The 57,671-nt window shown below is 34.4% G+C and carries 48 protein-coding genes and 2 pseudogenes (1 of these 50 cut by a window edge); 34 read left to right on the forward strand and 16 right to left on the reverse strand.

The features are described from left to right. Positions 1-252 precede the first annotated feature (252 nt). Entirely contained in the window at positions 253-546 is a 294-nt protein-coding gene (locus FC80_RS01095; protein ID WP_057828305.1) for a hypothetical protein, read from the reverse strand. A 209-nt stretch (positions 547-755) separates the two neighbouring features. On the opposite strand from FC80_RS01095, the gene FC80_RS01100 reads away from it, so the two are divergent. Both FC80_RS01100 and FC80_RS01105 read left to right on the forward strand, forming a co-directional pair. Continuing rightward, the gene (locus FC80_RS01100; RefSeq protein ID WP_057828306.1) at positions 756-2,750 is read left to right on the forward strand and encodes a DUF1430 domain-containing protein; all 1,995 of its coding nucleotides are present in this window, start codon (positions 756-758) and stop codon (positions 2,748-2,750) included. A 3-nt stretch (positions 2,751-2,753) separates the two neighbouring features. Further along, positions 2,754-3,377 (forward strand): ATP-binding cassette domain-containing protein, encoded by a 624-nt coding sequence (locus FC80_RS01105; RefSeq protein ID WP_057828307.1) that lies wholly within the window; start codon positions 2,754-2,756, stop codon positions 3,375-3,377. A 244-nt stretch (positions 3,378-3,621) separates the two neighbouring features. Here FC80_RS01105 and FC80_RS01110 read toward each other — a convergent pair whose 3' ends face one another. Both FC80_RS01110 and FC80_RS01115 read right to left on the reverse strand, forming a co-directional pair. Beyond that, entirely contained in the window at positions 3,622-5,529 is a 1,908-nt protein-coding gene (locus tag FC80_RS01110; RefSeq protein ID WP_057828308.1) for a M13 family metallopeptidase, read from the reverse strand. Positions 5,530-5,560: 31 nt separating this feature from the next. Beyond that, a complete protein-coding gene (locus FC80_RS01115) occupies positions 5,561-6,415 on the reverse strand; it encodes an aldo/keto reductase (protein ID WP_057828309.1) in 855 nt (284 codons plus the stop codon). A gap of 403 nt (positions 6,416-6,818) precedes the next feature. Here FC80_RS01115 and FC80_RS01120 point away from each other — a divergent pair, with 403 nt between their 5' ends. Next, positions 6,819-7,265, forward strand: coding sequence for a MarR family winged helix-turn-helix transcriptional regulator (locus FC80_RS01120; protein ID WP_057828310.1), 447 nt, complete (start codon positions 6,819-6,821; stop codon positions 7,263-7,265). A 146-nt stretch (positions 7,266-7,411) separates the two neighbouring features. Here FC80_RS01120 and FC80_RS01125 read toward each other — a convergent pair whose 3' ends face one another. Next, positions 7,412-7,885, reverse strand: coding sequence for a MerR family transcriptional regulator (locus FC80_RS01125; RefSeq protein ID WP_057828311.1), 474 nt, complete (start codon positions 7,883-7,885; stop codon positions 7,412-7,414). Positions 7,886-8,074: 189 nt separating this feature from the next. Here FC80_RS01125 and FC80_RS01130 point away from each other — a divergent pair, with 189 nt between their 5' ends. The 5 genes from FC80_RS01130 (at position 8,075) to FC80_RS01150 (ending at position 11,958) form a co-directional block, all read left to right on the forward strand. Continuing rightward, positions 8,075-9,556 carry an MDR family MFS transporter gene (locus FC80_RS01130; RefSeq protein ID WP_057828312.1) on the forward strand — a complete coding sequence of 494 codons (1,482 nt, stop codon included), beginning with the start codon at positions 8,075-8,077 and terminating at the stop codon, positions 9,554-9,556. Then, positions 9,556-10,302: a DUF4811 domain-containing protein gene (locus FC80_RS01135; RefSeq protein ID WP_057828313.1), complete on the forward strand. Its 747-nt coding sequence runs from the start codon at positions 9,556-9,558 to the stop codon at positions 10,300-10,302. Before FC80_RS01130 ends, FC80_RS01135 begins: the two co-directional genes overlap by 1 nt. Before the next feature lie 167 nt (positions 10,303-10,469). Further along, entirely contained in the window at positions 10,470-10,898 is a 429-nt protein-coding gene (locus FC80_RS01140) for a MerR family transcriptional regulator (protein ID WP_057828314.1), read from the forward strand. 14 nt (positions 10,899-10,912) lie between these two features. Next, positions 10,913-11,299 carry an SMU1112c/YaeR family gloxylase I-like metalloprotein gene (gene gloA2, locus FC80_RS01145; RefSeq protein ID WP_057828315.1) on the forward strand — a complete coding sequence of 129 codons (387 nt, stop codon included), beginning with the start codon at positions 10,913-10,915 and terminating at the stop codon, positions 11,297-11,299. Positions 11,300-11,334: 35 nt separating this feature from the next. After that, on the forward strand, positions 11,335-11,958 hold the full coding sequence (locus FC80_RS01150) for a TetR/AcrR family transcriptional regulator (RefSeq protein WP_235807217.1): 624 nt from the start codon (positions 11,335-11,337) through the stop codon (positions 11,956-11,958). Between the two features lie 55 nt (positions 11,959-12,013). On the opposite strand, the gene FC80_RS01155 is transcribed toward FC80_RS01150, so the two are convergent. Further along, a complete protein-coding gene (locus FC80_RS01155) occupies positions 12,014-12,382 on the reverse strand; it encodes a hotdog fold thioesterase (RefSeq protein ID WP_057828317.1) in 369 nt (122 codons plus the stop codon). 53 nt (positions 12,383-12,435) lie between these two features. Here FC80_RS01155 and menB point away from each other — a divergent pair, with 53 nt between their 5' ends. Together menB and FC80_RS01165 are read left to right on the forward strand one after the other, a co-directional pair. After that, on the forward strand, positions 12,436-13,257 hold the full coding sequence (menB, locus tag FC80_RS01160) for a 1,4-dihydroxy-2-naphthoyl-CoA synthase (protein ID WP_057828318.1): 822 nt from the start codon (positions 12,436-12,438) through the stop codon (positions 13,255-13,257). A 27-nt stretch (positions 13,258-13,284) separates the two neighbouring features. Then, entirely contained in the window at positions 13,285-14,730 is a 1,446-nt protein-coding gene (locus tag FC80_RS01165) for an o-succinylbenzoate--CoA ligase (protein WP_057828319.1), read from the forward strand. Between the two features lie 302 nt (positions 14,731-15,032). Here FC80_RS01165 and FC80_RS01170 read toward each other — a convergent pair whose 3' ends face one another. The 3 genes and pseudogenes from FC80_RS01170 to FC80_RS01180 all read right to left on the reverse strand — a co-directional run bounded on the left by FC80_RS01170 (position 15,033) and on the right by FC80_RS01180 (position 16,357). Beyond that, positions 15,033-15,647, reverse strand: coding sequence for a hypothetical protein (locus FC80_RS01170; protein ID WP_157055566.1), 615 nt, complete (start codon positions 15,645-15,647; stop codon positions 15,033-15,035). Further along, positions 15,631-16,044, reverse strand: a pseudogene (locus tag FC80_RS01175) (ABC transporter transmembrane domain-containing protein); the annotation flags it as partial. The gene FC80_RS01170 and the pseudogene FC80_RS01175, both read right to left, overlap by 17 nt. Positions 16,045-16,102: 58 nt before the next feature. Then, positions 16,103-16,357 (reverse strand): hypothetical protein, encoded by a 255-nt coding sequence (locus tag FC80_RS01180; RefSeq protein WP_057828322.1) that lies wholly within the window; start codon positions 16,355-16,357, stop codon positions 16,103-16,105. A gap of 520 nt (positions 16,358-16,877) precedes the next feature. Between FC80_RS01180 and FC80_RS01185 the strand changes: the two genes are divergently transcribed. Further along, positions 16,878-18,047, forward strand: a complete 1,170-nt coding sequence (locus FC80_RS01185) for an MFS transporter (RefSeq protein WP_057828323.1) — start codon at positions 16,878-16,880, stop codon at positions 18,045-18,047. Between the two features lie 406 nt (positions 18,048-18,453). Here the strand turns inward: FC80_RS01185 and FC80_RS01190 are convergent, their stop codons facing one another. Continuing rightward, entirely contained in the window at positions 18,454-18,771 is a 318-nt protein-coding gene (locus tag FC80_RS01190) for an ArsR/SmtB family transcription factor (protein ID WP_057828324.1), read from the reverse strand. A 115-nt stretch (positions 18,772-18,886) separates the two neighbouring features. Continuing rightward, positions 18,887-19,828, reverse strand: coding sequence for a nucleoside hydrolase (locus FC80_RS01195; RefSeq protein WP_057828325.1), 942 nt, complete (start codon positions 19,826-19,828; stop codon positions 18,887-18,889). A 271-nt stretch (positions 19,829-20,099) separates the two neighbouring features. On the opposite strand from FC80_RS01195, the gene FC80_RS01200 reads away from it, so the two are divergent. From FC80_RS01200 to FC80_RS01225, 6 genes are all read left to right on the forward strand, one after another. Next, positions 20,100-21,086 carry a BMP family lipoprotein gene (locus FC80_RS01200; protein WP_420806301.1) on the forward strand — a complete coding sequence of 329 codons (987 nt, stop codon included), beginning with the start codon at positions 20,100-20,102 and terminating at the stop codon, positions 21,084-21,086. Positions 21,087-21,231: 145 nt separating this feature from the next. Then, positions 21,232-22,755, forward strand: a complete 1,524-nt coding sequence (locus tag FC80_RS01205) for an ABC transporter ATP-binding protein (protein WP_057828327.1) — start codon at positions 21,232-21,234, stop codon at positions 22,753-22,755. 13 nt (positions 22,756-22,768) lie between these two features. Next, positions 22,769-23,848, forward strand: coding sequence for an ABC transporter permease (locus FC80_RS01210; protein ID WP_057828328.1), 1,080 nt, complete (start codon positions 22,769-22,771; stop codon positions 23,846-23,848). Beyond that, on the forward strand, positions 23,848-24,807 hold the full coding sequence (locus tag FC80_RS01215; RefSeq protein ID WP_057828329.1) for an ABC transporter permease: 960 nt from the start codon (positions 23,848-23,850) through the stop codon (positions 24,805-24,807). Before FC80_RS01210 ends, FC80_RS01215 begins: the two co-directional genes overlap by 1 nt. A 323-nt stretch (positions 24,808-25,130) precedes the next feature. Further along, entirely contained in the window at positions 25,131-29,600 is a 4,470-nt protein-coding gene (gene gltB / locus FC80_RS01220) for a glutamate synthase large subunit (protein WP_057828330.1), read from the forward strand. Positions 29,601-29,613: 13 nt separating this feature from the next. Next, positions 29,614-31,038, forward strand: a complete 1,425-nt coding sequence (locus FC80_RS01225) for a glutamate synthase subunit beta (RefSeq protein WP_057828331.1) — start codon at positions 29,614-29,616, stop codon at positions 31,036-31,038. Positions 31,039-31,143: 105 nt separating this feature from the next. On the opposite strand, the gene FC80_RS01230 is transcribed toward FC80_RS01225, so the two are convergent. From FC80_RS01230 to amaP, 4 genes are all read right to left on the reverse strand, one after another. Beyond that, positions 31,144-31,971, reverse strand: a complete 828-nt coding sequence (locus FC80_RS01230) for an undecaprenyl-diphosphate phosphatase (RefSeq protein WP_057828332.1) — start codon at positions 31,969-31,971, stop codon at positions 31,144-31,146. Positions 31,972-32,252: 281 nt separating this feature from the next. After that, positions 32,253-32,795, reverse strand: coding sequence for an Asp23/Gls24 family envelope stress response protein (locus FC80_RS01235; protein ID WP_057828333.1), 543 nt, complete (start codon positions 32,793-32,795; stop codon positions 32,253-32,255). 25 nt (positions 32,796-32,820) lie between these two features. Continuing rightward, positions 32,821-33,006 (reverse strand): DUF2273 domain-containing protein, encoded by a 186-nt coding sequence (locus tag FC80_RS01240; RefSeq protein WP_057828334.1) that lies wholly within the window; start codon positions 33,004-33,006, stop codon positions 32,821-32,823. Positions 33,007-33,017: 11 nt separating this feature from the next. Next, positions 33,018-33,578, reverse strand: coding sequence for an alkaline shock response membrane anchor protein AmaP (gene amaP, locus FC80_RS01245; RefSeq protein ID WP_057828335.1), 561 nt, complete (start codon positions 33,576-33,578; stop codon positions 33,018-33,020). Positions 33,579-33,899: 321 nt separating this feature from the next. On the opposite strand from amaP, the gene FC80_RS01250 reads away from it, so the two are divergent. The 9 genes from FC80_RS01250 (at position 33,900) to cydC (ending at position 47,737) form a co-directional block, all read left to right on the forward strand. Continuing rightward, positions 33,900-35,699 carry a PTS mannitol transporter subunit IIBC gene (locus FC80_RS01250; RefSeq protein ID WP_057828336.1) on the forward strand — a complete coding sequence of 600 codons (1,800 nt, stop codon included), beginning with the start codon at positions 33,900-33,902 and terminating at the stop codon, positions 35,697-35,699. A gap of 15 nt (positions 35,700-35,714) precedes the next feature. Continuing rightward, entirely contained in the window at positions 35,715-37,784 is a 2,070-nt protein-coding gene (locus FC80_RS01255; protein ID WP_057828337.1) for a helix-turn-helix domain-containing protein, read from the forward strand. A gap of 8 nt (positions 37,785-37,792) precedes the next feature. Beyond that, a complete protein-coding gene (locus tag FC80_RS01260) occupies positions 37,793-38,236 on the forward strand; it encodes a PTS mannitol transporter subunit IIA (protein ID WP_057828370.1) in 444 nt (147 codons plus the stop codon). Next, positions 38,236-39,390 carry a mannitol-1-phosphate 5-dehydrogenase gene (locus FC80_RS01265; protein WP_057828338.1) on the forward strand — a complete coding sequence of 385 codons (1,155 nt, stop codon included), beginning with the start codon at positions 38,236-38,238 and terminating at the stop codon, positions 39,388-39,390. The genes FC80_RS01260 and FC80_RS01265 overlap by 1 nt, the downstream gene beginning before the upstream one ends. 283 nt (positions 39,391-39,673) lie before the next feature. Further along, entirely contained in the window at positions 39,674-41,494 is a 1,821-nt protein-coding gene (gene glmS, locus FC80_RS01270; RefSeq protein WP_057828339.1) for a glutamine--fructose-6-phosphate transaminase (isomerizing), read from the forward strand. Between the two features lie 337 nt (positions 41,495-41,831). Then, on the forward strand, positions 41,832-43,250 hold the full coding sequence (locus FC80_RS01275) for a cytochrome ubiquinol oxidase subunit I (protein ID WP_057828340.1): 1,419 nt from the start codon (positions 41,832-41,834) through the stop codon (positions 43,248-43,250). Beyond that, positions 43,250-44,266 carry a cytochrome d ubiquinol oxidase subunit II gene (gene cydB, locus FC80_RS01280; RefSeq protein WP_057828341.1) on the forward strand — a complete coding sequence of 339 codons (1,017 nt, stop codon included), beginning with the start codon at positions 43,250-43,252 and terminating at the stop codon, positions 44,264-44,266. Before FC80_RS01275 ends, cydB begins: the two co-directional genes overlap by 1 nt. Continuing rightward, entirely contained in the window at positions 44,266-45,981 is a 1,716-nt protein-coding gene (cydD, locus tag FC80_RS01285) for a thiol reductant ABC exporter subunit CydD (protein ID WP_057828342.1), read from the forward strand. Before cydB ends, cydD begins: the two co-directional genes overlap by 1 nt. Before the next feature lies 1 nt (position 45,982). Beyond that, positions 45,983-47,737 (forward strand): thiol reductant ABC exporter subunit CydC, encoded by a 1,755-nt coding sequence (cydC, locus tag FC80_RS01290; protein ID WP_057828343.1) that lies wholly within the window; start codon positions 45,983-45,985, stop codon positions 47,735-47,737. A gap of 108 nt (positions 47,738-47,845) precedes the next feature. Here the strand turns inward: cydC and FC80_RS09710 are convergent. Beyond that, positions 47,846-48,827, reverse strand: a pseudogene (locus FC80_RS09710) (polyprenyl synthetase family protein). Between the two features lie 105 nt (positions 48,828-48,932). Between FC80_RS09710 and FC80_RS01300 the strand changes: the two are divergent. After that, positions 48,933-49,844, forward strand: coding sequence for a prenyltransferase (locus tag FC80_RS01300; RefSeq protein ID WP_057828344.1), 912 nt, complete (start codon positions 48,933-48,935; stop codon positions 49,842-49,844). 14 nt (positions 49,845-49,858) lie between these two features. Further along, positions 49,859-51,067, forward strand: a complete 1,209-nt coding sequence (locus tag FC80_RS01305) for an NAD(P)/FAD-dependent oxidoreductase (RefSeq protein WP_057828345.1) — start codon at positions 49,859-49,861, stop codon at positions 51,065-51,067. A 203-nt stretch (positions 51,068-51,270) separates the two neighbouring features. Here FC80_RS01305 and FC80_RS01310 read toward each other — a convergent pair whose 3' ends face one another. Then, positions 51,271-52,212, reverse strand: a complete 942-nt coding sequence (locus FC80_RS01310; protein ID WP_057828346.1) for a sugar-binding transcriptional regulator — start codon at positions 52,210-52,212, stop codon at positions 51,271-51,273. A 295-nt stretch (positions 52,213-52,507) separates the two neighbouring features. Between FC80_RS01310 and FC80_RS01315 the strand changes: the two genes are divergently transcribed. The 6 genes from FC80_RS01315 to citF form a co-directional block, all read left to right on the forward strand. Next, the gene (locus FC80_RS01315; RefSeq protein WP_057828347.1) at positions 52,508-53,656 is read left to right on the forward strand and encodes an NAD(P)-dependent malic enzyme; all 1,149 of its coding nucleotides are present in this window, start codon (positions 52,508-52,510) and stop codon (positions 53,654-53,656) included. 67 nt (positions 53,657-53,723) lie between these two features. After that, positions 53,724-54,710, forward strand: a complete 987-nt coding sequence (locus tag FC80_RS01320; RefSeq protein ID WP_057828348.1) for an AEC family transporter — start codon at positions 53,724-53,726, stop codon at positions 54,708-54,710. A 21-nt stretch (positions 54,711-54,731) separates the two neighbouring features. Next, entirely contained in the window at positions 54,732-55,784 is a 1,053-nt protein-coding gene (gene citC, locus FC80_RS01325) for a [citrate (pro-3S)-lyase] ligase (RefSeq protein ID WP_057828349.1), read from the forward strand. Then, a complete protein-coding gene (gene citD, locus FC80_RS01330) occupies positions 55,774-56,067 on the forward strand; it encodes a citrate lyase acyl carrier protein (RefSeq protein WP_057828350.1) in 294 nt (97 codons plus the stop codon). Before citC ends, citD begins: the two co-directional genes overlap by 11 nt. 2 nt (positions 56,068-56,069) lie before the next feature. After that, positions 56,070-56,984: a citrate (pro-3S)-lyase subunit beta gene (citE, locus tag FC80_RS01335; RefSeq protein ID WP_057828351.1), complete on the forward strand. Its 915-nt coding sequence runs from the start codon at positions 56,070-56,072 to the stop codon at positions 56,982-56,984. Beyond that, positions 56,974-57,671: the start of a citrate lyase subunit alpha gene (gene citF / locus FC80_RS01340; protein WP_057828352.1), read on the forward strand. It continues 841 nt past the right edge of the window; only the first 698 of its 1,539 coding nucleotides appear in the window; its start codon is at positions 56,974-56,976; its stop codon lies beyond the right edge, outside the window. The genes citE and citF overlap by 11 nt, the downstream gene beginning before the upstream one ends.

Genomic DNA, 57,671 nt, shown 5'->3' on the forward strand with positions numbered 1-57,671 from the left:
GGCCAGCACTTTTAAAAACAATACCTCTCATAGAAAGGATAATCAAAACGTATAATGATTATAACATAAATCAGACTGTACTTAGTATTAAAACTGACTGGGAGCCAAAAGAAAATCATCCTGCACGGATGACTAATTAGGTTATTGTTGTTATGTAACAGTATAAAACCTTTGCTACTAAATGGATAAAACACAAATATATCTATTTATGTTAAATAGCAAAGACAAATTCGATATTATTAAATTATGAAGTTAGTAAAATCTATAGAAAGTCTTATTTCCGTTTGAAGTACGTGCAACTGTAGCTAAAGACCCCTTATATTTTGCGACTAATGGACCATATGCTGTTCGTCTATTGTTTTGAGCCACCGCTCTAACCTTTCTATTTGTAGTTGCATCAACTTCAGATGTAACTGTTTTTGATGTCATCACTGAGTAAAAATATCCCCAACTATAGTGACCAATCAATTCAGCATGAGCTGTAATGGGAATTAAGAATGTCAATGCTAAAGAATACAAAAGTAAACTCTTTATTAATTTATTCAAAATAATCCCTCCTTTCAAGAGTTAATAATAAACCTTATTTTATTTCTGGTCAATAATGAAATTTATTTTCTATATATCATCATGCAGTGTTTTAATTTATTTTCGTTATAGTGTAAAAAAGTAAAAATATATTTTTACTTTTTTTAATTTTGAGATATAATAGAATAATTAAAATAATTATCGTCAATGATAACTCTGGAGGATTTGTGTTGAAGAGAACGAGATATGTTGTAGTAAGTTTTGTGAGTATAGTTTGTTTACTTGTGCTTTTTGCATTTATACGTTCACTAGGAACAACTTATATTGAATCAAGCCATACATCTTATGAAATTAATGGGATGAAAAATGGTCTCAACTCTATTAAGTTCAATAAAGCAATTGATAGTTATACGAAAAAACATAAGATCTCAGCCATTAAGGTTTTTAGTGTACCGATTGTAGACGGTGGAAATGATACAAGTACCAGGATGTATGTATATGGAGAAAAAAGAAAGCTTCCAGCAGGAACTAAAGCAACAAAGAATGAATTCATGACTAGTGATATTAGATATCCGTTGTATTTTATTGGTCATACAAACAGCTCCTCAATTGAAAAAATGTTTAAGAAAAATGGAATTCAATATGAAAAAGTTAATGAGAGTTGGAACTGGGGAATTTTAAATTTTCTAGAGACCAATCAAGTCTTTAATTTAATATTACTAACCTTTTTAATACTGGGTATAGTTTTATTACTGGCAAATTTAAGAGAATTAAAGAAAATAAATATTAGAAGTCTTTTAGGAATGTCAAACTTTGAAGATGCTTTCCGCAGCTTTTTATCGGATCAAAGCTATTTTGTGGGTGTTTATTTAATTGGTTTGATGATACTAGCACTATATATGCAGTTAAGTGGATTTACAAATACGTACCACATAATGTTATATTTTGCACTCGTATTATACATAATTGCAGCGGTAGTAATGATCTTTGCAGCAATAATTAGGGCAAGGATTCATTCACAACAGACAATTGTTAATGCTATTAAAGGCGATATGCGTAGTAGAATGTCATTTTATATTAATATGGCAATCAAAATTATTATTGAAGTTTTTGTTTGTGTAGCTTTTGTCTCATTACTTGGTACCTTAAAACAAGATCGTCAGTTAAAAAGCCAGCTATCAATTTGGACGAAAGGGAAGACTTATTATACTGTTAATTTAGCCTCAATACAGAGTACAGCTGAGGAAACAAAGCGATTAAATCACAAAGCAGCAATCTTCTTTAATTATTTAGAAAACCATGGGGGAATGTTAGCTAATTATCAAGGTTGGAGCAGTAATCAGGGGAATGTTTCAGATTTGTTTAGTGGACATGTTTTGAGTGTGAATGCCAATTATTTAAAGGTAAATCATGTTATTGATCCAGATGGAAAGCAGGTGATTTTACCAAAAGACACGCATACAACTTATGTTCTCATTCCCACCAATCAGTATGAGAATCGGCAGCAAATTTTAAAATCATACCGTGAATACTTGTGGCTTAATAGTGCTGAGAAAAAGATGGGCGTAAAATTACATATTAAAGCAATTGAAATTAAAAACGGACAGCAGCTTTTTACCTATAGTACAGCGGCACTAGATCTAGGTTATTATGAAGGAACTGTCAATTCGGCAGTTGTAGTGGTGTTATCAAATGAAGCTCTAGGTGGAACAAGTCAAAAGAATGGAGACGCAAATAGTTCTTGGTTAACATATCTTTCTAATGAGGCTTTTCTTAGTCCAAGTGTTTCAACGATTCAAAAGGGAATGAAGTTTGCCAGAATAACAAATTATATAGGCAGCATAATTAATACGAAAAGTTATGCAATGAAGCAACTAGCGACAGTTCAGAATAACTTGCGACTTTTAGTAATGGTCTTTGGAATCGCGTTATCAATAGTAGTGATTGAGAATATAGCGCTAAACAGTGTCTATTTTAGCAATAATCGTAAGAAAATCGCCATTCAAAGATTGTTAGGAACGCACTTTTTAAAAATATTTAGAAAATTTATTTTCTTGATATTTGTATTGAGCCTCGTGGAAGCAGGCATAGTCTTACTGATTACTAAAGATCAAACAATTGCATTGGCACTTTTCGTGCTTTCAAATTTTGGTGAATTTATATTATTAAGAATTCAAAGTAGGCGTTTAAATAAGAAAGTATCCAGCATAATAAAGGGGGAATAGAGAGTGAGCCATTCTTTAAGAATTAAAAATGCAAAAAAGGTATTTGATGACTATGTTGTATTTAATAATGTAAACTATACTTTTGAGTCTGGGAAAATGTATGCATTAGTTGGACCATCCGGTGGTGGAAAAACAACGTTATTAAACAGCATCGGACGATTGAATGATTTATCAGCTGGAACAATTACATTGGATGATAAAAATATTAACACGATAAATATTTTAAACTATTATCGAGAGATTATCGGCTATTTATTTCAAAACTATGCATTAGTTGATGAAGATAATGTTATGCAGAACCTAAATATTGTGAAGAAGTATAAATCTTCGCAATTGCGAGAACATCTTGGAAAATTTGATCTTGCTGATAGTTATCTAAAAAGAAAAATTTATACATTATCAGGAGGAGAAGCACAACGAGTAGCCTTAACTAGGCTTAGTCTACAAGATCCTTTGATTGTATTAGCCGATGAGCCTACAGGTGCATTGGACAATCTAAACCGGAAATTAGTTTTAGATAGTTTACGACAAATGGCAAACGATGGAAAAATAGTAATAATTGCAACCCATGATGATATTGTAAAAGATTACGTTGATGAACAGGTTAATATCTTGGACTTTAAATAAAGAAGAGATGAAGTGTGGATGCTTATCTCTAAAATATTAGATGTAGGTACTATGTAATTTGGACAAAAAATAATATTAAGTGAATCCAAAAAAGGTGCTAGATTGAAGTGAACCCCCGAGATTGGACAACAATCTCGGGGGTTCACTTCAGGTCAGAATTTCGATCTAGCACCTTTTTTGATTACTATGAATAGCTGTGTTTCTAAAGTCAAAGTTATCTCTCTTTTTGGAAGTATCAGCAATTCTACCAGATTACAACTCGTTTTTCTTCTGGTAGATACATTCCATCTTCAGACGAAATATTGAATGTTGAGTAAAAATCAGCCAGGTTTTGTGGTTGGATATTTGCTCGCAGTTCATGAGGTGCATGGACATCGATATTGAGTAGTAACTTCTGTCTTTCTAATGAGGATTTGAGGCACCACACACGAGCCCAGTTGAAGAAGAAATCTTTGAGATTTACATCTTCTTCTTTTTTGGCAGCTTCAAGCGCACAATTTAGACCACCAACATCAGCGATATTTTCTGAAACAACTAATTTACCATTTACTTTGCCTGCAGGGGTTTCAAGTCCATCGAATTCAGCAATCATTTCATCAGCTAATTTTTGGAAATGCTCTAGATCTGAGTTGCTCCACCAATTTTTCAGATTTCCAAATTCATCAAAATGAGAACCGTTGTTATCAAAGGCATGCGAGATTTCATGAGCAATAACAGCTCCAATCCCTCCAAAATTCTCACTTGATGATTGGTTTAAGCTATAAAATGGTGCTTGTAAAATTGCAGCAGGAAAGACAATGATATTGTATGAGGGATGATAATAAGCATTGACAGTTGAAGCACTCATCTCCCATTCAGAACGATCTACTGGTTTCCCCCATTTTGCATAATGGTCAAGGATTGACAAGCGAGTAAATCTAAGTGAATTTGTAAATAAATCGGAGCCTTTAACAATGAATTTTTTATATATTTCTTCTAATTTATCAGGATATCCAACTTGGATTCCAAGTTTCTCTAGTTTTAAAATAGCTTTTTTGCGGGTTTCTTCACCAAGCCATTCGTTAGTTTGTAAACGTTCTTTATATACAGTAATCATTTTTTTGACCATATCAGTCACATCTGTTTTTGCTTCTGCTCCAAAATACCTATGAGCATAGTACAAACCAACAACTTGACTATAAGTATTAAGTGACAAATAGAATGCACTTTTTTGCGGAGCCATCGGTTCTTTGCTTCCAGAAATTGCTCTGGAGTATTCCCCGGCTGTTATGCGCGCTTCATCAGAAAGTAATGGGCTGACAGATAACAAAGTTTTTGAAAGAAGCCAGCTACGCATATTTTCGAATGTTTCAGGGTTGATAATTTTGTCAAGCGCATCGTAAAACTTTGGTTCAGCAACAATTATTTGTGAAGGGGTATCTTTAATTAATTCTTTAATATAGGTTTTTAAATTGATTTGCGTACTGAAATTAGCGAAGCTATCTAAATCGTACTTATTGTATCTTTTTACATAGTCTGCTAACTCGGTGCTATCTTTGACGTGAGGAACGATTGAGCGGTCAAAAGCAAGAGTTTCTTTGATTGTTTTATCAATAAATGCATTACTATATCCAGCAAGCGAATAAAGTTTTTCAAGCATTTTTGTATAGATTTCAATAAGTGCTTTTGAAGATTCATTCCCCTCTTCATAATAAGTTTTGTCAGGCAGGATTAGACTTGGTACATCTGCAGTTAGTGCGTAGTTGGCAGTATCTTTCATATCCGGTTCAAGATAGATAGAAAAAGGAGCGGGATAATCATTGAGCGTCAATGCTCCAAGTTCATTTTTCCAAGTTTCAAAAGATTCAAGATGTTCGATTTTAGATAAATATTCTTTAGCCGGCTTGAAAGCATCCGAATTCCTTTTTTTGAAATCAGAAGCTAGGGAATAAAATTTGATGAATTCTTTTAAGCTAGGGTCAGTAATATCATCGAGATGTTCCAACATTTTTTCAAAATCTGCCATTAATAATTTTTCGATATTATCAGATAAATCAGCAAAGCCACCAGTTGAGGATTTGTCTGCTGGAATTTTTGCAGTCTTCAACCATTCGCCATTAACAGCTAGATAGAGATTTTCTTTTATCATGCTTTTATTTACTAAATTTGTCATAATCAACCTCGTTTTTTAAATTTATAAAGAATTAAAACTCTGCAAGATCAGGATCTGCCACATATCCGACAATTCCTTCTAATTTATCAATAGTAGTCATGTCATCAGTAGATAATTCAAAATCAAATAAGTGCGAATTTTCTTCAATGCGATCTTCATGAATTGATTTTGGTAGTGGTAATAAGCCGTGTTGCAAGGACCACCTGAGGCATATCTGTGCAATAGTTTTGTCATTTTTTTCTGCAATTAATTTAATTGTTTTATCCTTAAATATTTTACCAGTACCAAGTGGACTGTAAGCTTCAACTAAAATACCTTCATTCTTGCAGTAATCGATTAGTTTATTATTATAATCTCCAGGGCAAACACGAATTTGGTTAACCATAGGGTTAATTGTTTGTGTTTGTTTTAATATATCAAAATGATGTTGTTTGAAATTCGAAACACCGATTGCCTTGAGTTTACCTACCTTGTATGCATCTTCGAGAGCACGCCATGTGTCTTGGAGATGTTTTTCCCATTCTTCATCACGAAAAGCTTTGGGGTTTGGCCAATGAATCAAAAATAAATCTAAGTAAGAAACCTGTAGATCTTCCAAGGACTTATTAATCGCCTCTGTCGCCTTTTCATAACTATGCGCATAGTTGTCTAATTTACTAGTGATAAAAAGACTACTACGAGAGATTCCACTTTCTTTGATAGCTAATCCAACACTTTTTTCATTTCCGTACATCTCGGCAGTGTCAATATGACGATATCCTGATGACAACGCTGATTTTACAGCCACTTTAGCGATTGCTCCTGCGGGAGTTTGCCATGTTCCAAAACCAATAATAGGTATTTTAACTCCGTTATTTAAGGTGTAAGTATCTATTAAACTTTTCATAAAAAATGCCTCACTTTCAGGTAAATTTGAATCATTGATATCATTCTACTACATTAATTAATATTATGGTAAAAAGCCTCATGATTGTATATTGGAAAGTAACGTATTACTAATGTTATTCTTTAACAATTTGTGAAGCAAAATGCTATAATGAAATAGGTAGTGGTAGATTTAATTTTTTTAAATTGATAGAAATTTTGGAGTTGTCTTTCTTATAAATTAAAGTTTGTATATGCTATTAATGCACCTATAGCGATACATTTTGCTAATTTTTTAAAGTGTATTTATATGTTTTTAAAGAGAAATATTTGATTTGAGAAATAATAATTTAATTATTAATAGGCAATTAAAATTTATAATTGTATAATAAGTAACAAAGTTTTTTTTAGGAAGGAAATGTGATATGGGATTAGAACATAAACCAAATAAATTGGATGATGAATTGTGTTTTGCTATATATACGGCACAAAAAATTTACAATAAGTTTTATGCAAGCGCATTAAAAGATTATAAGTTGACGTATCCGCAGTACATTACCTTGTTAACATTATGGGAAAATAACGAGCCGATGATGATTAAAGAAATTGGTGCTAAGTTAAATCTTGATAATGGGACACTTACGCCATTGTTAAAGAGGATGGAAAAGGATGGTTGGATAGAGAGAAAGCATAGTGATGAAGATGGGCGTAGGGTTTACATTACACTTTCCAAAAAAGGAAAAAATAAGAAATATGAAATTAAGGGCAAACTGACATCTTGTTTTGCAAATGTTGATATGACTGCTGATGAATATCAAAAAGATGTAAGTTTAATTAAAAGTATTGGTCGTAGAATTGATCCGGAATTATAAAGGTCGAAGGGTTAATTGTATATAAAGATATCAATCTATTTATAATACAAAACTTGTATAATTACTTGGAATTTAAGTGATTGTACAAGTTTTTTTTGAAAAATTCCATGTGAAATAATATGGATTAGTATGTTCTGGGTAGAAACTTAATCAAGTTCTTTTAATAAAATCTTTATTTTTTGGTTTTTTTGGATGACTGCATAAATATGTTGATTCGGTGAATTATCAATAAGTCCCAAGTCGAATTCGTAACCATTTTCAGTAATATTTACTTCAAGTACTCGTTCTTTTAAAAAACGCTTCATTGCTTTACCTAAATGACTGTGTTCATTTGTTTTTTGAACAGCTGAATTTAAAGTATACCCATCATTAATAAAAGATTGAATCATCGAAACTTTTAAGAATGTAAAGTGACTATATTTACGATGATGGCGATCATAATCTTTTGAAGAAATTGGCCTTTCCTCTGATTTAATATAACCTTTTTCCTCCCAATAACGTAATTGTCTCTGGGAGACACCTGTTGCTTTGGACATTTCTCCAATTCCCAAAAGAAAATGTTCATGCTTCATAATATTTTTAAACCGATCAACATAAATATTATTTTGGTCGCGATCCATAATATTGTGCCTCCCTTTGTAAGCTTTAACTCCAACAATTGTAACTTTTATTACAAATTTGTCAATTAATTTGACAAAAAAAAAAGATGAGTATATGATTTAAAAAAGTAAGAGGTGTATTTTTGTTTTCATATAAAAAAAAATAATACGTTGTCTTAATAAAGAAATAAATAAGGGAGAGATAATAATTTGGAAAAAGTAATTGATCAAAATGGAAAACCTTATAGTAGGGGCCTTCTTGTTGCACTTTTGTTAGTGGGATCTTTTTGTACAGTATTAAATCAGACTATTTTAACAACAGCATTTCCAACACTTATGAAAAGTTTTGATATTAACACGTCAACAGTACAATGGTTGACCTCAGGTTTTATGATGGTTAGTGGAGTCATGATTCCTATTAGTGCATGGCTTACAACACGAGTTAACTCTAAAGTGTTGTATGAAAGTGCAATGTTTGTTTTTTTAATAGGAACAATAATTTGTTATACAGCGTCCAATTTTAGTTCTTTGTTAGTTGGTAGGCTTGTACAGGCATTGGGTGTAGGTGTAACAATGCCACTGTTACAAACGTTGATGTTAACAATTTTTCCAGCTAACAAGCGTGGAGCTGCAATGGGAATGGCAGGCTTGGTAATAGGTGTTGCACCAGCAATCGGACCTACACTTTCCGGGTGGGTTATTGATAATTATAACTGGAGAGCTTTGTTTGGAATTTTAATTCCAATTTCAGCATTTGTTTTCATTGCAGGATTTTGGTTTATGAAGAGTGTTTTACCAACTCATAAAATCAAATTAGACTGGATTTCGGCTATGCTTTCTACAATTGGTTTTGGGAGCTTGCTTTATGGTTTTTCAGAAGTTGGCGAAAAAGGCTGGGGAAGTGCTGTCGTAATACTTGGAATTGTAATAGGAGTAGTATTTGTTGTTGGCTTTGGTATTCGCCAGTTGCGTTTGGAAAAACCATTTTTAGATTTAAGAGTTTTGAAAAATCCTGAATTTTCAATTGCAGCACTTTTGAGTTCCGTTTCGATGATGGCAATGATAGGTGTTGAGATGGTCTTACCACTCTATTTACAAACGGTAAGAGGCGAAAGTGCATTTCATTCAGGACTTACTCTTTTGCCTGGTGCGCTAATGATGGGAATTCTTAGTCCAATTGCAGGTCGAGCTTTTGATAGAATTGGTGCAAAACGATTGGCAATTACGGGGTTATTCTTGTTAACAGTGGGGACAATTCCTTTTATGTACGTTACTAAGACCACCCCACTAATTTATATCATTATATTGTATGCTATTAGAATGGCAGGAATAGCAATGTCAATGATGACTGTAACTACCTCAGGAATGAATTCTTTACCTATAAAAATGATGAGTAATGGAACAGCAGTTAATAATACAATTAGACAAGTTGCTGCCTCAGTGGGAACTGCAATTTTAATTAGTATTCTAACAAATATTACTAAAAATGATATGCCAGTCAAATCGATGTTGAAGTCTGATCCTTTGGCTTATAAAAATGCAGCTTTTTCAGCAACTTTAGGAGGATATCATGCGGCCTTTATAGTTGCGTTAGGGTTTAGTGCTATAGGTTTGATAGTATCATTTTTTGTAAGTGGCAGCACTCCAAGCGAAATGTTGCACAAAAAACAAGATGTAAGGAGTGATAAGTAGTGATAATATTTAGTCTAATTATTTGTGCAATATTGTTATTCATATCTATGATTAGTATTAACAAAAATTCAATAAGAACAGTGTTAAGTATTATTTTTGCGGTAGGTCTAATAGTTTCGATGATATTCATGATTGAAAATGATAAACGCCATTTGGGAATGCATAAAGTAGAAAGTTCCAAGACAAGCAAATTAGTTTCGGCTGTTTCTTCAAATCAAGTTAATTTGTTGTTATATCAAACTGTTGGTACATCGGGAAAAGAAAAAGTATATATTTATAAAACTAAGAGCAATCAGAAAAAAGAAATTACAACTAATCCGGATCCTTCAAAGACAGAAAATAAAATAAAAAATACAAATGAGTCAGCAAAACTTGTAACGAGAACAGTAAGATGGGAATATAAAAATAATTTTTATAAGTTTTGGTTTGGTATTTCTGGGAATGGTCATAAGTTAGTTCGTCATTACAACACATTTTTCGTAAACAATGATTGGGCAGTTCTCAGTACGCAACAAGCTAAAGAATTACAAAAAATAGCTAAAAATGAAAACCAATCTGAGGTTAAAGAAGAAGCAAAGGAATATGTTGAAACAGAAGTTAAGGGAAAATTAACGAAAGCTTTGACGAAAGATCCAAGTATGTCTGCAAAAGAACAACAGATTTTAACAGCAAAGGCAAGTTTGCAAGCACAAAAAGACTTTAAAAAAATGATGATGCAAAAATTAATCAATGAAGTAAAAAAGTAATTTAAGGGTAAAATTAAGAAAGTTTGCAATATATAGCAAGCTTTTTTATTATAGTAATATTTTGAAATATAACTTACTAAACATGTATAATTTGTTGACATTGCCTAAAAAATAGTTAAAATTAATTTAAATAATAACGGGATAAAGTGTAAAAGGATGAGGTAACAATGACGGATGAAAAGTTCTCATTAAAAGCAGATTTGGTAATAGGCATAGGTGATTTGAGCAAGTTGACTGGGGTTTCGACACGGCAGTTACGATATTGGGAAAAAAAAGGATACTTGGAAACACCTGTGACAGAAAAAAATGTTACTCGAAAATACGAATTTGAAGCTTTTTATAAGGTGCGCGCTATTAAAAAATATCTAGACGAGGGATTTACTCTTGGAAAAGCAGTTGAACGAGCAGACCAACGAAAAAAACAAGTGATGATTTGTAAACAATTTGTGATAGGAAACTTTATTGATGTTTTAGTAGAAGATGAAGAGAAACTGTATGGAAAAATTGATATGGGATATCTTGATGAAGTAAAATCACAGCATTTGTACGGGATTGTGGACGAAAAGGGAACACGTTTTAAATTAGAGATAGATTGATTGGGGGGATTCAAGTGTCATTTGATTTAATTCATCACATTGCGATAATATGTCATGATAGAGAAAAGGCTCTCGACTTTTATGTTCGTAAACTCGGATTTGAGATTGTTTCAGACCATAAACGTGTCGAAAAAAAAGATGAGAAAATCGATATAAAAAAAGGAGAAATTCAATTAGAGTTATTCATTAAACCCAATGCGCCATCACGGTTGTCTTACCCAATTGGAGAAGGTACAGGACTGCGACACTTAGCTTTTAAGGTTAACAATATTGAGGAGATTGTCAAAGAATTACAGAGTTTAAATATTGTTGTTGAAGATATTAGGGTTGATGATTTTACAGGGGAAAAAATGACATTCTTTTTTGATCCCGATGACTTGCCAATAGAGCTTCATGAATGATATTTCCTGGGAAATGGATGGTGAAAATTGTGGACATGAAAAGTAGTTCAAAAGCAGTCCAGACTAAATCAAAAATTAAGCAGACATTTATGGACTTATTAAGGCAAAAGAAACTTGAAGATATTACGGTAACTGATATATGTAAAGAAGTTTGTATTACAAGGGGAACATTTTATTATTATTATCAAAGTGCTGTTTCTTTAATGGATGAACTAAAAAATGAATTAGCACAGGAGATAATTGCGGTAATTAAGCTAAGGTTCAAAGATGGTGATTGGAACATCTTACCGATAATATTTGAAATTCTAAAAAAAAATGATCCTGAGATTGTCAGAGTAACGTTGAATAAAACAAATGGATACCAATGTGTTGGTAGAATATTTGCAAGTTTAAAAGAAGCTGTTAGACCAACTTTGATGTACAAAATTGATACTCTGAATGGGGAAAGTTTTGATTATTTGTACTCGTATATCACCAGCGGAATTTCAGGTGTTTTGATACTATGGGTAGAAAAGGGAATGAATCCAGAAACAAGAGTAATTGAAAAAAGTATGATAAAGATGATTAATAGAAGTCAACAGCAAATGGCGAACGAGATACCTGAATTGAACACTTTTAAGCAAAAGATTGGGTTGGATTCATCATCGAAGCAAAAGTAGTTTAAATTACAATTTTACTAAACGGTTATGTTAGAATAGTGTACGGAAACAACTTTCATTTTTTGTGGAATGTTGTTGTGACTATGCTTTGGCTAGTTTTTATTTTTTGAGGATACGCAAAAGTGGTTACAGTTAAGACCTGAATTTTATTACCAATTTTTATAGGATTTGCGATAGCATCTATTCTACCGGTTGTGGTAGGCAATAAATGATTGGTATTGATGCTGACTCCAATTGCCACAGACCCTATTGGGGCATTGAGATTTGCTAGCATACTAGCAGCTGTTTCGGCAAGAATTGTGTTTATCCCGCCATGTACAATACCAAAAGGTTGCATAATTTTTTCAGAAACATCAATTGAGAGAATTACTTGTTGCTTAGATTCTTTAGTGACTTTGATATGTAAGTACTCAAGAAGATTCATTTGGAAGACCTCCAAGATTAATTTATTCTATTGTAACAGAAAGGACTATGAAAATGGTAACTAGAGAATGGACTAAGGTTAAGAACTATCAAGAAATAATTTTTGAGAGAACGGGGAAAATTGCAAAGTTAACAATGAATAGGCCAGAAAAACATAATGCATTTACTCCTCTAACAATTGAAGAACTGATTGATGCATTTACGATTTGCCGTGACGACAGTACAATTGGTGTAATTATTCTGACAGGCGCTGGGAATAAGGCCTTTAGTTCTGGCGGTGATCAAAGTATTCGCGGAAATGGTGGATATGTTGGTGCCGATAAGATCGCTCGATTAAATGTGCTTGATTTGCAACACCTTATTAGGATAATTCCTAAACCTGTTATTGCAATGGTTAAGGGGTGGTCAGTTGGTGGCGGAAATATCTTGCAGTTAGTTTGTGACTTGACGATTGCTGCAGATAATGCAATGTTTGGACAAACGGGTCCAAAGGTGGGCAGTTTTGATGCAGGTTATGGTTCAGGATATCTTGCACGAGTAATTGGTCATAAACGTGCCAAAGAAGTTTGGTTTATGAACCATTGGTATACGGCTGATGAAGCGTATGCAATGAACTGGATTAATAAAGTTGTACCTTTAGAACAGGTAGAAGAAGTAACTCTTGAATGGTGTGATGAGATACTTACAAAGTCACCTACTGCTTTACGCTTTATAAAAGCTGCAATGAATGCTGATACAGATGGTTTAGCTGGTATTCAGCAATTAGCTGGAGATGCTACAATGCTCTTTTATACTACCGATGAAGGAAAAGAAGGACGAGATGCCTTTAATGAAAAGCGAAAACCAGATTTTGATCAGTTTCCTAAATTCCCTTAATAATTATTGAAGAGGAGTAATTGAGCTTTGGAAAATTGGTTAAATAAACAAGCAGAACTTGCACCTAGTAAAACAGCATTGATTTTTGAAGGGCGACGCTGGACTTTTCAACAATTGAATGCTGAAGTATTGGTACTTAATGGAAAATTGCAGAATATTATCAATAAAACACCTTGCAAGATTGGGCTTTTAGCTGCTAATACGCCGGCTAGCTACTTAACTATCTTGGCATTACAAGGAATGGGCATACAGATAGTTTTGCTTAACTTTAGGTTGAGTTTATTTGAATTGTCAAAGCAGATTGAACTTGCGGATATAGATCGAGTTTTGATTGATGATTCCTTACAAACAAGAAATAAAGAGCTGACAAATTTAGCGAAAGTTACAAATATTAGCTGTTGGAATTTATCGCAAATAAAACACCTTGGTGAAAATAAACCTAATGTGGTAGAAGAGTATGAGGATAATCAGGTAGCAACGATTATGTTTACCTCAGGCACAACCGGAAATCCACATGGAGTGTTGCAAACATTTAAGAATCATTTCTTTTCGGCTATGGGTTCAGCTATTAATTTGGGACTGCAAGCAGATGATCTGTGGTTATGTGCGGTTCCAATCTTTCATATTAGTGGACTCTCAATAATGATGCGCAGCTTAATATATGGTATGCCAGTATTGTTAGTTGAGCGTTTTGAAGAAAAAAAGATAACACAATTACTTCAAAAACTGCCAGTTACGGTAATGTCTGTGGTACCTCAGATGTTAAAGCGACTATTAGAATCATTTCCGACAGTGGGCTACAATAGTAAATTCAGATGTTTTCTTTTAGGCGGAGCTGCAATTGATGAGCAGACGCTAAGGAAGTGCATTGCACTGAGACTACCTATTATTCAATCTTATGGGATGACGGAAACTTGTTCACAAGTTGTGGCTTTGAGTTTTAATGATGCCTTGAATGCAGTGGGTTCTGTTGGAAAACCACTCTTCCCAGTACAACTTAGAATTGATGAAGAAACGAAGGAAATTGAAATTAAAGCACCTAATGTTACACCTGGATATTTAGGTAAATCATCTGACTTTAATAAAAAGTTAACAGGAGATGGTTGGTTTAAGACTGGTGATATTGGGCATTTTAATAAAGAAAATTTTTTATTTGTTGAAGGAAGAAAAGGCGAAATGTTAATTTCTGGAGGAGAGAATATTTTTCCAGATGAGATTGAAAATGCCTATGCAGGGTTTTCGGCAATTACTGAATTTGCAGTTTGCGGAATTTCTGATGATCAATGGGGTGAAGTCCCGATTGGCTTTTATGTTGCTCCGTATGAAATTCCAAATAATGAATTAATTGCGTATGGTAAGAAGAAATTAGCTCGTTTTAAGATTCCTAAGCAGTTTGTGAAGGTAGATAGATTGCCACGAACAGCTAGTGGTAAGGTAAAAAGATATGAGCTGATAATGAAGTTAAAAGATTGAATTGTCTGAATTAAAAGTTTTGAATTATTCTAAAAGTTAAGCCTTTTTAACAAAACATGTTTATTTGTGCTGATAGAGGAACTGGATTAAAGTTGAATTTTAGTTCTTTGTCAAATCTTGTTGATAATTAAATTATTTATTTAGAATCGGAAGTTAACTTACTTCTGGTTCTTTTGGTTTGTAGAGTTAACTCGCAGTTGTTGTAGCTTATTCTGTGAAATTATGTGAAGATGGTAACGAATTAAATGGTTGTTTGTTGTATTTTTTCAGTTAGAGATTTTAAGAAGAACAGTAGGTATAGCCTATACGCTTTTCATTATTATAATTATTTGTTCACCTGTTCCAAAATTGCTATTGAACACGCCCATCGTCAAGGCGCACAACTTCGTCAGCTTGATTCTGCAATCGTTTAGTAACACTATGGCTCTATGGCTGACCATAATAAGCGTGATACCTGTAAGTGACATTAAACGGTCCTCAATGTCTTGTCTTGCGGCAGGGTTTAAAGAAAAAGTTGCTTCATCAACTAACCAGATTCGCTTTTTTTTCACTAAGCCTCGAGCAAAATTAAATGAGCATGATTCCAACACTGTATTTGTATTATAGCTAAAATCAACAGAGTCAAATGTAATTTGGGGTTGTTGATTATCTAATTTTTGCAGTTTTATGGAATTCTGCTGCTCATTGAAACTATCGTCCAATAGAAATGAGACATATTTTTCAAAAATAGGTGCAGTTGTTTTTACTTCCATAAAATTGGCTAGCATACCAGTTGTATTGGCAAAAATTGTTGCTGCAAAGTATCTCGCTGCACTGATTCCGCCAATAGGAATTGCCTTAATCACGTAAAGAAAACAAGCTTGATCAATGATAACTGTCTGACTCAATAGACTGCTAAGATTAGAAGTTCCGCGCATACCCCCCAATTGCAGTTGCCTGTTTTCCTTTTGCTTTCTTTAAAATCGAGGAGCTTTGATTTATTGCTTCAACTATGTGATTTTTCAAATTCATTACAAGAAGATCATCGAACCCTGCAAAAAAATCTGATATTTTCTTAGTGGCTGTTTCTGCAGCTTTTGATACTCCCAATGATGTCTGATTCATCACTTTTGAAAACAACTTTGGGACAAAATACATAATAACCAATAAAATGAGAATCGTGACTATTAAAGAATAATGGAAACTTACAATTACGGTAATACTCATCACGATTGTAATAGCCTGGGTAATGGCTAATTCTAAACATTCAAATCCATATTCATTGATTGTATTAATATCATTAGTCAACCAAGATACATACACTGACGGATTGTTTTTATGAAATGTCGTATATCTCGAATCAACTCAATGAGCGGTGATATCATTTCTTATGTCAGTATCCATTTTTTTGCATAGCTATGGTTAAACACTTCTCATGCACAAAAATTGCAGTTGCCCATAATATACTTACTATACCAAGAACAGAGACACAAATAAAAACAGCCGATAAATTGGGTCGAACTATTTCTGTAAGGATGTTTGCAGAAGCTAACCCAAACAGAGTTGTGCATGTTGCCTCTATAACATCAAGCAAGAAAACAACACTGTTTATTCCCCACTCTTCTCTGATATATTTCCAAATGTTCATAAAATTCCTTCTTTCTTTATCCTTTGACCTAAAGTCATAAGCGTAACCTCACTTTCAATCTATTAATTATCCTATTGAAGCTAGAAAAAAGTACGCTAATGATTAGTGCATTAAAAGCAACCGCTAGTTGAAGAGCTTCTGTAGACTAGTAACACAAATAATTTACTTTTATTATTGACAAAAAAATAAATTTTATTATAATGAGAAAAAATATAAAGACAAATAATTTACTTTTCTAGTGACATTATGTCTCAAAAATTAGAAATTATCAATCCTGATATTAAAATTAAAAAATGAATTTAGTTCCAGATATTATTATTAATTGTGTTAAAAACCTAATGTTATTTTAGGAAGTAAATATAAAATTTTAGAGTCCAATATTCATCTAAGGGAAAAAAGAACATCTTAGAACAATAACAAAGAATATTTGGTGAGATTGAGTGATTATTTATGGAACTCATGTCTTATGATGTGGGTACGGTCTCTTTGATAAAACTAATGAAAATGGGTGACAGACAAGATGTTGCATAAGAAGAGCTATCTTTTTTCTAGAGGACTAGGAACTTTGTCCAGTAGTATTTTTACGCTAACTATTATATGGTGGTTTCAAACTGAAACTGATAGTTCTTCCATGGTTGGGGCCATGAATGCACTTTTTTCACTCGCTTCTAGCTTAGCGATTGTTTATGGGCCGTTTATAGATCGGCATCCGCTTAAGAATGTAAGTATTGGTTCTTTAGCGGTCCAAACGTTTATGTTTTTTTTATTAGCAATAACCATCAATAACACGAAATACAGTTTATCTTTTATACTAGTTTTTTCAACAATTGCTGCTATTTGCGATGAGTTCTTTATACCAGCTGATAGAGCTATTATTAAGAGTACTGTTAAGTCAAAAAAAGAATTAGGTTTAATAAATTCACAAATAAGCTTAGTTGACCAATCAATTAATTTCTTGGGAGTCGCTTTAGCAGGAGTTTTACTAAACTTTATGAAAGTATTAAATGTCATGGTATTGATTACCATAATAAGTTTTATTGGTATAATAATTCTTCTTTTTGCTATAAAAAATATAGCTAATTCAAAAAGGAAGGAGAATCGTAAAACAAAATATTTGGAGGAAATACTTTATGGGTACAAATTTATAAAAAAGGACAATTTTTTGAAGAATTACTTTATTTCTTCTTCTTTGTATTCTTTCGTAACTCCTAGTTTAATAGTTTTTTTACCTTATTTAGCTCAGAAAATGGGTTCTTCTTTCTACTATACCGTCTTTTATATTTGTTTTTTTGTGGGTTTTATTTTTGGAGCCTTATTTTCAGGACGAATAGTCCCATCAATTAACACTGTTGGTATTTATTGGTCATTAAGCTTTATACCTCTTTTTTTATTACTTTTTTTCTATACTAATGGAATTTTGACAGCTATTCTTATTTTTTTATTTGGTTTAACATCTAGCATTCAAAATATTTCATCAGAAACCTTAATTCAGGTTAGAACTAAAGATGAATTTCTAGGGAGAGTTATGACAACGTTTAAAACCATTTCCTCAATTGGGGGGCCAATTGGTTCTTTATTGGCTGGTTTTTTTTTAGATAATGGTTGGGTGTGGGTTTTAATAATTTTTTCTGCCCTTCTGGTTATAACAGGAGGAGGGTTAATAATAAGAAGTTCAAAACTAATTAATTAACTTTGAAGCGTTATCTTAAAGTAGAAACAATAATATTTAGTGTAAGGTGACATGAATAGACACAGATACACAAAAACATTCACAACAATTTTTGGGGGTAGTTATCGTAATATCGGCTAAATCATTGATGAGATCGCTTGTGCAAAAAATAGTCACTTGTTCTGCGGTTATAAGGTTGTAAAAATAAAAAGTTATATTCAAAAACGTCTCTCTTAGATTTAAAAGGTAGGTGTCGAAACCAACATAAAAAATCCAAGGGAGACGTTTATAGGTAATGGCGAATAAGTCGCTTAAAATGATTCTTCGCTTATTGGTCAGTAGGAAGCTTTGAATGACTGTAATAAAGAAAGTGAAATGTTATCTTATTAATATATAGAAGAAGATACATGAAGATAGTCATAATAATTTATAAATTTCTTTCACGGACATGTTCACGAACTTGTTCAAAGATAGTAGTGATGTGTTGGTCAGACAATTCATAATAAATTTTTTGCCCATCACGAATTCCTTTTACTAATCCTGTTTGTCTTAGTAGCTTTAATTGATGTGAAATTGCTGATTGAGTTATTCCGATTTCGTCAGCGATTTCATTGACAGTTAATTTTTTATTGGACAATAGGGATAGTATTTTATAACGTGTTTGATCTCCGAATGCTTTAAACAGCTGTACACTACGTTCTAATTCAAGTGTGCTTGGTAAGTTATGCTCAGATGATTTTGTCATTTAGTTCACCTTTTAAGAATAAGTTTATAAAGAAACTTAGATTGAAGTAATATTAATTCATTATACTCCAAAATAGATAACTTTAAAAAGAACAGCCATAGGTAATTGAATGCTCCTAATCAACTTTTTTTGCTAATTCATCAATCAAGGCAAAAAACTTGGCGCTATCTACATCATAAACAAGATTTGCTTTACGTCCATTTTCTGTTAAGAAAGTGCGTCCATCACTTGGAGATTTAGTGCTAACATCACAAAAAACTTCTTTAGTTTTAACAAGGCTTGAATCATAAAAATAGCAGGTTGTTAGAACGTCCCAAAGGTAGTAAGTTGAGTAAGTTTCAAAAAGTCCTAATTCTGGTACAAAAGCATAACTATTACCAATAAAATCAAGGCCAGGATATCGACGCTGTGCAGCCCAATGCAAACGAACAGCTTGAGTCAAAGGGACATTATTAGTACTTTCAAGACTAACTAAATCGATTTGGATATCTGAATCGAATACTGTTTTAACTGCTTCAGGATCCCAAAAGGCGTTCCATTCTTGAGTGTTATCAGAATCAGGTTCTTCTACATTACCTTTTTCTAAAAAGGTGCCACCCATCCACACCAACCGTTTGATTTTTTGGGTGATACTTGGACCAATTTCTAAAGCTCGAGCTAGATCTGTTAATGGACCAGTAAAAACTAAGGTTACTTGGTCTGGTGATTGTTGCAATTTGTGTAATAAATCTAGATGAGCAACTTCTTTCGCTTCCGGAGTGATCATTTTACCACTTTCATTTAAAATTGGTAATGCATTTTCGGAATATGTTGAGATCCGCCATTCTTTTGGAAATGGGTGGACACCACGTGAATTTGAGGTTGCAACTTCTAAATTAATTCCATGACCGAAACGATCGATGATTTTACGACTTGCTTGGACAGATGGGCCTACGTAACTATCAGCATCAACGGCTCCAACACCAATCAAATCAACATTATCCATTTGTAAAAGTAAGAACAAAGAAATTAAATCGTCGACGCCACCGTCGTGGTTAAAGTATACTTTTTCTGACATAATTTTAGTAATCCTCCAATATTAATGTTTCGTTCGTGATGCAAGATGAATTATACATAAAACTCAAGTGTTCGTCAAAAGAACACTTAACACTAAACCTTACATAACACGTTATATTAAAAGAGGTAAAAAGCGAACGATTTTTCGGATTTATAAAAAAACATATTGATTTTAGACGGGTTAATGTGTATACTTTGATTTATTAAGAAAATTAAATTTTGGGGGCTGTATTTTAGTGAAAAAAAGAGTCTTAGCAGTTTTAGCTGCAACAATGATGGCAGGAGCAATTCTTGTCGGTTGTGGAAATAGTTCATCGTCTAGTAAAGGAACAAAGCATTCAGCTGCTTTAGTAACTGATGGCGGGGGGATTGATGATAAGTCATTTAACCAATCTGCTTGGGAAGGTTTAGAGAGTTGGGGTAAGAGCCACAGCCTTCAAAAGGGTATTAACGGGTATAATTATGCTCAATCTACTGATGATTCAGATTTCTTGCCAAATATTAACAAATTGGTTAAGGCAAAATATGCAACAATTTTCGGTATTGGTTATAAGCTTGATAATGCGATTACAACTGCATCGAAAGCAAATCCAGACGTTAATTTTGCAATTATTGATTCAGTTGTAAGTAACCGAAAAAATGTTGCGTCGGTAACATTTAAGACAGAACAATCTTCATTTTTAGCGGGTGTAGCGGCAGCTGAAACTACAAAAACAAATAAAGTTGGATTTATTGGTGGGATGCAAAGTGATGTGATTACAACATTCCAAAAAGGTTTCGAACAAGGTGTTAAGGCAGTAAATCCTAAGATTAAGATTGATGTAAAATATGCTGGTTCATTTACAAAGGCAGATGTTGGTCAATCTTTGGCAACTGCTATGTACAATAATGATGAAGATGTTATTTATCAAGCAGCTGGTGGTACAGGTGCAGGGGTTTTCACTGCAGCAAAGAACGTTGCGAAGAATGGCAAGAAGGTTTGGGTTATCGGTGTTGATCAAGATCAAAAGGCCGATGGTAAATATAAAGGCGGAAATGTTACTTTAGCATCTGCTATTAAGAAGGTCGGAACAGCTGTTGAAGATCTTTCAAATGATGCAATGAAGGGCAAGTTCCCCGGAGGAAAGACTGTAACATACAATCTTAAGAGTAATGGTGTGGGCCTTGTGAATGATAATATGTCTGCAAGTGCATGGAAAGTTGTTCAGTCATACCAGAAGAAGATTGAAGATGGAACAATAAAGGTTAGTCCTAAGTAATTAGAATTATAAATAACAAAGCAAATTTGCCAGTATGATTGACAATTGTTTTATAAAATGGTGAAGTATTGGGGGGAGATTACCAATTCTTCACCATTTTAATGCATAGGATAAGTTAATGAATTATAAGGAGGACCAAGACCGTATGGAAGAATATGTTGTCGAAATGAGACACATTACAAAGCAATTTGGTAGTTATAAAGCAAATAATGATATTTCATTACAGCTAGGGAAGGGCGAAATTTTAGCTCTTTTGGGTGAGAATGGTGCGGGAAAGTCTACATTAATGGGGATGCTTTCTGGGCTATTACAACCAACTGAAGGTGAGATACTGATTAATGGTCAAGTTATGAAAATGGATAATCCACGAGATGCAAAAAAATTGGGTATTGGAATGGTGCATCAACATTTTATGTTAATACCTGCTTTTTCAGTACTTGAAAACATTATCCTGGGAGATGAACCAACAAAGGCTACAAAGATAAACTACAAGAAGGCTGCTTTAGATATAAAAAAATTAGCTGAAAAATATCATCTAGACATTGATATTAATGCAAAGGTCCGTGATATTACTGTTGGTATGCAACAACGTGTTGAAATCATGAAAGCTTTGTATAGACAAGCCAATGTTTTTATTTTTGATGAACCAACGGCAGCATTAACACCACAAGAAATTGAACAGCTAATTAAAATTTTGAGAGCTCTTGCTGCAGAAGGTAATTCTATAATATTTATTACTCACAAACTTAAGGAAATCAAAGAAGTAGCTGATCGCTGTGTTGTAATCAGAATGGGGAAAGTTATTGATACTGTGCAAGTTGGGGATACAAAAGAAGAAACACTTGCAGAAATGATGGTTGGCCGAAAGATTAATTTTGCAGTTGATAAAGAAGCAACTGATAAATCGGAAACAATATTAGCGATTAATAAATTGAATGTAGAAGCCCATGGACTATTGAAAGTTAAAGACTTGGATATGACAGTGCATAGTGGTGAAATTGTAGGAGTTGCTGGAGTTGATGGAAATGGCCAAAGTGAATTGATTGAGGCAATTACAGGACTTCGCAAAATAAAAAAAGGTACGGTCAAACTAAAGGGAAAAGAATTACAGAATTTGAGTGCGCGTAAGATATCAGAAGCAGGAGTGGGGTGTATTCCTGAAGATCGTCAAAATGTAGGGCTAATCTTGCCGTTTACAATTGCTGAGAATCTAGTGTTAAAAAATTATTACCAAAAACCTGCTAGTCAGCACGGATTGTTAAATTATAGAAAAATAAACGAGCTAGGCAGACAACTTATTAAGGAATTTGATATTCGTTCGCAAGGTGAAAAAGAGATAGTTGGAGATCTTTCAGGTGGTAATCAGCAAAAGGTAATTGTTGCCAGAGAAATTTCCGCAAATCCAGATCTTTTAATTGCTGCTAATCCAACTCGTGGGGTCGATATTGGAGCAATTGAGTATATTCATGAAAAAATTATAGAACAAAGAAATGCAGGACGAGGAGTTCTTTTGATTAGTTTTGAACTTGATGAGATTTTGAAACTTTCCGATAGAATTGTAGTAATGCATGAGGGTGAGATTGTTGGTGAGATTAATCCAAAACATACATCAAGTGAGGAATTAGGTTTGATGATGGCTGGAAAAACGCCAGTAGGTCAACAAGGATAGGAGAGAAAAAACAGTGCATACTAAATCACTTAAAGGATTGGTTATACCTTTAGTTTCAGTGTTAGCCGGTTTTATTGTCGGTGCAATTTTGATGCTAATATTTGGATATGACCCAATTCAAAATTACCAAAACCTGCTAATTGGTTCACTTGGTGGGATTTATTCAATAGGTGAAACATTAAGAAATATGATTTCTTTAATTCTCACGGCTTTAGGATTTGCAGTTGCTAGTAAAGCTGGATTTTTTAATATTGGAGGTCCAGGACAGTATTTAATTGGTTGGTTTGGAGCAATAGTATTTACGCTTAAATTTTCGTATTTACCAGCAATACTTCTTATAATTGGTGCGCTGTTATGTGGTGCACTAGCTGGTGGTATATGGTCTATGATTGCTGGTATTTTGCGAGCATATTTTGGGACCAGTGAAGTCATTACTACTATCATGCTTAATTATATTATCTTGTATGTTGTCAACTTTGCAGTGAAAAGTTGGCTTGCAAGCAAGGGAAGTGATTCTTCACCAAATATCGTTTCTAAAGCTAATTTAAATACAGAGTTTCTACAACATATTACAGATAATTCTACATTTAACTGGGGATTTTTCATTGCATTAGCGGTCGTTGGTTTGGTATGGTTTTATTTCAATAAAACTAAATCAGGATTTGAAATTCAGGCTGTCGGATTAAATGAATCAGCATCTCAATATTCAGGAATTAGTGTTAAGAAAACAATTATTATTGCTATGCTTATATCGGGATTATTGGCTGGGCTAGGCGGTGCAATTGATGGTTTAGGAAATTACGAAAACATATCGGTTTCTAATAACCTTCCTAATGTTGGCTATAACGGAATGGCTGTTGCATTATTGGCAGCGGAAAATCCAATTGGAATTGTTTTTGCCGCACTGTTGTTTTCAGCTTTGCAAATAGGTGGGTTGAGTATATCTGTCTATTCGAATACACCTAGTGAGATTGTCGATATTGTAATTGCTTCAATTATTTTCTTCGTTGGAATTAAATATGCATTTGAGATAATGGTGAAAAAGGGTTGGTTTAAAGGTAAAAATAAAGCAAGAAAAGGGGGTGCAAAATAGTGAGTTTGACAACTATTTTAATGACAGTTTTTTCAACAACATTTGTCTATGCCGCACCTCTAATATTTACTGCCTTAGGAGGAACTTTCTCCGAAAGAAGCGGTGTTGTTAATGTTGGACTTGAAGGTATGATGATTATTGGTGCATTTGGAAGTACAGTTTTTAATTTGACGTTTGCAAGTACTTTGGGAAGTATCACTCCTTGGGTGTCTTTATTAATAGGTGCTTTGTTTGGATTGGTGTTCTCCTTATTACATGCTGTTGCAACAGTGACTTTCCGTGCGGATCATATAATAAGTGGTACTGTTTTAAACTTAATGGCGCCTGCACTAGCTGTCTTCTTAACAAGGGTCATTTATAATGGTAAAGGACAAACACCCGTTATCAATCAAAGTATGGGTGATTTTACATTTCCAATTCTGTCTAAAATTCCATTTATAGGTAAGGTTTTATTCACAAATACATCACTTGTGGCATTTATAGCCATTATTATTGGATTCATATGTTGGTTCTTCTTCTTTAAAACAAGTGTTGGCTTGAGAATGAGGTCTGTTGGTGAAAATCCAACGGCTGCGGATACTTTAGGAATTAATGTGATTAAGTACAAATACATGGGAGTCTTAATTTCTGGTTTCTTTGGTGGGATTGGTGGTGCTGTGATGGCACAATCGATTACCTTGAATTTTTCAGCAAGTACAATTTCAGGTCAAGGGTTTATGTCTTTAGCTGCAATGATTTTTGGTAAATGGAATCCGCTTGGCGCGACCGGAGCAGCATTATTCTTTGGATTGGCTCAAAGTTTACCTATTATTGGAGCATATATTCCTATTTTGTCACATGTCAACTCTGTCTGGTTCCAAATAGCTCCTTATGCAATTACTATTATTGTTTTGGTGATATTCTTAGGAAAAGCAGTGGCACCAGCTGCGGATGGACAAAATTATATTAAGGGTGAATAACATATAGTTTTAGCAACTAAATAAAAAAATGAATTTTACTAAGAGACTGGGTCGAAGATATACGATCTAGTCTCTTTTATTGATAATAAAATCTTACGGATTTATGTTACACGGAAGATTGTATATTAACTATTAGTAAAGTATAAAATGTAAGTACAGCTAAAAATAATTAACATTTGATGTTAGATTTCTTTTGAATCCAAACAATAGTACCATTACTCTTGTGTTTTTTATGCTTTATAATTAAAATTAAAAGAACATTAGACTGTTTAATCTATATTTTATTTTATTAAGGTCAGATTGTTAGCAAGGTGGGAACTGAGATGGAGAAATTCAATAAGACGATGTACAGCCCTTCCTTTGAGCATGATGCTTGTGGAATGGGATTTATTACCCAAATTGACGGAAAAGCAAGTCATGAATTAATTGAACGCGCTCTTATTATGTTAAGAAGAATGAATCATCGTGGTGGTACTGGCTCCGAGCCAGATACAGGCGACGGGGCAGGAATCTTATTTGCAATGCCAGATAATTTCTTTAGGACATATGCTAATGAACATAACCTGAAATTACCAGCGTTTGGAGAATATGCAGTTGGAATGTTTTTTTTACCGCAGAAAAAAAATGAAAAAGAAGCAATGTTGTCGTCAATTGAAGATGAAGTTCTTAATGCAGGATTTCATGTGATTGGCGCACGTAATGTTCCGTATATTTATGAAAGTTGTGGGCCAACTGCTCAGAAAACAATGCCGGGTTTTGTTCAAGTTATTATTGGCAAACCATCTGATATTGAAGCCGGAAGAGAATATGAAGATACATTGTATCGATTACGTAGACACTTAGAGAAGACTTTTTCTGCTGAAGAATTTGCAATTGTGAGTTTATCAAGCAGAACTATATGTTACAAGGGAATGTTACATGCATATCAAGTGGGGGAATTTTTCCCAGATTTACATGATCAAACGATGGAATCTGCAATTGCTTTGATTCATTCACGGTTTTCAACAAATACCTTTCCAAGTTGGGAACGGGCTCAACCCTTTAGATTTATTGCTCATAATGGAGAAATTAATACATTGAAAAGGGCAGAAAACTGGATGGTAAGTCATAATATAGAGATTTATAATGACGAAGATTCTGATTCTGCAAAATTAGAAAATTGTATGGAATATTTGTATCGTAATGGTAGAGATATTCCACAAATTTTATTAATGATGGTTCCAGAAGCTTGGGGGAAAGATGCTCATGTGTCTGCTAAGCAAGCTGCATTTGATGAATATAATGCTGGATTTGTGGCACCATGGGATGGGCCTGCAGCATTATGTTTCACAGATGGAGTGCAAGTTGGTGCAGCATTAGATAGAAATGGCTTACGTCCTTCGAGATATAATCTTGTGAAGGGTAATTTTTTAGTAGTTGCTTCTGAGTCTGGTGTCTATGATGTTGCACCTGAGGATATTATTGAAAAAGGTATTCTAGGACCTGCTGATATGATTCTTGTTGATACTAGTGAGGGTAAATTTTACAGAACAGCTGAAATTAAGGAAAAATATTCAAGTAATCAGCCATATGCTAAATGGTTAAAAGATGAACAATTGACGCTTGATGATTTATCTGAAGCTGATGTTGATGAAAACATTTCGGAAAGTGCGCTAAGGACTCTTTGGCGGCGGCATGGCTACACTGAAGATGTTATTCGTGACGCTTTGATTCCGATGGCACAAAAAGGAGAAGAACCTGTTATTTCAATGGGATATGACTCTCCTTTAGCAGTTTTAAGTAAAGAACCACAATCATTATTTACGTATTTTAAGCAACAGTTTGCACAGGTTACTAATCCACCAATTGATGCCATTCGAGAAAAACTTGTAATTGGAACAGAGATGTTTTTAGGTGCAGATGGAGACATCACTAAAGACGTACCAGTAAATGCAAAAAAAATAAAATTGGATTCGCCAATTTTGGACTCAAAGTCCTATGAAAAACTACGCCATTTGAACGGTAAAAATGGCTTTAAAGCAGCGATTGTAACTATTTGTTATGATATTGCGCAAAGACCTAATAGGTTGGAACAAGCGCTGGATGATATGTTTAAAGATGCGGAATCTAAACTTGAACAAGGTGCTAATTTATTAATTTTAAGTGATCGAGGAGCTACAAGAGAACAACTAATAATTCCAGTATTATTGGCAGTCTCTGGGTTAAATAACTATTTAGTCCGAAAAGGTAAGCGGGAATTGGCTTCGATTTTAGTAGACACTGGTGAAGCCTGTGAAATTCATCATTTTGCGACTTTACTTGGTTACGGTGCTTCCGCAATTCATCCTTATGGAGCATATGCAACCTTACTTTCGTATGATTTAGGTGATAATCTTGAGAATTACCGGAAGGCTGCTGAAAAAGGAATTGTCAAAGTAATGAGCAGAATGGGTATTTCTACAATTATTGGATACCAAGGAGCACAATTATTTGAAGCAGTCGGGCTTTCAGAAAAAGTAGTTGGTAAATATTTTACGGGAACTGAAAGTCGAATAGGTGGATTAAACTTAAACCAAATTGAAGAAGAGTACTTGGCAAGGTATCGCAAGGCATTCAATACAAGAGCGATTGAGGATTTGCCTGCTGGTGGAAGTTTTAAATACAGATATGATGGAGAGCACCATCTGTATAATCCGTTGACAATGTACAAGTTCCAACAAGCTGTACGTACTGGAGATTATGAAATCTACAAAGAATATGTTGCTGAAATGAAGCAAGAAGAACTAGAAACACCAACTACGTTACGTTCTCTTTGGGAGATCAAGGGAGTACATGGGGCTGTGCCCTTGTCAGAAGTTGAACCGGTGAGTCAAATTGTTAAAAGATTTAAGGCGGGAGCAATGAGCTTTGGTTCTCTTTCCAAGGAAGCACATGAATGTATTGCTCAAGCAATGAATGAATTAAATGCTAAAAGTAATAGTGGAGAAGGTGGTGAAAATCGTAATAGATTTAAACCACAAAAAGATGGTAGGAATCTTAATAGTAAGATAAAGCAAGTTGCTTCGGCTAGGTTTGGTGTTAATGCCGAGTATTTGATGAGTGCTGAGGAGTTGCAGATTAAAGTCGCACAAGGAGCAAAACCTGGTGAGGGTGGTCAGCTACCTGGCACGAAGAACTTTCCCTGGGTTGCTGAAATTCGTGGTTCTGTTCCTGGAGTACGACTGATTTCTCCACCACCTCATCATGACATTTATTCCATTGAAGATTTGAAACAACTAATTCATGACTTAAAACAAGTTAATCCATTTGCTAAAGTTACTGTTAAGTTGGTTTCAAGTACTGGGGTTGGGACGATTGCGACAGGGGTTGTTAAGTCTGGCGCTGATAAAGTAACGATTAGTGGATATGATGGTGGAACCGGTGCGGCACCAAGAAATTCTGTCAGAGACGCAGGGTTACCATGGGAGATGGGTCTAGCGGAGGCTCATCAGACATTAGCATTAAATAACTTGCGTCAACGGACAACAATTGAGACGGACGGTAAGTTAATGACAGGGCGAGATGTTGCAATTGCAATCATGCTTGGCGCTGAGGAGTTTAGTTTTGCATCCTTAGTTTTAGTATCAATTGGATGTATTATGATGCGAGTATGTAGTCTTAATACTTGTCCTACAGGGATTGCTACCCAAAATCCTGGATTGCGTAAGCTATTTATAGGAAAACCAGAGCACGTAAAAAATTGTATGAGATTTATTGCGCAAGATTTACGTGAAGAAATGGCTACTTTGGGTTATCGGACAATTGACGAATTGGTAGGCCACACTGAAAACATAACACCTAGGTTTATTGCAAAAGGTAAGGCTAAATCGCTTGATTTTTCACGTGTTTTGACTACTTCAGTAGGAATTGAGCGTAAATCGGTTGATCCGTTTGCTCCTAAATATCAATGGCCAGAATTGAATGCTTTTGCAGAAATGGCATTAGCAAGTGAACAACCAGTTGTTATAAAGCAACCGATTAATAACCGAATGCGGACTGTTGGTGCTAGAATGGGCGGCTGGATTGCACAGCGTTTTGGGAATATTGGCTTACCTGCGGGGCAAATAAAATTCGAATATACAGGTGTTGCTGGTCAAAGTTTTGGTGCATTTATTACGCAAGGGTTAGAACTTGAATTAACTGGTGAAGCAAATGATTATGTTGGTAAAGGGCTCAGTGGCGGACGGTTAGTTGTGCGTGCACCTAGGGTCGCTCAGCAATTGTATAGTAATGCACCAATTGTGGGCAATGTTGCTTGTTTTGGTGCAACCGGTGGAGAAGCTTTTTTCAACGGACGTGCGGGTGAACGATTCTGTGTTAGAAATTCAGGTGCAGATGTTGTTGCAGAAGGAATTGGAGATCATGGATGTGAGTACATGACCAATGGAACTGCTCTAATTTTAGGGTCCACTGGTAGAAACTTTGGAGCTGGAATGTCTGGAGGAATTGCATATGTCTATGATCCTGCTGGAAGTTTTCCGCAACAATGTAATTATGAAATGATTGAATTGTTTGATATTAATAATGAAAAAGACAAAAAAGTTGTAAAAGATTTGTTGCGTAAACATTTTAGATATACTGATTCTAAAAAAGCTAAGTTTATTTTAGATAATTGGGAATTTGAAGCGAGCCATTTTGTGAAAGTCTATCCAAAAGAATTTAGACGTATCAACGAAATTATGGCAAAATACGCTAAAGATGATTTTACTGAAGACCAATTAAAACAAAAAGCGTTTGATGAAATTGTAGGCGTTCAACCAACTATCATTAAGTAAGGAGGAAGCGAAAATGGCAGATCCGTTTGGTTTTTTAAAGTACCCACGTGTTGATAACCCTACACGCGCAGTGGAGGAACGAATCAAGGACTTTGCAGAGATGCAAAATGCATTGAGTGATGAAGAGCGACGTAAGCAAGCTGCTAGATGTATGAACTGCGGAGTTCCGCATTGTCATGCTGGTTTCTTCTATGCTGGTGGGAAGGCGGTTAGTGGATGCCCAAATGATAATTTGATACCTGAATGGAATGATTTGGTCTACCGTAACGAAGATAAACGCGCTTTTGAAAGGCTGACTAAAACTAATCCGCTCCCTGAATTTACAGGGAGGGTATGCCCAGCTCCTTGTGAAGCCGCATGTAATGAAGCGTTACATGGTAAAGGAATTACGATTAAAGATAATGAGCGATTCATTATTGAACAAGGTTTTAAATTTGATTGGGTTAGAGAAAGTGGGATGCCACTGCATAGAAATGGTATTAAGATTGCGATTGTCGGTAGTGGCCCGACTGGGTTATCTGCAGCTTGGCAACTTAACAAGTATGGTTATGAAGTAACTGTCTTTGAAAAAGATGATCTTCCAGGCGGTTTAGCAATGTACGGGATTCCAAATATGAAGTTACCTAAGGATATTGTTGCACGTCGAATTCGAGTAATGGAAGATGTTGGAATAAAATTTGTTGTCAATACTAATGTGGGTGTCGACATTACCGCCGATGAACTAAAAGAAAATTATGCTAGAGTATTGTTAACTGTTGGTGCACGTCAAGCACGTGATATTAATGGAGAAGGACGAGAATTGAAAGGTATTATGCAAGCCCTGGATTATCTAACATTGGCTACGAAAGAAGTTTTACATGACGGTGTTGCTGCAAGTCAGAAATTAGCTGGTAAGAAGGTTCTGATTGTCGGAGGAGGCGATACTGCCACTGATTGTATTGCTACTGCAGTAAGACAAGGTGCAACAGATATTAAGCAACTTGAGATTAGCCGCCAACCACCATTAGAGCGTTTGGCAAGTAATCCATGGCCAGAATGGCCAATCATTTCTAAGAAGGGCTATGGTCAAAAAGAAGCTGATAGCGTTATTGCTGAAGATTTAACAATTTACGAAACAACTGCAATCGGGTTTGAAGGAAAAAATGGGAAAGTTAAGAAGGTAATTACGAGTAAAGCACGTTTATATAAGCCGGTTCCTGGAACGGAAAAAGAAATGGATGCAGATTTTGTAGTGATTGCGCTTGGCTTTACTGGCGCTGAACGTTCAGTTATTGATGCATTCGATATTACCGAAATGAACAAGGACTTTACAACAGATCAAGAAAGAGTGTATGTGGCAGGAGATGCGCGTCGTGGAGCTAGCCTTGTAATTTGGGGTATCTATGAAGGACGAATGGCTGCTGATATGATTGATCAGTCTTGTCAAGTTAAGGTTTAATGGCTTTAAGGTTTCACGTGGAACACCATCTTTTTATAATATGCATTTATTGTTAGATGTAAAAAAGACTAGGTTAAAACCTAGTCTTTTTTGGTTTCTATAGTATTAGTGAAAAATCAGAAAATAACCAATTACGATAATGCCAAGGATGATTCGATACCAACCAAAAATTTTGAAATCTTTTGTCTTAATGTAATTAAGTAGGAATCTAATGGAAATATAGGCGATTACAAAGGATACAAGTACACCAACGGCAAGAATTACACCTTGTAGCCCAGCTAAACTTCCGCCATGTTTGAAAAACTTATAGAGTTTTAGCAAAGATGCCCCAAACATTGTAGGTATAGCTAAGAAAAATGAGAATTCAGCTGCAACGTAACGCGAAGTTCCTACCATAATCCCACCTAGGATGGTAGAGCCTGACCTCGAAGTTCCAGGAATTAACGAGAGAACTTGAAATAAACCAATTGTAATAGCAGTTTTATAAGATAAGGTATTTAAATCTGAGAACTTGGGTTGGGTCTGTGCATTACGATTTTCGATAACGATAAAGAGGACTCCATAAAAAATTAATGCAATTGAAACAACCAACCAATTCATTAAATGCGCATCCATCCAATCGTTTAATGGTAACCCAACAATGACAGATGGAATAACAGCTACAATAACTTTTTTCCACAATGTCCAAGTTTGCTTTTTTTCAAGTGAACTTTTTTGGGTAGCCCATGGATTTAATTTATTGAAATAGATAACGACAACAGCCATGATTGCACCCAGTTGAATTACCACATTGAACATATCCACAAATGCTTTAGATTGTTCCATCTGAATAAATTCATCTACTAAAACCAAATGTCCCGTTGAACTAATTGGCAAGAACTCTGTAACACCTTCGACTATCCCCAAAATTATTGCCTTAATAATGTCAAACATATAACTTCTCCTTCATAACTAAAAAGTTTTTCACCTTATCATAATACTTCATTTTAAGTAGATAAACAATTTAGATTATAAATGGGAGGATATTAAACATGGAATATAGAAGTTAAACAATATGACTCTTTGTCGAAGTCTGTTGATAGAGTCAAGAGAATTAAGTACAATTTGGTTGTGATATAAAAAAACTAGCGCCTTAAGACGCTAGTAAGTAATAAATCTAGAGCTATCAATAAAAGTTTAATTAAAGTAACTTACCTTAATTAAACTTTCTATTTTTAGTTTACACGATTAGGCTTATTATCAGGTTTTACTTTATCAAAGCCATCATTTAAAGTCTCTTTTGATTTCTTTGCACCTTTACTAACTACCTCTTTTGTCTTGTCTGTAGCATCACTGAAGCGATCTTGAAGTGAGGTTGAATCCTTTTCATATTCTTCCTTTGTTTTGATATCGACAACATTTACGTTTATCTCGATTACTTCTAAATCAGTCATATTTCTTACTTCTCGGACAATAACATCTTTCATTTTGTCATAGAGTTTAGAAATGTCAATACTATATTCGGCTACAATATCAAGATCCACGGCTACTTGTTTTTTACCGACCTCCACATCAATTCCGGATGTAACATCGTTAGTGTTTACTAATTTTTCAGCAATATTTGAGAAAAAACCGCCATCTATGGTTAATAAACCGTCTACTTCAGAAAGGGCGATGCCAATAATTTTTTGAATTACCTTGTCATCAAATGTCAAATTACCCTTAACAGTGGATTTTTCGTTTTGTGTTGTTTTTGAACTTAATGTTCCGTTTTGCATAATTTTTCCTCCTTTAATTGGACAGTTATTTGAATAGATTTGATAATATACCCGATTTTTGAATATAGTAACCAACGGTGATACCGAGTACTATGAAAATTAAAATCACAAGGGTCTTGAAGAAGCCAATGGTGATGACCAAGACCGCAAGGAGCAACCCTATAAGGCCACCAATAATCGGCCAAAAATAGGTTTTAATAAGTTCGGTCACGTTATCACCTCCTAGATAACCCGAGGCCGATTCATGTTAGATTTAGAAGAACTGAAATTGACGAGTCGAATTTTGATTTTTTTCTGTTCTGAAATTCCTAAACAAACACGTAAATCATCCTTGAGCTGATTCAAAAAAGTCGAAGTTTGTTGCTTAGCATTTGCTGAATTTAGCAGATTACCTGATATTTTGAGAGTAATCTTATTAGATGCCAATTTAGCGGATACTTTCGGGTTTCCAATAAATAGTTCTTCTTGGAGTGCTGCAAGGGTAAAATTTTCAATAGCTTTTTTACTGACTGTAACTTGACCAGCAGATTTTTGATGAAGATATAACAATTGTGACCGTGGCCAAAGAATTATAGTAAGTAGTAGAACAAGCAATACAATAGCTAAAATTACCCCACTCCAGAAGAGATAGAGTGGTTCATATTGAATTAGCCAATCAAGCTTTAATGAAATAGGTGTACTGGTACCAATGGTTGCTGTCCAATTTTGCAAAATAAGAGTGACAGCTAGAGGAGCTGCGAGAATGATACCCGCTATTACTAGAATCTTAGACATAAGTCGCAAATTATCACCACCTTTTTTTGAGTATAGCAAAAATTGTATTGAAAGCGTAATCATATGCACTTACAAAATATCGGAGAAGTAATATAAGTAATTCTCGTCAATAGAGTGAATGTAATCGATGAATTTAAATTTTGATATAGATACTATGAAGAGTTTATACAATAAATTTAAGATGAATAGTAAGAAAAGCAGGTACGAGTAATTTTGTGAACAATTTAATATATTGTGTCACTATCCCATGTGACTGCATGCTATTTAGTTTTTATTGAAAGCGATTACAAAAAGCATGTAAAATAATATTATAAAAAGGAGGGGTTTTTAATGGAAATAAAAAAATCGAAAAATTCACTTAAGTCTAAAGTTCAGAAATTAGGAACGAGCCTAAGTGGAATGATTATGCCTAATATTGCTGCAATTATTGCTTGGGGGCTAATTACAGCAGTTTTTATGGCAGCAGGTTGGTTTCCCAATAAGCATATTGCTGAGTTGATAAACCCAATGCTTAATTATATGATTCCGCTTCTTATAGCATATGTCGGTGGCAGAATGGTTTATGAGGAACGTGGGGCTGTTGTAGGAGCAATTGCAGTAATGGGAGTAATTGTTGGATCAAGTGTGCCTATGTTTTTGGGAGCTATGATAATGGGGCCACTTGCTGGTTGGTCCATCAAGAAATTTGATCAATTATTTCAAGATAAAATTAAATCTGGTTTTGAAATGATTTATAACAATTTTTCAAGTGGCATTTTAGGTATGGTTTTAGCAATTTTTGGAGTTTTTGTGGTTAATCCACTTGTTACTGCTGGTAGTAATTTCATGAGTAAAGGTGTCGATTGGATTATTTCAATCCATATGTTGCCATTGGCAAATGTGTTTATTGAACCCGCTAAAGTATTATTTTTGAATAATGCAATAGGTAACGGAATTTTGGTTCCTTTAGGAATTCAACAGGCAGCAGTATCAGGAAAGTCTGTTTTATTTTTACTTGAATCTAATCCAGGACCAGGAATAGGAATTTTACTGGCATTTATCTTTTTTGGAAAAGGTACTGCAAAGGCATCAGCACCTGGAGCTGCTTTGATTCAATTTTTTGGAGGAATTCATGAAATTTATTTCCCTTATATTTTAATGAAGCCCGCTTTAGTATTTGCCGCAATTGCTGGCGGTGTGGGCGGCACATTTACATTTCAGTTATTGAATACAGGTCTAAAAGCTGCAGCTTCACCGGGGTCGATTATTGCAATTTTATTGATGACACCAAAAGGCAATTATTTGAAGATTCTTACGGGTGTACTGGTTGCAGCAATTGTGTCATTTGTAGTTGCTGCAATCATATTAAAAGCTGATAAATCAATGGCAGATGAAGAAGATTTAGAAGCTCGTCAACGTCAAATGAATGAAATGAAGGCTGAGTCAAAGGGAACTAGTCTTGTAAATGCGCAGAATGCTACGGAGCAAGTGAAAAAGTTTGAAGATGTTAAAAAAATTATTTTTGCCTGTGATGCTGGTATGGGTTCCTCAGCAATGGGAGCCTCATTACTGAGGGATAAAGTTAAAAAAGCAGGTATCACGAATGTACCAGTTACTAATACAGCAATTAGTCGTTTGAAAGATGAGAATGGATTATTAGTGATTACGCAAGCGGAATTAGCTGAAAGGGCTTTGCAAAAGACACCTAGCGCAATGCATATTGCTGTTGATAATTTCTTGAGTAGTCCGAAATATGACGAAGTAGTACTGAATTTAAAGGCATTAAAGCAAATAGCGCCAAGTGATACACAAGTTACGGACGACAAAATAATACTAGCTAACAAAAGTGGAGTGCAAAACATTGATTTTAAAGTTGTTAACGAAGTAGACTTCATTCATCATGATCAACGAATTGGATCAGCAACGATGGCAACTTCAATGTTCAAAGATCGTATTAAAAAGGCTGCTAAAAAAACACCAGTCAAAAATGTTGGGATAGATGAACTTGAAGATAGTGAGAAACATTTAGTTATTGTAACTGAAGAAGCTGAGAAAAACCTTAGATTAAGGTATACAAATGTACAAATTTTAGTTGTCTCAAATCTACTTGACGATGATATGTATGATTCACTTTTGGCACATTTAAATTAAAGAGGATGATGTAAGGTGATTTTGTTGTCGGAACGTCAAAAGAAAATATTACAAAAATTGAGTATGTACAGCGAGGGAGTAACTATGGCTATGATTGAGGACTCATTGGTAATCAGTAAAAGGACCGTTTATCGTGAATTTTCAGAGCTTAAGTTATATCTTGTAGGACATGGACTTAGTATTGAAAGTACTGAGGGACGCTATTTTCTAGTAGGGTCAAAAGAAAATTTAGATGCATTGCAAGTTGAAATGAATAGCCAAAATGCGGGGATTGAGTTGACAAGTAAGCAAAGACAATCAGCTGTTGTGTGTTTATTGTTATTGAGTATTGAGCCAATGAAAATTCTTAATTTAGCAGTGTCTTTAGGAGTTAGTGAAAATACAATACAAAGAGATTTGAGAACATTAACTTTTGCGTTATCTGAATATGGAATAGACATTAATGCAAGAAAAGCAGTTGGCGTGCAAGTTATGGGGGATGAGGCACAAAAAAGATTAATTCTATGTGGAATACTAACAAACGAGATTAATGAGTATGAATTTTTTGAATATCTAGATGGAAAGATAAATAAAGAGACCGAGAGTTTCTTTTTGCGACTTTTACCAAAAGAGCTTTTAGTGGAATGCAGTTTAGCTCTTAAAGATGTGATAACACAATTTAATATGAAATCTGATATGCAAGAGGTTCAGCTAGTTTTGTTGTTTGCGATTTCTATGTTTAGGATGTCAAACGAGGTAATAAAAAGTTATTCTGCTGCAAAGCAACAAGATATTTTTAAGTATCGACAAAAAGTATTAACTGTTCTTGACAAATTGGGGACAGAGATCAAGGAAAAAATAACGACAGGAGAAATAGACTTTCTTGCGGTTCAGCTTAAAGGGTTAGATTATCATATTTTTGATAAAAATTGGTCAGATGATAGTAGCTTGCAAGTATCATATGATGTCAAAGAATTAATCAAACTAGTATCAAAAAAATTTGATTGGAATTTTGAATATGATCATGATTTATTTGAGAGGCTTAGCAAGCATATTATGTTGCTCTTAACAAATGAGATGCTTAAATTACCAAACACAAAGATTGAAACACTTGAAAATATCAGTAAAGAGTACGGAAAACTGTATAAAGTGATTTGCGATAGTTTAACCATCGTTTTTTCGGATTTTATTTTCTCACCGACAGAAGCACAACTAATCTTACTTTACTTTGCAAATAGTTATGCAAGTGAATCTGGCTTAAAAAAGATGGCAACTTTGATTGTTTGTCCAAATGGGATAGGTACAGCAAGTATTTTGAAAATGCGATTACACAAGGAAATTCCTGAAATTAATTTAATTAAAATTGCGAAGGCTTCCGAGCTGAATGAAGTGGAACCTGCACGGTATGATTTGATTCTATCAACAGTAAATCTCCCGGGTTTTAACTGGAATTATATTGTTGTCAGTCCTTTATTATTGGATGATGAAATACAGCAAATTAAAACCAGGATTCTGAAACTTTATGAACAACGTAAATATGCTAATGAACAAAATAAAAAAGAAGCAGAATTTTCAATTGATAGTGGCAAAAAAAAGTTGGAAATGATGGCACAAAAGATGAGTGAAGCTAACCAAATTATTGATGCAATTAAAGTCACAAAAGTCACTAATGCAGGTGGAATAACTGAGTCATTGGACTTTGTATTGAGTATGGTTCCGCAAATAGTTATGGGAAATAAGGATAAGGTAAAAATAGAGTTATTAAAAAGAATACAATTAGCGCCCGTTGGAATACCGAGGGCATCGATGGCACTAGTTCATACAACAGAAATGAGTGTAAAAAAACCATTTCTGGGAGTATATGATTTGGTTAATGAGATAGAGATGTTAGCGATGGATCAAGCACCTATACGTGTGGGGAGAATTATACTGATGTTGGGACCAGTTCCAATGACTGATTTTCAGAATATTTTAATGGGGACCATTAGTGGGGCAATTGTAATGAATAATACGACAATGAATATTTTTGAGCACGGAAGCGGCAAGCAAATTCGTGACCTTATAGCAACACGTGTTTTAGAACAATTCGAATTTAAGGGAAAGTGATGATAATAATGGATTTACAAAAGAACATGATTAAATTAAACCAACATGTAGCTACCAAGGAAGAAGCAATTCGATTAGCAGGTCAGTTGCTTGTTGAAAATGGTAATGTGGAGTCTGAATATGTGGAGTCAATGATTGCTAGAAATAACGATGTTTCTACCTATATGGGTAATTTTATTGCAATTCCCCATGGGACTGAGAACGGTAAGAAATTTATAAAGAAAACAGGAATCTCAGTTGTCCAAATCCCCATGGGCGTTGATTTTTCTGAGGACAAGCTAAATGAAAATGTGGTAACTGTAGTTTTTGGAATAGCTGGATTGAATGGTGAACATCTGAGTTTATTATCACAAATAGCACTTTTTTGTAGTGATGTTAATAACGTGGTTAAGCTTGCTGATGCACAAGATGAGCAAGAGATTATAAATTTGTTGAAAGAGGTTGATAAATAATGAAAGCGGTTCATTTTGGAGCGGGTAATATTGGGCGTGGCTTTATTGGAGAAACACTTGCTAATAATGGTTTTGAAATTAGTTTTGTGGACGTAAACGAAACGATTATTGATGCATTGAATGCAAGAAAGGAATATACAATCCAAATTGCAGATGAATCTCAAAAAGAAATAAAAGTTGAAAATGTTAGTGGAATTAACAACAAGGAGCATCCTGAAGCTGTGATTGAGGCAATTGCAGAAGCTGATATTGTAACGACTGCAATTGGGCCAAAGATTTTAAAGTTTATCGCACCATTAATTGCGGAAGGAATTAATGCTAGAGAAAATAAAAATAGTCAAAAGAAAATTGACGTAATTGCTTGTGAGAATATGATTGGCGGAAGTCAAAACTTAAAACAAGAAGTTTATGTACATCTGTCACAAGAAAATAAAAAGTATGCAGATGAAATGATTGGATTCCCTAATGCAGCTGTTGATCGGATTGTTCCTTTGCAAAAACATGATGATCCTTTATATGTGTCAGTAGAGCCTTTCAAAGAGTGGGTCATTGATGAGCATCAAATGAAAGCACCAGAAATAAAACTGACAAGTGTTGAGTATGCACCTAACTTGGAGCCATATATTGAACGAAAATTATTTTCGGTTAATACGGGACATGCTACAGTTGCGTATACGGGAAAATACAAAGGCTATAAGGACATTGGAACTGCGATTACAGATAAAGAGGTTTTACAGCAATTAAAGAAGGTTTTAAAGGAAACTGGGGATTTATTGATTAATAAGTGGAATTTTAATCGTGAGGACCATGAAAAATATCAGAGGAAAATTATTGGAAGATTTCAAAATAAGTATTTGTCGGATGATATTGCTAGAGTAGGTAGGACACCGATACGTAAGCTAGGTTACGATGAAAGATTTATTCGACCAATTCGTGAAGCGAAAGAACGCGGTTTGTCATTTGCAGCTTTACTTGAAACAGTAGGTATGATTTATACATTTGATGAACCTACAGATAGTGAAAGTCAAGAATTGAAGAAGTTACTTGCAAATGAACCAATAAAAAAAGTGGTTATTGAAACAACAGGTTTAGATGACCAAGACCTTGTAACACAAATTATCGAATCTTATAAAAAATCAGTGGCAAATAAGTAATTAAAAAGAACTTTAATTGAGAGATATGACATACCTAGGTAAGAGAAAAGGTAGTCTATAAAGAGTATGAAATGAGAGATGAATCTCACCTCATGCTCTTTTTGGTATAATCGTTGTAAATTTTGTTGTTTATCATATACCAATATTAAAATTAACTGTTTGACAATTGGATTGATAGGTATTATATTGGTGATGTTAATTTGATTACTTTTAATTTTGATATAGACCAATTTTTAAAAAATTAATAAAATATTACAAAATGGTTAGGAAGGCTGGTTTTGGTATGTGTGGAATAGTAGGGGTTACAGGTAGAGTAAATGCTGTTGAAATATTATTAAATGGATTACAGCGTTTGGAATATCGAGGATATGATTCTGCTGGTATTTATGTTAATTCTCAAGATGGGAAAGAATATCTTGTTAAGGAAAAAGGACGTATTGATGATTTACGAGCAGAAATTGGAAAGGAAGTACATGGATCAAGTGGAATTGGGCATACAAGATGGGCAACTCACGGTGTTCCAAGTAAAGAAAACGCTCATCCACACGTTTCTGCAGATGGACGTTATTTCTTGGTTCATAATGGTGTGATAGGTAACTTTGCTCAATTGAAGGCTACATATTTACAAGACATAACATTTGCTAGTGATACAGATACGGAAGTTATTGTACAATTGATTGCAAAATTTGCAAAAGAAGAGAATTTGTCGACAAAAGAGGCATTTAAGAAGGTCATTTCACTTGTTGATGAAAGTTCTTCATATTCATTCTTGTTGATGGATAATCTGGAGCCAGAAACATTATATGTTGCAAAAAATAAAAGTCCACTTTTGATAGGTGTAGGTGACGGATTCAACGTTGTATGTAGTGATGCAATTGCAATGCTTGATCAAACGCATGATTTTATTGAACTCGTTGATGGGGAAATTGTAATTGTTAAGCCACAAGATGTGACAATAGAAGATGTAACAGGAAGAGTTATTAAGAGGGCACCTTTCCATGTTAATACAGATGCTTCTGAGGTTGAAAAGGGAGCATACCCGTATTATATGTTAAAAGAAATTGATGAACAGCCTGGTGTGATGAGATCATTGATTGAACATTATGTTTCAGATGATGGGACAATAGTCATTGACCAAAGTCTCTTAGATAGCATGAAACAAGCCGATCGATTATATATAGTAGCAGCTGGAACGAGTTATCATGCTGGATTAGTTGGTAAGGAACTTTTTGAAAGATTAACCCAAACACCTACAGAAGTTCATGTTGCGTCAGAGTTTGGCTATAATCCACCGCTATTATCAAAGAAGCCATTTTTTATTTTTTTGACACAAAGTGGAGAAACTGCAGATAGTCGCCAAGTGTTGTCACAGATAAACGAGTGGGGATACGAGAGTTTAACGATTACCAATGTTGAAAATTCAACATTATCACGTGAAGCGACATTTACATTATTGTTATATGCAGGACCAGAAATTGCAGTGGCTTCTACTAAAGCTTATACAGCCCAAATTGCACTTGAAGCAATTCTTGCTAAAAAATTTGGTGAAATCAAGCAAGTGGCTATTGCTAAATCATTTGATGTGGCTCATGAACTTACGATGGTTGCAAATGGAATGCAGGAATTAGTTGATGAAAAAGGACAGTATGAACAGATAGCGGCGAATGCACTAGCAACAACACGTAATGCTTTTTATATTGGCCGAGCAATTGACTATGACGTGGCACAAGAAGCAGCTCTTAAGTTAAAAGAAGTATCTTATGTGCAAACTGAAGGTTTTGCTTCGGGCGAATTAAAACATGGAACAATCGCCTTAATAGAAGAAGGAACTCCAGTAATTGCGATTATTACCGAAGAAAAAACAGCTAAGCACACAAGAAGCAACACACAAGAGGTTTTAGCTCGAGGTGCTAATGTTATAAATATAGCAAGTCGATATTTGTCAGAAGACGGAGATCAAATTATTTTACCTGATGTACATCCACTTTTAACACCATTGCTTTCAATCGTACCGTGCCAGTTATTAGCATACTACACAAGCTTACAACGCGGTTATGATGTTGATAAACCACGTAATCTTGCAAAGAGCGTAACTGTTGAATAAGGTTAAGTAAAGAGATTAATTTTAAGTATGGGCCAAGTCGAATTTTTAAATTTGGCTTGGCTTTTTGGTATATAAGAAAGGAGACTGAAAAAATAATAAATAAAGTTGGGTTTTCTAAAATTGCCAAATATGATAAGAAATTTGTAAAGTGAACAGAAAAGTAATATTAAAATTGAATAAAAAAATAGGTTTTTCACAATATTTAATGTCCTAGTAATTGATTTTACCTTTGAGAGTAGTATATTTTAATTGGATGGTTTTGCTTTTCTTGCATAAAGGTCTTTTAAAATGTGGGAATTACTGACGTTCTTTAAAATTTAAAAAGGAGGGGTTTTGTATGAGTATTGTTTCACTTGCAAGGTTTCAATTTGCGATGACTACGATTTATCATTTCTTTTTTGTTCCGTTTTCAATTGGGACAGGACTTGTTGTTGCTATCATGGAAACAATGTACGTCGTTACAAAAAAAGACGAATATCTTAAGATGGCAAAATTCTGGGGAAATATTTTTCTTCTTAGTTTTGCTGTTGGGGTTGTAACAGGTATTATTCAAGAATTCCAGTTTGGTATGAACTGGTCAGATTATTCCAGATTCGTCGGAGACATTTTTGGGGCACCATTAGCAGTGGAGGCATTGCTTGCTTTCTTTATGGAATCAACATTTTTAGGACTTTGGATTTTTACTTGGAAGATGGTAAGTCCTAAATTACATGTTATTTTTATGTGGATTGTTACGCTTGCATCATCATTATCAGCGTTATGGATTTTAGCTGCTAATAGTTTTATGCAGCATCCAACTGGATATACAATCAAAAATGGACATGCGGTGATGACTAGTTTTAGTGCGCTTTTAAAAAATCCACAACTGTGGTATGAATTTGGTCACGTAATTGCTGGTGCGATTGTAACTGGAGGAATAATTATTACAGGATTATCAGCATTTCAATTACTTAAAAAGAAGGTTGAGAATCCGGAATTCTATAAAAAATCATTGCATATCGGATTGTTAGTTGCTTTATTTGGATCGATTGCTGTTTTAACAGCAGGTGATCTTCAAATGAAGGCTCTTGTGAAAGAACAGCCAATGAAATTTGCGGCGACTGAAGGTTTATATAAAAATACTGGAGATCCAGCATCATGGACTCTAGTTGCTTGGGCAAATGAAAATGGACATAAACGTGTTTGGGGTATTGATGTTCCTTATGTATTAAGTATTTTGGCCTATGATAAGCCATCAGGTTCTGTAGAAGGAATGAATGCAATAAATAAGCAGTTGGTAAAAGAGTATGGAAAACAAAACTATTACCCGCCAGTTAATACACTGTTTTGGAGTTTTAGAATAATGGCTGGTTTTGGAACTCTTATGCTTTTAGTTTCCTTGTTAGGGTTATTCTTTACAAGAAAGAAAAATCAATTATTGTATCGCCAAAAATGGATGCTTTGGATTTTAGGCCTTTGCACTTTTACTCCATTTTTAGCTAATACAGCTGGCTGGTTAGTGACGGAATTAGGTCGTTATCCATGGACAGTATATGGTTTATTTACTATCAAACAAAGTGTTTCACCCAATGTTTCGGTAGCGTCCTTGTTGACTTCAAATATTGTTTATTTCTTATTATTCACTGGTATCGGAATAACAATGGTTTCCTTGGTTGTGCGTGAACTTGGCAAAGGACCAGACCATGAAGAAAAGGTCGAAGAGCAAGAAAGAAAAGCGGCTAAGATTGATCCGTTTGATAAGGAGGCATTCGAATAATGAGTGGATTACAATTATTATGGTTTGTTTTAATTGGAGTCTTATTTTCGGGTTTCTTTTTCCTAGAAGGTTTTGACTTTGGAGTAGGAATGGCTGTCCAATCACTTACCCATAGTGAGGATGAAAAAGATCAGATTGTTGCAACAATCGGGCCTGTTTGGGATGGAAATGAAGTTTGGCTAATTACAGCCGGAGGTGCATTATTTGCATCATATCCATTTTGGTATGCAACTTTGTTTAGTGGCTATTATTTGATATTGTTCACAATATTAGCAGGTCTTATTATTCGTGGAGTATCGTTTGAATTTAGAAAAAATGTTCCAACTAGCCAAAAACAGATTTGGAATTGGGCATTATCTTTAGGGAGTTTAGTTGTTCCGTTCTTCTTTGGATTAATGTTTGTTAGCATGATTCAAGGGATGCCTATTGATGCTAAGGGAAATATGACTGCTACTTTTGGTGATTACTTCAACTTATTCTCAATTGTTGGGGGAATAGCTGTGGTTTTGCTTAGCTATTTACATGGATTAAATTATATTGCACTTAAGACAACAGGTCCAGTAAGAGATCGTGCTAAGAATTATGCTAAGTTTTTATATGGTGTTTTGTATCTAGGATTAGTTGCGTTTGCTGTTTTAATGTATTTTGAAACAGATTTCTTTGAATTACATTTTGCGACTACTTTGGGTCTATTAGTATCAATGGTAGTTTTGACAGTAATTGCAAATATTGCAGTTATGAAAGACGCAGAAATAACAACATTTATAGCAAGTGGAGCAACATTTGTTGCACTGGTTGCATTGATTTTTACAGGTTTGTTCCCAAGAGTAATGATTAGTTCAATTAGTTCTAAGTATGATTTACTAATAACTAATTCTTCCTCTAGTCCCTATACTCTAAAAATCATGTCGTATGTTGCTATTTCATTTTTACCATTTGTTTTAGCATATATTGTTTGGACCTATTATATTTTTAGAAGAAGAATAAGACATACCTCTGTCTTGGAGAGTAAATAATGATTGATAAAAAGCTAATGTTGTTGCCGGGGATAAAAAAAGTCTTATTAGTCCTGACCGGATTGGCTTTATTGCAAGCTGTCGCAATTGTTGGACAAGCTTGCTTTTTGTCTATAGCCATAGTTGATTTATGGGATGGAAATCAGCTTTTAAATCAATTAAGTTGGATTGTATTATTTTTTGTATGTTATTCAATCAGGCATATTGTAAACTTTTTTCGAGAAGAATTATTAGATGATTTTGCTGCAAAAAAAATTGTCGAATTAAGGGAACAATTACTTGCAAAGATTTTTCGTCTTGGACCAGCAATTGTTCAGAGTAGTGGCACAGGAAATATTACAACGATGGCACTTGAAGGAATCGACCAAGTTGAAAATTATTTGCATTTAATTCTTGCTAAAACAACTACTTTGATGGTTGTCCCATGGGTTGTTTTGTGTGCAGTTTTTTATTTTGATTGGAAGTCAGCATCTTTTTTATTAGGAATTTTTCCGGTTATTATTATCTTTATGATTGTTTTGGGGTATGCTGCTCAAGCAAAAGCAGATCGACAATATTCATCATATCAAATGTTAGCTAATCATTTTGTTGATTCGTTAAGAGGAATTGATACTTTAAAATATTTTGGTTTGAGCAGACGCTATGCAAATAGTATATTTAAGACGAGTGAAAAGTTTCGCAAAGCGACGCTTAATACTTTAAAAATAGCGATTCTATCAACGTTTGCGCTTGATTTTTTTACAACTCTATCAATTGCAGTTGTAGCAGTTTTTTTAGGATTGAGATTAATAGATGGACATATGGTACTTTACCCAGCGTTAACAATTTTAATACTTAGTCCTGAATATTTTTTGCCGATTAGGGACTTTTCAAGTGACTATCACGATACTCTTAATGGAAAAAATGCTTTAAATGCGATAAATAAAATTTTAGAAATTTCTGAAAGGAAAGTGCAATCTGTTCATATTGGAGAGTGGAATGAAAACTCGAATTTAAAAGTTGAAAACTTGTCATTTTCCTATAAAAAAGCAGAAGCAGCACTTAAAAATATTACCTTAAATGTTTATGGGTATAAGAAAGTTGGAATTATTGGGCTGAGTGGGTCAGGAAAATCCACATTGATTAATATTTTAAGTGGATTTTTAAGTCCGGATGAAGCAATAGTTAACTTTGATGGTAATAAGACAACATCGTTTGCACAAAAGGAATGGCAAAAACAGGTTACGTATATTCCACAAAATCCGTATATATTTAAAGGAACCTTACGAGCAAATCTTGTTTTTTATCGACCTGACTCAACAGATGTACAAATCAAACGTGCAGTTGAAGTTGTTGGATTAAATGAATTGGTCCAAGAACTGCCAGAAGGATTAGAGACTGAGATTGGAGAAGGGGCTCGTGCGCTAAGTGGAGGTCAAGCACAAAGAATAGCGTTGGCACGTGCTTTTTTGGACAAGCAACGGAAAATTTTGTTGTTTGATGAACCAACTGCGCATCTTGATATTGAGACTGAAGTTGAGTTAAAAGAACGAATGCTTCCGTTGATGGAAAATCACTTGGTATTTTTTGCGACCCATCGTTTGCATTGGATGAAAGAAATGGATTTAATTATTGTGATGGATAAAGGCAGTATTGTTGAGAGTGGTACCCTAGATGAATTGCGTCAAAATAATGGGGCATTTGTTAAATTGACACAATCTTTGAGGAGAATATAATATGAAAATATTTAAATTATTCAAAAAAGATAATTGGATTAGACCCTTTTTAGGAAAATATCATAAGTCGCTTTTACTTGCACTAGGGCTAGGATTCATGACTTTTTTTTGTGGTGGGGCATTAATGTTTAATTCTGGTTACTTGATAAGTAAATCAGCTTCACATCCTGAAAACATCTTATTAGTCTATGTTCCAATTGTGCTAACACGTGCATTTGGTATAGGTAGACCGATGTTTCGCTATCTGGAAAGGTTGACCAGTCATAATTGGGTGCTTAAATTGACCTCAGAACTACGACTAAAACTGTACAAAGTATTGGAAAAAGATGCTGTTTTTTTTAAAAACAAATACCAAACTGGTGATATTTTAGGGATACTTTCGGAAGATATTGATCATATTCAAAACTTGTATTTAAGAACAATTTTTCCAACTGTAATAGCTTGGATTTTGTATGTAGTTCTGATAATTGGATTGGGATTTTTTTCGGTATGGTTTGCATTAATTATGGCTCTTTTGCTCTTCGTACAGCTTGGGTTATTTCCACTTGTTGCCATAATAGTTAATGGGGCAAAACAAGAGAGACAAAAAGTTTTGAAAAACGAATTGTATACTGAACTAACAGATAATATTTTAGGAATATCAGATTGGATATTTAGCCAAAGAGGGCGAGAATACCTGAAGTATCATAAAAATATTGAAGCAGATGTGCAACATATAAATAGGGAAATAAAAAAGGATAACCATTATCGAGACATCGGCGTACAATTAATGTTTGGAGTAATAGCTATTGCTTTATTAGTTTGGTCTAGCATCCATTTCCCTGGAAACCATGGGGGTTCAGCTAACTGGATTGCTGCTTTTGTCTTAGTAATTTTTCCATTAATTGATGCTTTTTCTCCATTGGGTGCTGCTGCACAAGAAGCAAATATATATCAAGATTCTTTAAGGCGGTTGAACAACTTGTCGGAGGGGAAAAGTACAGTTCCGAAAAAACAGAATGCAAAATTGAATAGTTCTTCTTTTGTCATTGAGGTTGATGATCTAACTTTCAATTATCCAAATGATAATAAAAAGGTGTTACATAAGTTGAGCTTTCAGATTGATAACCAGGAAAAAATAGCAATTTTGGGTAGAAGTGGGTCAGGAAAAACAACTTTAGCTAAATTGTTACGAGGAGATTTGATACCAAGCAGTGGAAATTTGCGGTTGAATGGGACAGAAATAGCAGATTTTGGAGAAAAAATTAGCGATTATGTAGGAGTTATTCATCAGACACCATATCTTTTCAACACAACAATTAGCAATAATTTAAGAGTTGGGAATGAGGAAGCTAATATCGACGACTTATGGGACGTGTTAGACCGTGTGGGATTAAAAAGAATGGTTGAAAACTTACCAGAAGGCTTGGAAACAGTTGTGGATGAGGCTGGGCTTCGTTTCTCTGGAGGTGAACGACACCGATTGGCGTTAGCACGAATTTTACTTAAGGATGTCCCCGTTGTAATTTTAGATGAACCTACAGTTAGCTTAGATCCTCTTACTGAGCAAGATTTGATAGAAACTTTTATGAAGGAGCTTAAAGATAAGACGATAATTTGGATTACACACCATTTACAAGGTCTATCGGCTATGGATAAAATTATGTTTATTGAAGATGGGGAACTCAAAGTACAAGGTTCACCTGCTAACTTAGCTTTTAACGATAAACATTATCAAAAACTATTAGCGATTGACCATGGGGACTATATAGTTTAATGTGCGTAGATATATTGTGAAGGTTTAGTTCATCCAAAATTTTTTAATTTTGTATAATATAAAAATGTAGATTAATTTTTAATTAACCTACATTTTCAGCGCTTTTATTTAAAATTTACGGTTCAAAAGGCTATGAGTTAGTTTTTTGATACTAGAGGTGACATCGTTTTTAGGTAGTTTATCAATGTCTGCAAGTGCTTTTTCAGTATAACTTTTCGCAAATGCAATGGCATCTTTGACACCATCTAATTTATGAACAAGGTTACCTACTTTTTTAATTTCTTCAAGACTAATATTTTGTTTTTTATCTAAAAATGGAGCAAAAGCAAGTGGATCCTTAGCAAGTGCAAAAAGTAATGGAGATGTATAGACTCCTTGAGCAAGGTCTTCCAAAACAGGCTTTTTTAAAATTTTACTTGAAGAGGTATAATCCAAGATATCATCGTAAATTTGAAAAGCTATTCCAATGTTTTCGCCGATGGAAGCGGCATTTGTGGAGATTTCAGAAGAGCTCTTACCAAAATATGCCCCCTCAAGACATGCTAAGCGAAAAAAGTTCAGCAGTTTTTCCCTTGATATTTTCAACGTAATTTTCAATTGTTTGTTGCTGATTGAAACGTGCATGCATTTGACCAAGTTCACCAAATAAAAGTTTTTTCATTGCTGTAGCATTATCTTGCATTAGTGATGTACCATTCATAGTGTCAATGAGTAATTCAAAAAAAGCAGTGAATAGCAAATCTCCAGCATAAACAGCAACATCTTTTCCAAAATTAGATTGAATAGTGACAACTCCATGTCTAAGTGGAGAGTCATCAATGATATCATCGTGTATAAGTGTAGCTTTATGTAATATTTCTAGCGAGGCAGCAACTTTCAGCAATTTCTCTTCGTCTTGTTTGTCTTTTTCCCCTAATTCTGAAAAGAGTAAGAAAAGACCAGGACGTAACATTTTCCCACGTTCTTGGGCAGATTCTGTGAGTAGTTGCTGAACATCTGGGTTGTTGGAACTAAGGTGTTCATTAATTAAAGAACTAACAGTACTGAGTTTTTGAGCAACGTTTGGATAGTGAGACCATATATCTAGCATATTAACATTGAATTCCTTTCCGATGAACTATGAGCATGATATGTTCTACACTATATTAAACCAAATTCATCAGTTTAGCTATAATAAAGAAAAGGAGTGATTCGGTTGACTGTTTCAGTATTTTTAGAACTAGTCGAAATTAAAGCTAAGACGGCAAGTATTTTACCTTTTTTACTAGGTGCTTGTTTTAGTTGGTTCAATTATCATTCATTAAACCTAGGGTACTTACTTGTGTTTTTCATTGCTATGTTTTTATTCAATATGGCAGTAGATATTCTTGATAATTATAATGATTATCATAATGCAACGGATAAACATGATTATAAGAAAAAAACCAATATTATTGGGCGTGAACATCTTTCAATAAAATTGGTGTTTAGTATTATGATTGGAATGATTATAATATCAGCATTTCTCGGCTTGATCTTGGTTTATATTACAGGATGGCAATTATTAGTAATGGGTGGGATTTGTTATCTTGTTGGAATATTTTATTCTTCTGGTCCAAGACCACTTTCGAGTTTGCCTTTGGGTGAAGTTTTTTCAGGGCCAACAATGGGGTTTATGATAACTTTGATTTGTGTTTATATTAACTCGTATCAGATTTTTTCCTGGAACTTAGTGAACTTAGGTGCAATACTTTTAATTTCGTTACCAAATACTTTGTGGATTTCTAATCTAATGTTAGCAAATAATATTTGTGACTTAGAAGAAGACGAAAAAAATCAAAGGTTTACACTAGTTCATTACCTTGGAAAGGAGCATTCATTGCAATTATTTGTTATAATGAACTCTGTAGCTATAATTGCTTTGGTAGCAGCAGTTATTTTGAAAATTGCACCAGTGACGATGCTCTTATCTTTGTGTATTTTGCCAGTTATTCTCAAACAAATTGGCATATTTCTAAATAAACAAGTGAAAAAAGAAACATTTAGCTGTGCTATTAAAATATTGGCTATCGGAGCAGTAAGTCAAACATTAACTTTTTTGATTTACATGCCATTTATTAATTATTAAAAGGAGATGCAAAAATGAAGGAAATAGTTATTTTAGGTGCAGGATATGCGGGATTGCGTGCACTACACCGTTTGCAAGCAAGTAAAGGAGATTTTCATATTACACTTGTTGATCGTAATACTTATCACTATGAAGCAACTGACTTGCATGAAGTTGCTGCTGGTACACAATCTAAGGAAAAAATCACTTATGCAATAAGCGACGTTGTAAAGCCTACGGTAACAACTTTTATTCAGGCTAAGGTTGAGAAGGTAAATCGGGAAGAAAAATCGGTTTCACTAGATAATGGACAAGTACTTAATTATGATTATGCAATTGTTTCATTAGGGTTCCGCTCAGAATCATTTGGAATTGCTGGCGTAGAAGATAATGCACTTGAGATGGTGGATATCGAAAGCGCAGAAAAGGTATACCAGCATATTCTTGCTCAAATGAAAGATTATGCAAAAACGCAAAATCCAGATGATTTAAAAATAGTTGTTTGTGGTGCTGGTTTTACAGGAATTGAGCTTTTGGGTTCACTTGTTGAATCACGTCCAGCATTTGCTAAAATTGCTGGTGTGGCAGAACAAGAAGTTGAAATCTTCTGTGTTGAAGCTGTAACTCGTCTTTTACCAATGTTCAATGAAGAATTAGCTGATTACGGAATCTCTAATTTGAAGAATTGGGGAATCAAATTTCTTACTGGTAAACCAATCAAGGAAATCAAACCAAGTACAGTTATATATCAAGATGACAAAGAAACAGGAACAACAAAAGAACTTTCAGCAAACACTATTATTTGGACAACAGGTGTCAGTGGAAGCAATGTAATGGAATCTTCAGGCTTTTCTCAAAGACGTGGTCGAGTTGTAGTTAGTGACAATCTAACAGATCCAGATTTTGAGAATGTTTATATTGTTGGTGATGTTTCTGCTTTTATGGACAAAGAAAGTAATCGTCCTTATCCAACAACAGCCCAAATCGCACTAAAAATGGGTGATTATGCTGCGAAGCATGTGCTCGCACAACTTGATGGAAGAGAAATTCCAGGGTTTACCTTTAAGTCATTGGGATCAGTTGCATCAATTGGTAATACCCACGCATTCGGCCTTGTTGGCAAATCTGCAATTAAGGGTTACCCGGCTTCATTTGTTAAAAAAGCAATCATGGATAAATCACTATTTGCTACAGGTGGTGTAAAAGAAGTTCTAGCTAAAGGACGTTTTGATTTATATCATTAAATAAAAGGATAAATTCCACTTTTAAAGAGAAGTCAGTACGATGTCTTCTCTTTTTTATTCAATCATTATTTTGCTCAATTATGTTCAAAATGTCAATAGTTTTTATAACATCTTATTAAAAAACTTGTTAAAGTAACATTTTTACAGTGAATAGATTGTGCAAAACTTAATTTAAATGATTGGAAACCAATTTGGTTCAGTGATTATAAGTTCAGTTCTGCCAATACACGATACGCAAGTGTCTCACTTAAAATAATATCTGTAATTAATTTTCCGCGTAGAACTCCTAAAATGGCTTGGGTTTTTGACTTACTTCTAACTAGACAAAATCTTCGAGGTGTAGCTAAGACTTCTTCTAGAGAGATACCCAAAACTTTATCGTTGTTGATATTTAAAATATTTCCATTTATGTCGAATGGACGTCCATAAATTAAGCCAGCAACTCGGGACATATCTAAATATGGGAAGATTTTTGAAAGATTCTCTTTCCAAATGGGAATAGACTGAAGAGAGCGAATCGTCCCAAGTCCGGTTAATAATACATCCATTTTTTTTGCAACTGCAAGTGTATGTGCAATCGAGGGCTCAGCGTAAAGTCCTTGGCGTATTTGATTATTAACAATATATAATGGTGCCGGGAGTGTTAAGAATTCACTGGAGAATTTTGCTGCAATTTTTTCGACCATGCGCATTGAGCCAGCGGTTGAATTGTATTTCATATTTTCACCCATAAATTGTGTGAATTTAACAGATTCTAAGGGAAAACCATGGAGGCTATCAACTAAGCTATAAATTGCTTCTCCCCAACTAGTACCAACAATCTTACAGTTATTTTTAAACATTTTTTCAGCTATTGTTGCGGCAGATTGTGACAATTCTTTTGAAGTTGTAATGTCATTTTCGCCATCACGAATAATGTAAAAGTGGATATCTTTAAATTTGTCAGCAAGCATTGTTTCAAGTTGCGGATTTCGCTTTGTAATAGTTGAGATTTCAATTTTTACGATACCATTCTTTACTGCATCATTTAGATACTTATTGATTAGGTAGCGGCTGATATTGTATTTTTTTGAAATATCACCAAAAGATAATTTGTTAAGATAATAGTCTTCTGATAATACTGAAAGCAATTCTTCGTGTGTCAAGATAGTCATCTCCTAAAGTGATAAAAATTCGGAACTAATTCGTACTTTAAATGATATAACTTTTGAAAAAATTAAACAACAGTTTAGTTTTTTTAATAAATCATTAGGAATTACAGTAATTCAAACAAAACCCTTATTTTTAAAATATTTAAAAAACATTTTCTTTTTGAGTTTTGTTTTTTTAAATTTGCAAATCTTTTTGTTTACATTTGGAAGATTAAGTACTACACTAGGCAACGTAAATAACGCTAGTGGATATTACATTTTTTTAAAAATTTGAAAAGAGGAAAAGCATATGGTTGATATGGACAAGGTTTTATCAATTCATGAAAAGCACAAAGGTGTGTTAGGAATTCTTCCTGAGTTTAGTGTTGCTACTCGAAATGAGTTGAGTGAAGCCTATACTCCAGGTGTTGCGGGTTTGGCAAAATTAATTGAATCAAATCCTGAAGACAAAAACAAATATACAATGAGTGGTAAACTGGTTGCAATTATCACTGATGGTTCAGCTGTATTAGGCCTTGGTAATGTTGGCCCCGCAGCAGGGTTGCCAATCATTGAAGGTAAGGCACTTTTATATAAGAGTTTTTCAGGCGTAGATGCAATCCCGCTTGCTTTTGCACAAGGAACGGTTGACGAATTTGTTTCAGGTGTAAAGAATATGGAAACATCTTTTGCGGGTATTCATTTAGAGGATATTGCAGCTCCAAGAGTATTTGAGATTGAGAAGAGATTAAGAGAAGAATTGAGTATACCAGTGTATCATGATGATCAAACTGGGACTGCAATTGTTGTTTTAGCAGGTTTAATTAATGCAGCTAAAGTTGTGGGCAAAGATTTGAAGAGCATGAAGATTTTAATCAATGGTATAGGTGCTGCCGGAGTAGCAACAGCTAAATTATTAATTGCAGCAGGGGTTAAAAATTTAACACTTGTTGATATCTATGGTGTTGTAACTGCTGATGACGATAGATATAACTCATATCAACGTGAATTGACTAAAGAAATCAATCAGGTTGAGGGGTCAACATTAGATGAAGTAATTGAAGGACAAGATGCATTCATTGGACTTTCAGATGCTAAAGTGTTGAGTGTTGAACAAGTTAGGAAAATGAGTTCTGAAGCAATTGTATTTGCATTAGCAAACCCAGTTCCTGAGATTTTACCAGAAGAAGCTATTGAAGGTGGAGCAGCTGTTACTGCAACTGGTTCTGCTCAATGGCCTAATCAGGTAAATAATGTGTTAGCTTTTCCTGGTTTATTTAAAGGATTATTGGCTAGTGGAGTAAAAAGTGTTGATATGAAATTACAAGTTAGTGTTGCGACTGGTTTAGCAAATATGATTGAGAAACCGGATAAAGACAATATTGTGCCAGGTGTATTTGATAATGGTGTCGTTGATGCTGTTTCAAATGCAGTTATTGAATATAGTAAAAATAATTAGAAAAGGTGTTATCGGGTGCGACGACCGATGAAGCCGCCACACCTAAACTAAAAAGAAGGTGTAGAGCATGAGTGTGTTTTTTACTTCGATACAAAGTGTGTTAGCAATTGTTTTAATGATAGCAGTAGGATATCTTGCTCAGAAAGCAGGATTTTTCGGTAAAGATTTTTCGAATTCATTATCTAAATTAATAATGAAGATTTCTTTGCCACTTGGAATTTTTAATTCAATGTTGGAGAACTTTAATCCGACAGTTTTAGGAAAATTAGGAACTGGTTTAATTTATGTAATTATTTCAGTTGCAGTTGATTACTTAATAGCTTTTCTTTTGACTAGAATGTTCCGCGTACCTCGTGGAAAAAGAGGATTGATGATTCAAGCTATTACAGGTGCCAACACAGTATTCATCGGAATGCCTTTGAATAATGCGTTATTTGGAACAAGCGCAATTCCTTATTTACTTGTTTATTATATCGTAAATACTATTGTTATTTGGACAGTTGGTGTTTGGGTTATTGCAAATGATGATCCAACGGTTAACGGTAGAAATGATAATGTAAAATTTGATTTATCACATTTGTTACCTGTTCCATTATATGGATTCATTGTAGCGTTACCATTTATTTATATCGAACCATTGAAACATTTCTATATGAGTTTGACATTTTTGAGTAATACTTTTGTCCCAGATATGGGTGCTTTAGTTACACCATTATCATTAATTTATATTGGGATTATGTTACAACAGTTTGGTTTGAAGAATATGGAATTCGATGGTCATATCATAATGACATTAATTGGACGTTTTGTCATTTCACCAATTATTATGGTCGCAGTTATAATGATTGGGGCACATGCGGTAGGATTGGGCTTAACACCAATTTTCCAAAAAACATTGATTATCCAATCAGCAACACCAACATTAGCTGTACTACCAATTATGGCTAATGAGTATCATGGAGATGTTAAATTTGCGACGAATGTAGTTGTTGCATCGTCAGTGTTATTTGTAGTGGTAGTTCCAATTATAATGATTCTACAAAGTGCTTTATAGTCAAAGTTAGCGAGGGTTAAGATGGACGAAAGAATTCAAGATATTTATTTATCCAATAAAAGTGCTAAAGATCAATGGATGAATTTTTTAAAAAAACGTGGCATTGGAAATTTTGCTGAGAATGAAACTAAGTTTATTGAACAAACTATTGGTATTTTTGCTGATGATGGTAGTTTGATTGCAACAGGTTCACTTGCAAATAATGTGATTAAGTATGTTGCGGTCTGTGATCTTGGCGCACAAAGTAAAGGTGCTAGATTCAATAAGATAATCTCTGAATTAGAAAGTCGTCTAGCATTGTTGGATAGATTTCACTATTTTGTTTTCACTAAACCAGAATACCAACTTAGCTTTGAGTATGTAGGATTTCGGACATTGGCAGCAACTGAATTTGGTGTAATTCTTGAAAAAGGTACACCAAATATAACGGAGTATCTAGCTAAAATTCCACGTTTTGACAATGGGAAAGTAGCAAGTATTGTGATGAATGCTAATCCATTTACAAACGGGCATCGTTACTTGGTTGAAAAAGCAGCAAAAGAAAATGAACATGTATATGTTTTTGTCGTTAGTCAGGATTCTTCGCTATTTAAGACGTCTGAAAGATTTGAATTGGTTAAAAAAGGTACAGCCGATTTGAAAAACGTTACAGTCGTTAGTGGCGGTGACTATATGGTTAGTTTTGTGAGTTTTCCTTCTTATTTTATCAAAAATGCAGATGAAATTATTAAGTATCAAACGATGTTAGATGCTAGGATTTTTAAAACGCAGATTATTCAACCTTTGAGAATTACAAGTCGTTACTTAGGAAGTGAGCCGCTTTCGCATACGACTAATCTATACAATGATGCACTAACCCAAGAGTTGAGTGACAAAATTGATGTTGTGATTGTTGACCGTTTGCAGATAGATAAGGAAGTGGTGTCAGCAACAAAGGTTAGAAGGGCAATTGCAGAAAATAAGATTAATCAATGCTTAGAGTATATTCCAAAAACAACGGCAACTTATATATTAGAAAACTTAGAGGAGTTGCAGTTACGCATAAAGAAAGGACAGAAAATCGATGGAAATTAAAAAAACAGCGATTGCTGGGACATTAGAGTCTTCAGATGTACAAATCATGTTAAGTGCAGGAACAAATGGATTTGAATTTGAACTTGAATCAGACGTTGCTAAACAATTTGGTGATCAAATTAAGGAAACTATTTCGAATGTCTTGGGAATGTATGATATTAAGGATGCAAAAATTAAAGTTGTTGATAAAGGTGCCTTAGATCTTGTAATCAAAGCACGTGCAATCGCAGCAGTTCAACGTGCATTGGATATTGTTGATGCACCAAAGTGGGAGGTGCTTTAATAATGAAAGATCAAAAAGAACGTTTACGTCGTACAATGATGTTCGTACCAGGAAACAATCCAGCGATGGTTAAAGATGCAGGTATTTTTGGAGCAGATTCAATTATGTTTGATCTTGAAGATGCGGTTTCAATGAGTGAAAAAGATGCTGCACGTTATCTTATATATGAAGCATTGAAAACAATTGATTATGGAAATTCAGAACTTGTTGTCAGAATTAATGGACTGGATACACCATATTATAAGAGTGATATAAAGGCAATGGTTAAAGCTGGAGTTGATGTCATTCGTTTGCCAAAGGTTGAATCTGCTGCCATGATGGAAGAACTTGAGAAGTTAGTTGCACAGGCAGAAGAGGAATTTGGAATAGAGGTTGGAACAACAAATTTGATGGCCGCTATTGAATCTGCAAAGGGTGTTATCAACGCATATGAAATTGCAATTTCATCTAAGCGAATGATAGGGATTGCGTTATCTGCAGAAGATTACACAACAGATATGAAAACACATCGTTATCCAGATGGACAAGAGTTGTTATATGCACGTAATGTTATTTTACATGCTGCCCGTGCTGCAGGGATTGCTGCTTTTGATACTGTCTTTACCAATATGGATGATGAAGAAGGATTCTACCGCGAGACAGAATTAATTCATCAACTTGGATTTGATGGTAAGTCACTTGTTAACCCACGACAGGTTGAAATGGTTAATAAAGTGTATGAACCAACTAAGAAAGAAATCTTGAATGCACAAGGTGTAATTGCTGCAATTGCAGAAGCAAAACGTAAGGGTTCCGGGGTTATTTCAATGAATGGACAGATGGTTGATCGCCCAGTTGTATTGCGAGCAGAACGTGTTATGCGTTTAGCAACTGCTGCAAACCTTGTTGATGAGGAGGGAAACTACATTGAAAAATAATGTGAATCGTGAAATACCAGATGAAATTTTGAAAGAAAAAAATTATGAGGTATATACTACCGATAATTTTGGGACACCATTAATTCAAAAAGTGGCACCAAAATTACGTGCAACAACGGGTGAAGAAAAAGTAGTAGATTCACTTGAAGATGTTGTTTTAAAAACAGTTGAAGATGGAATGACAGTTTCCTTCCACCATCATTTTAGAGAAGGCGATTATGTCTTTAACAAAGTGATGCGAATCATTATTGATCATGGATTCAAGAATTTAACGCTAGCTCCATCATCTTTGACAAATGTGATGAACGATATAGTAGTTGAAGCAATTGAAAAAGGTGTAGTTACTAATATTACATCATCAGGGATGCGTGGTTCATTAGGGGATGCTGTTTCACATGGTGCTTTGAAAAACCCTGTTATTTTCAGATCACACGGTAATCGTGCACGAGCAATTGAAACGGGAGCAATCAAGATTGATGTAGCATTTTTGGGTGTTCCTAACTCTGATGCAATGGGTAACGCCAATGGTATGGATGGTGCAACTGCATTTGGTTCATTAGGCTATGCATTGATGGATGCTCAATATGCACAAACTGTTGTGCTTGTTACAGATAATATTAAGCCATATCCAAATACACCGGCATCAATTAAGCAAACACAAGTTGATTATGTTGTCAAAGTTGATGC

It is taken from the genome of Liquorilactobacillus cacaonum DSM 21116 (assembly GCF_001436735.1).
In the GTDB taxonomy this organism is placed as follows: domain Bacteria; phylum Bacillota; class Bacilli; order Lactobacillales; family Lactobacillaceae; genus Liquorilactobacillus; species Liquorilactobacillus cacaonum.

Bases quoted from the DNA above. Each gene is read 5' to 3' on its own strand.
- FC80_RS01110 (WP_057828308.1), bottom strand. From the start codon at position 5,529: ATGACAAATTTAGTAAATAAAAGCATGATAAAAGAAAATCTCTATCTA.
- FC80_RS01115 (WP_057828309.1), bottom strand. From the start codon at position 6,415: ATGAAAAGTTTAATAGATACTTACACCTTAAATAACGGAGTTAAAATA.
- FC80_RS01120 (WP_057828310.1), top strand. From the start codon at position 6,819: ATGGGATTAGAACATAAACCAAATAAATTGGATGATGAATTGTGTTTT.
- FC80_RS01125 (WP_057828311.1), bottom strand. From the start codon at position 7,885: ATGGATCGCGACCAAAATAATATTTATGTTGATCGGTTTAAAAATATT.
- FC80_RS01140 (WP_057828314.1), top strand. From the start codon at position 10,470: ATGACGGATGAAAAGTTCTCATTAAAAGCAGATTTGGTAATAGGCATA.
- FC80_RS01150 (WP_235807217.1), top strand. From the start codon at position 11,335: ATGAAAAGTAGTTCAAAAGCAGTCCAGACTAAATCAAAAATTAAGCAG.
- FC80_RS01155 (WP_057828317.1), bottom strand. From the start codon at position 12,382: ATGAATCTTCTTGAGTACTTACATATCAAAGTCACTAAAGAATCTAAG.
- menB (WP_057828318.1), top strand. From the start codon at position 12,436: ATGGTAACTAGAGAATGGACTAAGGTTAAGAACTATCAAGAAATAATT.
- FC80_RS01170 (WP_157055566.1), bottom strand. From the start codon at position 15,647: ATGCGCGGAACTTCTAATCTTAGCAGTCTATTGAGTCAGACAGTTATC.
- FC80_RS01180 (WP_057828322.1), bottom strand. From the start codon at position 16,357: ATGAACATTTGGAAATATATCAGAGAAGAGTGGGGAATAAACAGTGTT.
- FC80_RS01185 (WP_057828323.1), top strand. From the start codon at position 16,878: ATGTTGCATAAGAAGAGCTATCTTTTTTCTAGAGGACTAGGAACTTTG.
- FC80_RS01190 (WP_057828324.1), bottom strand. From the start codon at position 18,771: ATGACAAAATCATCTGAGCATAACTTACCAAGCACACTTGAATTAGAA.
- FC80_RS01195 (WP_057828325.1), bottom strand. From the start codon at position 19,828: ATGTCAGAAAAAGTATACTTTAACCACGACGGTGGCGTCGACGATTTA.
- FC80_RS01200 (WP_420806301.1), top strand. From the start codon at position 20,100: ATGATGGCAGGAGCAATTCTTGTCGGTTGTGGAAATAGTTCATCGTCT.
- FC80_RS01205 (WP_057828327.1), top strand. From the start codon at position 21,232: ATGGAAGAATATGTTGTCGAAATGAGACACATTACAAAGCAATTTGGT.
- gltB (WP_057828330.1), top strand. From the start codon at position 25,131: ATGGAGAAATTCAATAAGACGATGTACAGCCCTTCCTTTGAGCATGAT.
- FC80_RS01225 (WP_057828331.1), top strand. From the start codon at position 29,614: ATGGCAGATCCGTTTGGTTTTTTAAAGTACCCACGTGTTGATAACCCT.
- FC80_RS01230 (WP_057828332.1), bottom strand. From the start codon at position 31,971: ATGTTTGACATTATTAAGGCAATAATTTTGGGGATAGTCGAAGGTGTT.
- FC80_RS01235 (WP_057828333.1), bottom strand. From the start codon at position 32,795: ATGCAAAACGGAACATTAAGTTCAAAAACAACACAAAACGAAAAATCC.
- FC80_RS01250 (WP_057828336.1), top strand. From the start codon at position 33,900: ATGGAAATAAAAAAATCGAAAAATTCACTTAAGTCTAAAGTTCAGAAA.
- FC80_RS01260 (WP_057828370.1), top strand. From the start codon at position 37,793: ATGGATTTACAAAAGAACATGATTAAATTAAACCAACATGTAGCTACC.
- FC80_RS01265 (WP_057828338.1), top strand. From the start codon at position 38,236: ATGAAAGCGGTTCATTTTGGAGCGGGTAATATTGGGCGTGGCTTTATT.
- glmS (WP_057828339.1), top strand. From the start codon at position 39,674: ATGTGTGGAATAGTAGGGGTTACAGGTAGAGTAAATGCTGTTGAAATA.
- FC80_RS01275 (WP_057828340.1), top strand. From the start codon at position 41,832: ATGAGTATTGTTTCACTTGCAAGGTTTCAATTTGCGATGACTACGATT.
- cydB (WP_057828341.1), top strand. From the start codon at position 43,250: ATGAGTGGATTACAATTATTATGGTTTGTTTTAATTGGAGTCTTATTT.
- cydD (WP_057828342.1), top strand. From the start codon at position 44,266: ATGATTGATAAAAAGCTAATGTTGTTGCCGGGGATAAAAAAAGTCTTA.
- cydC (WP_057828343.1), top strand. From the start codon at position 45,983: ATGAAAATATTTAAATTATTCAAAAAAGATAATTGGATTAGACCCTTT.
- FC80_RS01305 (WP_057828345.1), top strand. From the start codon at position 49,859: ATGAAGGAAATAGTTATTTTAGGTGCAGGATATGCGGGATTGCGTGCA.
- FC80_RS01315 (WP_057828347.1), top strand. From the start codon at position 52,508: ATGGTTGATATGGACAAGGTTTTATCAATTCATGAAAAGCACAAAGGT.
- FC80_RS01320 (WP_057828348.1), top strand. From the start codon at position 53,724: ATGAGTGTGTTTTTTACTTCGATACAAAGTGTGTTAGCAATTGTTTTA.
- citC (WP_057828349.1), top strand. From the start codon at position 54,732: ATGGACGAAAGAATTCAAGATATTTATTTATCCAATAAAAGTGCTAAA.
- citD (WP_057828350.1), top strand. From the start codon at position 55,774: ATGGAAATTAAAAAAACAGCGATTGCTGGGACATTAGAGTCTTCAGAT.
- citE (WP_057828351.1), top strand. From the start codon at position 56,070: ATGAAAGATCAAAAAGAACGTTTACGTCGTACAATGATGTTCGTACCA.